This is a genomic window from Streptomyces sp. NPDC002817 (assembly GCF_053592055.1).
In genome coordinates this window covers 511,590-568,887 of the sequence record NZ_JBSFUY010000001.1, presented here as the reverse complement: position 1 = coordinate 568,887, position 57,298 = coordinate 511,590, and the positions used below count along the sequence as shown (strand labels likewise).

Sequence of the window (57,298 nt, the reverse complement as noted above, 5' to 3'; positions counted from 1 at the left end):
GTGCCCGGCGATCCGCCACGCGTGCCCGAGCGCGTCCCACACCTCCCGCCCCACGACGGCCAGGAACCGGCCGACGGGCGTGAGCACCCACCGCCACAGCGCGAGCACCGGCAGCACGAGGAGCACGCGCGCGATCCAGTACAGGCAGATGCCGATGCCCCGGAGGAGCCAGAGCATGCCGTGCCCGATGGGCGTGAGGATCCACTCGTACACCCACTGGGCGGGGACGACGACGAGGTACCGCGCCAGCCAGGCCACGGCGGTGTACACGCCCAGCCCGATCCCCCGCGTCACCCACATGACTCCGTGCCCGATCGGCGTGAGCACACGCGCGTACACCCACGCGAGACCGGCCCCGATCCCCCGCGCGACCCACGCGAAGCCGTGCCCGACGGGAGTGAGCACATACCGGTACAGCCACACCAGGGGCACGACGACGAGGTACGTCCCCAGCCATCCCAGCCCCTTGCCGAGCGGCACGACCACATACCGCCACAGCCCCACGAGCGGCCACACGAAGACAGCCCGCCCGACCCACAGCAACGCCCTCCCGAACGGCCGCAGCACGGTGTCGTTCAGGAACCGCCCCGCCACCACGAGCGCGTCCCACACCATCCGCACCGGCACGACCAGCACGAGCACGACGATCCGTACCGGGATGCGGATGGCAGCGGTGAGGCAGCCCTCGGGCTGCCGGGGCGGAGGCGACGACTTCTGCGGTTCCATACCGGCCAAGACGCAGCGTCCGGCGCTCTGGATTCGTCCCGCGGATTGCGATGCCGTCACGTCTGCTCACCCGGATCCCGCAATTCGTTAGACCGTCCTACTTACACAACGGCGCGTTCCCCGAGGGCAGAGCCGCTGTCGTAGGGCGCTCGGGTCACCCTCGCACTGAGGCCGGGACATCCCCGGCCTGCTGTGCGCAAAGGAGCATGCCTATGAGTTCCCGACAGACACCGTCGCCGCTCGGTCCGCTGGCCCGCTCGAGATTCCGGAAGGCCGGGATGCTGGCCTCCCTCACGCTGGTCCTCGCGACCGGAGTGGTCTCGCCCACGGCGGCGGCCGCCGCCTCCGTGTCCGACGACAAGCCGACCGCCACGCAGCAGGGGGGCAAGGGCAAGAGCTGCCGCCCTCACAAGTCGAGGTCGGCCGCGGAGTCGTACGTCCCCGAGACCAAGCCCAAGCCCAAGGACAAGTGCAAGGGCGCGACCGGCGCCACCGGGGCGACCGGCCCGAAGGGCGCGACCGGCCCGCAGGGCGCGACGGGAGCGACGGGTGCCACCGGGGCGGATGGCGTGGACGGGGCGACGGGAGCCACGGGCGCGACCGGCGCGGACGGCACGAACGGAGCAACCGGGGCAACGGGAGCGACCGGGGCGACCGGCGCGACGGGTGCCACCGGCGCCAACGCGTGCGTCGAAATCGACTCCACCCAGGACAGCAACAACTTCGAGCTGCGGGCCGCGCTGACCCCGCCGGTCATGGGCGGCCCGAACCGGACCTACGCCGGTATCCGTGACCTCACGGGGCCCACCCCCGGGCCCTTCCTGTGGACCGACCTCACCGGGCACCGCGGCTACCCGCAGGACGCCTGCGGGATCTCCGTCGAGGGGCACGCCCAGGGCAACCAGGCCGAAGGGGACATGCGGATCGACGTCATCACCACCGGCGGACAGATCTACGAGACCACGTGCGCGGTGGTCACCAGTGACCGCACTCTGAACTGTGGCACCAACCCCTGGGTCCTCGTGAACAGGCAGCCGTCCATCGGCGCTGTGAACGGCGGGACCGTCGTCCCGTAGGTCCGATCGCCCGGAGCCCGGCTCAAGGGGTGTCCCGCAGGTCGTCACGACTGCCGGACACCCCTTGCCGCGTCTACCGCCGGTCCGTGCGCTCCAGCAGACTCACCGTCATCCCCGTCACCGGCCTGCTCTCGGACACCGTGTACCGCCGCTGCAAGGCGCTCGCCTGCGCGGGGTCGATGGAGTTGAAGGGAAACCCCGTCCCCTGCGTCAGCAGCCAGATGCGCTGCTCGTCCTCGATGCACAGGTCCGGCACGGAGCACTGGACCGCGTACAGGTCGTCGATCCCGGCCGGCGTCCTCGCCAGGAAGACATCGCGCAGCCTCAGGTCGCGAGGCAGGTAGTACTGCACCCCGCCGTCCAGCTTCCAGGTGTCGGCACGGTCGTAGACGACGGCGTCCCCGGGACGGTGGAACCGCTTGATCACATCGGCCGCCGCCGCGTAGTCGAGGGGCACCGGGGCGTCGTGCTCGAACGGCTGCCGCATCTGCCTCTGGTCGGGCAGCGTGAGCACGGCCAGCGTCGCGACCAGGGCAGCGGCGGTCTTCCAGGAACGCGAGGCCGAGGCGACCCCCGCACCGGCCAGGAGGGCCCAGGCCGGAAGGGTGAAGAGGACGTAGACACTGCGGAAGTAGGAGACCTCGCCGTGGGAGGCGGCCCAGACGAGAAGGGGCGGCAGCAGGGCCCAGGCCCCGCACAGCACCAGCGGAGCCCTGTGCCGCGAGCGGGCCAGCACAGCCAGGGCGGTCAGGGCCCCACCACCCAGTGCGGAGGCGAACAGACCCTGGGCCAGGGAGAGAAGGGCCCAGCCGTCGGGCGCCGGCACCCAGTACAGCTGACGCTGGGCCTGGGACCTGCCCAGAACGACGAGCGGGCCGACGCACCCGGCGACCGCCGCCAGCGCCAGAGCGGCCTTCCACCACAGCGAGCGGTCCTGCCGCGCATGAGCCACGAGCAGACAGGCGTGGGCGAGTACGACGGACAGCGCGATCAAGTGGAGCAGCCCGGTCAGGATCAGCGTGACCGCGTAGCCGGCCCATCGCCAGGGGCTGCGCGGACGGTCCAGCACCCGCAGCAGCAGGAGCGTGGCGAGGGCGACCGCGAGAATCACCAGAGCGTAGCTGCGGGCTTCCTGGCCATAGCGGCTCACCGCCGGCGAGATCGCGAAGAGAAACCCGGCCAGAATTCCGGCGCGATATCCGAAGAGCCGGTCCCCGATCAGAGCAATGACGGCCGCCGCGCCCGCCACCGCCAATACCGACGGCAGCCGCAGGGAAACAACGGAATCCCCGAACAGCTCCACCCATCCGTGCATCACCAGGTAATACGTGCCGTGTACGGCGTCGACGTTTCCCAGCGTGGCCAGGATCCGGCCGGCGTCCCGGCCCACCATGTCCCAGGTGACCAGTTCGTCGCGTCCCAGCAGGGAGTCGGTCATCCCGTATCCCCCCACGGCGAGGGCGACGGCGAACGGCCAGAGCCACAGCATCGGCCCGCGCCGCGCGGACCGGGCCGGATCGGCGGGCCGGGGTTCTTCGCGAGCCGTGGGGAGCTGTGCGGTGATTACCATAGGAATATCTCCGGTCCGGCGACTGGAACTCCCCACTTATACATCCCGACCCACCGGCGCCCCCTTGTACGGACCGCCAAGGCTCGATAAATTCACCAGCCGCCCCTTTCCGCCGGAGAAAAGAAAAAGCCATGAAAACGGTCTGTCTTAATATGATCGTCAAGAACGAGGCGCATGTGATCCGGCGCTGCCTCGAATCCGTGCTCCCCCTCGTCGACACGTGGGTGATCCTTGACACGGGCTCGACCGACGGAACCCAGGACATCATCCGCGAGACACTCGCCGGCCTGCCCGGAACGCTGTACGAGAGCCCGTGGAAAGGCTTCGACCTGAGCCGCACGGAGGCGATCGAACGGGCGCGGGAGAGCGCGCGCTATCTCCTGTTCATCGACGCCGACGACGTGATGGCGACCGACCCCGGCTTCACCATGCCGGAACTGACCCACGACTGCTACGACTTCGCGGTGCACCACGGCCCGGTCGTCCACTGGCGCCCGACGATGGTGTCGACCCGGCTCCCCTGGCGGTACGTCGGCGTACTGCACGAGTACCTGGAGTGCGACGGCCGGTTCGACCGGGCGCCTCTGGAGGGCGTGCGCATGGTCATCATGGGCGGCGGCGGGCGGTTGCAGGGCAGTGAGCGCAAGAAGTACCTGCGGGACGCCGCGATCCTGAAGGACGGTCTCGCCAAGGAACCGGACAACGCCCGGTACGCCTTCTACCTGGCCCAGAGCTGGCGCGACGCCGACGAACCGGCGAAGGCTCTCGCCGCCTACGACCGGCGCGCGACCATGGACGGCTTCGCCGAGGAGGCGTTCTGCGCCCGCCTCTACGCCGCCCGCCTGGCCCAGACGCTGAAGCGCAAGACGCCCGAGGTCATGACCCGCTTCCTGGAGGCCCACGAGTACCGGCCCACCCGGGCCGAACCGCTCGGCGAACTCGCCCACCTGTGCCGTGTCCAGGGGAATCGCTGGCCGCTCGCCTACCTGTTCGCGCGACGCGCGACGGAGATCCCGCAGCCCGACGACATCCTCTTCGTCGAACAGGGCTGGTACGACTGGCAGTCCCTGGACGAACTGGCGGTGTCGGCCTACTGGATGGGCGCGTACCGCGAGTCACTGGAGTGCTGCGAGCAACTCCTGGACGGCGGAAAACTGCCCGCCGCCCACCGTGAACGCGTCACCGCCAACCGCGACTTCGCCCGCGACCGACTCGCCGTGGGCGCACCCCGCCCCGAGCCGGTATGAAACAGGGGCCCTCCCCGCCGGGGAAGGGCCCCACAATCCCGCGCCTCAGTGAGCGTGCCCGGCCGGAGCCGAGGCAGCGTTCTTCACCGTCAGCGGCAGCAGCTTCTTGCCCGTGGGTCCGATCTGGATGGACGTGTCCATCTGCGGACACACCCCACAGTCGAAGCACGGCGTCCACCGGCAGTCCTCGACCTCCGTCTCGTCGAGCGCGTCCTGCCAGTCCTCCCAGAGCCAGTCCTTGTCGAGGCCGGAGTCCAGGTGGTCCCAGGGCAGGACCTCCTCGTAGGAGCGCTCGCGCGTCGTGTACCAGTCGACGTCGACGCCGAAGTCGGCCAGCGCCTTGTCGGCGCACCGCATCCACCGGTCGTACGAGAAGTGCTCGCGCCAGCCGTCGAAGCGGCCGCCGTCCTCGTAGACCGCGCGGATGACGGCGCCGATACGGCGGTCACCGCGGGACAGCAGGCCCTCCACGATGCCGGGCTTGCCGTCGTGGTAGCGGAAGCCGATGGAGCGGCCGTACTTCTTGTCGCCGCGGATCTTGTCGCGGAGCTTCTCCAGGCGGGCGTCGGTGTCCTCGGCGGAGAGCTGGGGCGCCCACTGGAACGGCGTGTGGGGCTTGGGGACGAAGCCGCCGATGGAGACCGTGCAGCGGATGTCGTTGGCGCCGGAGACCTCGCGGCCCTTCTGGATAACGTTCATCGCCATGTCGGCGATCTGCATGACGTCGTCGTCGGTCTCGGTGGGCAGACCGCACATGAAGTACAGCTTCACCTGGCGCCAGCCGTTGCCGTACGCCGTCGCCACCGTCCGGATGAGGTCCTCCTCGGACACCATCTTGTTGATGACCTTGCGCATACGCTCCGAGCCGCCCTCGGGAGCGAAGGTCAGACCCGAGCGGCGGCCGTTGCGCGTCAGCTCGTTGGCCAGGTCCACGTTGAACGCGTCGACGCGGGTGGACGGGAGGGACAGACCGACCTTGTCCTCCTCGTACCGGTCCGCCAGGCCCTTCGCGATGTCGCCGATCTCCGAGTGGTCCGCCGACGACAGCGACAGCAGGCCGACCTCCTCGAAGCCCGTCGCCTTGAGGCCCTTCTCGACCATCTCGCCGATGCCCGTGATCGAGCGCTCGCGCACCGGGCGGGTGATCATGCCCGCCTGGCAGAAGCGGCAGCCGCGGGTGCAGCCGCGGAAGATCTCCACCGACATGCGCTCGTGGACCGTCTCGGCGAGCGGGACCAGCGGCTGCTTGGGGTAGGGCCACTCGTCCAGGTCCATGACCGTGTGCTTGGACACCCGCCACGGGACACCGGACTTGTTCGGTACGACACGGCCGATCCGGCCGTCGGGGAGGTACTCCACGTCGTAGAACGCCGGGATGTACACCGAGCCCGTCTTCGCGAGGCGGAAGAGGACCTCCTCGCGGCCGCCCGGCCGGCCCTCCGCCTTCCACTCGCGGATGATCCGCGTCATGTCGAGCACGGCCTGCTCGCCGTCGCCGATGATCGCCGCGTCGATGAAGTCCGCGATCGGCTCGGGGTTGAAGGCGGCGTGACCGCCGGCCAGCACGATGGGGTCGTCGATCGTGCGGTCGCGGGACTCCAGCGGGATGCCCGCCAGATCCAGCGCCGTCAGCATGTTGGTGTAGCCCAGCTCCGTGGAGAAGGACAGACCGAACACGTCGAAGGCCTTCACCGGCCGGTGGCTGTCCACCGTGAACTGCGGGACGGCGTGCTCCCGCATCAGCGCCTCCAGATCCGGCCACACGCTGTACGTGCGCTCGGCGAGGACGCCCTCCTGCTCGTTGAGGACCTCGTAGAGGATCATGACGCCCTGGTTGGGCAGGCCCACCTCGTAGGCGTCCGGGTACATGAGCGCCCAGCGGACGTCGGTGGACTCCCACGGCTTGACCGTGGAGTTGAGTTCTCCGCCGACGTACTGGATCGGCTTCTGCACATGCGGGAGCAGAGCTTCGAGCTGCGGAAACACAGACTCGGCGGCCGCAGCGACTTCGGCAGGCATCTCGCGAACCTTCGTGGTGGGCTGGACTGACAGGGGTGACCATCTAGCGTAACGCGATCGTGGACCACCCCCGTCCTTCCGCTCAGACCTCCATCGCGCCCTTGATCGACGGCCACGTCACGGGAAGGTCCAGTTCGACCAGCTCGGCCCGCCGCTCCTCGCGCCCGTACAGCACCCCGTACGTGAACCCGCTCTCCCCCGCCGCATGCGCCTGACCTGCGAGGTCGCGCAGGGCCTCGCGGGTCATCACGCTGTCCTGGTGATCACCGAGCAGGCCCTGGAGGGACTTCATCGAGCGGACCAGGTCGACGGCGGGCTCGCCGAGGACCTTGGACGCCGCCTCCGCCGAATACCTCGTCCGCTTGCATTTCTTGCGCGCCTCGTGGATCGCGAGGTCCCGGTCGGCGCCGGGCGACAGCTCCACCGCCCGTTCGACCAGCTCCGTCAGCTGCCCGAAGTCCTTGCGTACGGCCTTGGGGATCACCTTCGACGGCAGCCCGCCGGCCGCCTTCAGCAGCGGCGGCCCGTCCACCACGGCGTCCAGCGTGGCCAGCAGGTCCAGGTACCGCTTTCCGTCGAGTACGGCGATCAGCCGGCGGCGCGATCCGCCGTGCCGCGCGTTCGACCAGGTGCGCAGCCGGGTGCGGACCGGTCCTGCCAGCAGCGCACGCGGCAGTTCGTCGAGGGCGGCGGTCAGACGTTCCGCCAGCACCTCCTGGTCCCGGTCCACGCCCAGCTCGCCCGCGAGCCACTTCAGCTCCTCGCCGATCGGGTCGGTGACGGTGCGGTCGAGGACTTTTCCGTACGACTTGAAGGCGCTGCGCATCCGCCGGGTGGCGACGCGCATGCGGTGCACGGAGTCGTGCACGTCCCGCCGGACGGCCGGGTCGAGCTCGACGATCGCGTCCCGCTGGGCCCGGATGTAGGCCATCACGTGGTCCCCGGCGGTCTCCGGTGCCTTCTTGGCCGCCTTCCGCCGTTTCACCCCGCCGGTCTCCGCGAGCGCCCGGGCCAGCTTCGAGGCCGACGCGGAAGGCCGTACGCCCGTCTTCTTCAGCCGTTTCTCGACCTTGTCGAGGAAGGCCGGGTCGCCGCCGTCGGCGAGCTCCACCTCGATCTCGGTCCACTGGGCGACACCGTCGCCCCCGGTGAGCCGCTCGGCGCGGACCGCGTCCACGCTGACCTCGGCCAGCAGCCCGCCGTCGGCGTCGACGAGATGGCGTACGTCCCGTTCGGAGATCAGCCGGACCACGGGCAGCAGCTCGAGGTCGCGGACGCGCGAGCGGACGAGGCCCGTGAGGACGCGCGGGACGGTGTCGGACAGGGCCGTCTGGATCTCGTCCCGTACGCCGGGCGAGACGGGGAACTTCAGATGCCAGCCGGCGTCGGAGCCGCCGGTGCGGCGGCGCAGGGTGATCGAGGCCGCGGCGAGGTGTTCGCCCCGGGTGTCGTAGTAGGTGGCGTCCAGCTGTGCGACACCCTTGTCGAGGACGGCTGCGACCCCGGCGACGCCGGTGAGGTCCGGCAGCCCGCTGTCGTCGGACTCGTACTTCCGCTCGATCTCGCGCTTTGTGTCCGCCATGAACTGAACTTAGACGCAGTCGGGGCGCGACGGCAGAGGGCGCCGACCATGAATCCCGGGGGAACTGCCGGAGATCAGGAGGTGACCAGCGCTCGCATCGCCTCGCCCTCCGGGAACGGCGCGTCCTTCGCCGTCCGGGAGACAAGGAGGATGTGGGCGTCCTCGAACTGGTGGTACGACATCGGTTCGGGGCCCTGCCCGACGATCACCACGCTGTGTTCCAGACGCCAGCTGACGTGCCGGCTGTGGTACTTGGGCTGGCGGATGTCGTGGTCCGGCAGGCCGAGCCGGTCGGTGAGGCGCTGGACGACGGTGGCGTAGTGCGCGTCGAACTCCGGCCGCCAGGCGCCCTCCTGGCTGGTCCAGCCGGGTATGGGACCCCAGCAGTCCTCGTCGAGGATGCCGCCGTCGACCGAGTAGAGGTAGGCGAAGGGCAGCTGGAGTGTGCCGTCGCCGTCGGCGGTGACGAAGTGACCCTCCGGGGTGACATGGGTGGCGTCGGGCACGTCCGGCGTGTCCTCGTACGCCGGCCCCCGTACCGCTTGTGACCAGTCGGGCCAGCCGGCCTCGCGTATCCGGTCCGCCACGGCCTCGGCGTCGGCCAGATCCAGCTCCGCCAGCCCCAGCAGCCGGCTCACCAGTTCCTCGCCGACCGGGCACACGGCCACGTACTCGTCCGCCATTCCACTCCCCCTGCGGCAGCGCTACGCCGACATCGGCCGCTGCACCCTGATCGACTGCAACAACCCGACCGCCACCCACACCGCGAACATGGACGTGCCGCCGTACGACACGAACGGCAGCGGCAGACCGGTGACCGGCATGATCCCCAGCGTCATCCCGATGTTCTCGAAGGACTGGAAGGCGAACCAGGCCACGATCCCGGCGGCGACGATCGTGCCGTACAGCTCGGTCGTCTCGCGGGCGATACGGCAGGCCCGCCACAGGACGACACCGAGCAGCACGATGATCAGGCCCGCGCCGACGAAGCCCAGCTCCTCGCCCGCCACGGTGAACACGAAGTCGGTCTGCTGCTCCGGCACGAACTGGCCCGTCGTCTGCGAGCCGTGGAACAGACCCGAGCCCGTGAGCCCGCCCGAGCCGATCGCGATACGTGCCTGGTTGGTGTTGTAGCCGACACCGGCCGGGTCGAGGCTGGGGTTGGCGAAGGCGGCGAAGCGGGCGATCTGGTAGTCGTCCAGGATGCCGAGCTGCCAGACCGCGAGCGCCCCCATCGTGCCCGCGCCGAGCAGGCCGAAGACCCAGCGGTTGGAGGCGCCCGAGGCCAGCAGCACGCCCAGCACGATGATGACCATGACCATGACCGACCCGAGGTCGGGCATCAGCATGACGATGAGCATCGGTACGGCGGCCAGGCCCAGCGCCTGAAGGACGGTGCGGTGGTCGGGGTACTGCTTGTCACCCGCGTCGACCCGGGCCGCCAGCAGCATCGCCATGCCGAGGATGATCGTGACCTTCACGAACTCCGAGGGCTGGAGCGAGAAGCCGCCGCCGACGACGATCCACGAGTGGGCGCCGTTGACCGTGGAGCCGAGCGGGGTGAGCACCATCAGGATCAGGAACACCGAGGCGCCGTAGAGGATCGGCACGGCCGTGCGCAGGGCGCGGTGGCCGAGCCAGACGGTGCCGATCATCAGGGCGAACCCGATGCCGGTGTTCATGAGGTGGCGGAACAGGAAGTAGTACTGGTCGCCCTGGTTGATCTCGGTGCGGTTGCGGGTGGCCGAGAAGACCAGCAGAGAGCCGATCATCGACAGGGCGAGGGCCGCGAACAGTATCGGCCAGTCCAGCCGGCGGGCGAGCGAGTCGCGGGCGAACAGCCGCGTCCAGCCCGCCCGTTCGGGCCCGTAGCCGGAGACGGAGAAGCTGTTGCCGGTCATGTGCACATCCTCCGGCTACCTCGCCTGCGGCGCCGCCTGCGGGTGTTGCGGTTGCCTGTCGCCGGCTTCTCGACGGTCGCCGCCAGCTGTGTCTCGTCGGGCTCGGGGGAACCCTCCTGGGTCACCCGCTGCTCCTTGCCCGGGTCCTTGGAGACCTTCGGCGACTTGATGGTGCCGTCCGTCTGGACCTTCGGGAGGCTCTTCTGCGGGGTGGGCAGCAGGGCGTTCTTCTTGTTGATGGTGCCGTCGGCGGAGACGCCGTACAGCGCGTTGTAGATGTTGCGCACGGCGGGGCCCGAGGCTCCGGAGCCCGTACCGCCCTGGGAGATGGTCATGACGACCGTGTAGTCCTTGGTGTACGTGGCGAACCAGGACGTCGTCTGCTTGCCGTAGACCTCGGCGGTACCGGTCTTGGCGTGCATCGGGATCTTGTCCTGCGGCCAGCCGCCGAACCGCCAGGCGGCGGTACCGCGGGTGGCGACGCCCGCGAGGGCGTCGTCCATCTCGGCCAGCGTCTTCTGGCTTATGGGCAGCTTGCCGTGCGCCTTGGGCTTGATCTCGTCGACGGCCTTGCCGTCCGCGCTGACGATGGCCTTGCCGACGGAGGGCGTGTAGAGCGTGCCGCCGTTGGAGATCGCCCCGTAGATGGTGGCCATCTGGATGGGGGTGACGAGGGTGTCGCCCTGGCCGATGGAGTAGTTGACGGAGTCACCGGCGCGCATCAGGTTGCCTTCGAGGCAGTTCTCGTACGCGATCTGCTCGGCGTACGTGCCGCCCTTCTTGCCGGTCTTGCACCAGACGTCCTTGTTGGCCTTCCAGTAGTCGATCTTCCACTGGCGGTCCGGGATGCGGCCGGTGACCTCGTTGGGCAGGTCGATGCCGGTCTCGGCGCCGAGGCCGAACTGGTGGGCCGTCTTGTAGAACCAGTTCTTGGCGTCCTTCTTCGGCTTGGTGCCGCCGTCCTTCTTCCACTCCTCGTGGGAGAGCCGGTAGAAGACGGTGTCGCAGGAGACCTCCAGGGCGCGGCCGAGGCTGATCGGGCCGTATCCCTTGGTCTCGAAGTTCTTGAAGACCTGGCCGCCGATCGAGTACGAACTCGAGCAGTTGTAGGGGCCGTCGAAGGAGTACCCGGCGTTGATCGCGGCGGCGGTCGGGACCACCTTGAAGATGGAGCCGGGCGCCGACTGGCCCTGGATGGCCCGGTTGAGCAGCGGGTAGTTGGAGTCCTTGCCCGTCAGCTTGGTGTAGTCCTTGGCGGAGATGCCGCCGACCCAGGCGTTCGGGTCGTAGGACGGGTTGGACGCCATGGCGACGACGCGGCCGGTCTTGGCCTCCATGACGACGACGGCACCGGAGTCGGCCTTGTAGTTCTCGCCGGTGTTGTCGTCGAAGACGTCGCGGGCCTTCTTCATCGCGTCGTTCAGTTCGTACTCGGCGACCCGCTGGACGCGGGCGTCGATGCTGGTGACCAGATTGGAGCCGGGCTGCGCCTCGTCGCTGGCGGCCTGGCCGATGACGCGGCCGAGGTTGTCGACCTCGTAGCGGGTGACGCCGGCCTTGCCGCGCAGTTCCTTGTCGTACTCGCGCTCCAGGCCGCTGCGGCCGACCTGGTCGGAGCGCAGATAGGGCGAGTCGGTGTCCTGGGCCTGGGTGATCTCCTCGTCGGTGACCGGGGAGAGATAGCCGAGGACCTGTGCGGTGTTGGCCTTGCCGGGGCTCGCGTAGCGGCGGACGGCCTCGGGCTCGGCGGTGATGCCGGGGAAGTCCTCGGCGCGCTCGCGGATCTGGAGGGCCTGCTTGGCGGTGGCCTCGTCGGTGATGGGGATCGGCTGGTACGGCGAGCCGTTCCAGCAGGGCTGGGGGGTCTCGGCGTCGCACAGCCGGACCTTCTGCATGACCTCCGCCGGCTTCATGCCGAGGACGCCGGCGAGCTTGGTGAGGACGGCCTTGCCGTCGTCCTTCATCTTCAGCAGGTCGGTGCGGGAGGCGGAGACCACGAGCCGTGTCTCGTTGTCGGCGATCGGCACTCCGCGCGCGTCGAGGATCGAGCCGCGGACGGCGGGCTCCACGACCTGCTGGACGTGGTTGCCGGACGCCTCCTTCGCGTACTCGTCGCCCTCGCGGATCTGGAGGTACCACAGGCGCCCGCCGAGGGTGCCGAGGAGGGACAGGACGAGGATCTGGATCACGATGAGCCTGATCTGGACCCGTGGAGTCCGACCGGTCTCGGGGATGTTGGTCACTGCGGCTGCCGCCCCCTCTCAGTGTGTGTACGTGTCATATACGGCGAACCTGTGAACGCGGCCCGCCGACGCGCGCGCACTCACAGCCGCTTGACCCCCTTGATGCGACCGACGCGCGCGGTCCGGGTCCGGGCCCTGGTCTTCAGCGCGCCGAGTCCGCCCCGCTGACCGCCGATCTTCAGGCCCGTGCCGGAGGAGAGCCACCCGGAGGAGATGTCGGTGGCCTTCTTGGCGGAGGTGTTGGTCTCCGCGAGGGGGTCGTTCTCCGCGCGGCGGGCGAGCGCCATGATCCCGGGGACGACGAAGGGGGCGAGCAGCAGGTCGTACAGCGCGGCCGTGAACAGCAGGCTGCCGAGGCCGACATGGCGGGCGGCGGTGTCGCCGACGAGGGCGCCGACACCGGCGTAGAGCAGGGTCGTGCCGACGGCGGCGGCGACCACGACGAGCATCGGGCCGGTGGCCGACTTGAGTCTGCCGTTCTCCGGTTTGGCGAGCCCGGCCAGATAGCCGATGACGCACAGCACCAGCGCGTAGCGCCCGGCGGCGTGGTCGGCGGGCGGCGCGAGGTCGGCCAGCAGTCCCGCGCCGAAGCCGACGAGGGCGCCGCCGACATGGCCGTAGACCATCGCGAGACCGAGGACGGTCAGCAGCAGCACGTCCGGGACGGCGCCCGGGAGATGGAGCCGGGACAGGACGCTGACCTGGAGGACCAGGGCGACGACGACGAGGGAGGTGGAGAGCAGGATCCGGTTGACACGCAAGGGGAATCAGCTCCTACTGCTCTTGCTCGAACTGGCCGTCGACAGGGGCGTTCGCGGACGGGGTGACCGTGACGGTGACCGTCGGCGTGGGGGTCGGTTTCGGCTTGTCGGGGAGCACCGTGTCGCGCGGGTCCTTCTTCGGGGCCTCGACGACGACGCCGACGATGTCGAGCTTGGTGAAGCTGACGTACGGCGTGACGTAGAGGGTGCGGGTGAGGTCGCCGCCGGAGGGGTCGACTCGGGAGACGATGCCGACGGGGACGCCGGGTACGAAGGGCTTGTCGGCCTGGGAGCCGAAGGTGACGAGGCGGTCGCCCTTCTTGATCTCGGCCTTGCCGTTGAGGAGTTCGACGCGCAGCGGGCGGTCGCCCTGTCCGGAGGCGAAGCCGAGTTCGTCGCTGGCCTCCATGCGGGTGCCGACGGTGAAGTCGGGGTCGTTGGCGAGGAGCACGGTGGCGGTGTTCGGGCCGACGGTCGTCACGCGCCCCACCAGTCCGTCGCCGTTGAGGACGGTCATGTCGCGCCTGATGCCGTCGTTGGAGCCGACGTCGATGGTGATGGTCCAGGAGAAGCCCTGGGCCGCTCCTATGGCGATGACCTCGGCGCCCTTGATGCCGTACTGGCCCTCGCCGGCGACCTTCAGCATGGAGTTCAGCTGCTTGAGGCGGCTGGTGTTGCGGTCGTCGCTGCCGAGCTTCGCCTTGAGGGCCGCGTTCTCCTTCTCCAGCGCGGCGAGCCGGTCGTGCCGCTCGCCGGAGTCGCGGATCGCGGAGACCGCGTTGCCGACCGGGTTCACGGCGGACGACACACCGTCCTCGATGGGGCCGAAAACCGTGGCCGCGGCCTGGCGGGCACCGTCGACCGGCGAATCCTCCCCGCCGCGGATGTCCACCGTGATCAGTGCGAACGCGATGGCGACCAGCAGCACCAGGAGCAGCCGGCTCTCTCGTGTGTCCCTCACGTGCGGCGGCCGTGCCTTCCTCATAGGAATGTGCAGGTGTTCAGGTATGCGGGTGTACAGAGGCTCGCGGATGCCTATGGGCGAGCTTATGCCTCTATATCAACGATCCGCCGTACGAGAGGAGATCATCTCGTACGGCGGAATCGAAGAGTTACGTCATCTGCGCGGCTGGGCGTCCAGCACCTGCTGGAGCGCCTCGAACTCCTCCACGCACTTGCCGGAGCCGAGCGCCACGCTGTCCAGCGGGTCCTCGGCGATGTGGATGGGCATGCCGGTCTCGCGCCGCAGCCGCTCGTCGAGGCCGCGCAGCAGGGCTCCGCCGCCGGTCAGAACGATTCCGCGGTCCATGATGTCGCCGGACAGCTCGGGCGGGCACTTGTCGAGGGTCGTCTTGACCGCGTCCACGATCGCGTTGACGGGTTCCTCGATCGCCTTGCGGACTTCGGCGGCCGAGATGACGACGGTCTTGGGCAGCCCGGAGACGAGGTCCCGGCCGCGGATTTCGGTGTGCTCGTCAGCGTCGAGGTCGTACGCCGAACCGATCGTGATCTTGATCTGCTCGGCCGTCCGCTCACCGAGGAGGAGCGAGTACTCCTTCTTGATGTGCTGGATGATCGCGTTGTCCAGTTCGTCACCCGCGACGCGGATGGACTGGGCGGTGACGATCCCGCCGAGCGAGATGACCGCGACCTCCGTCGTGCCGCCGCCGATGTCCACCACCATGTTGCCCGTGGCCTCGTGGACCGGCAGGCCGGAACCGATGGCGGCCGCCATGGGCTCCTCGATGATGTGCACCTGGCGGGCCCCGGCCTGGGACGACGCCTCGATGACGGCACGGCGCTCGACGCCGGTGATGCCGGAGGGCACACACACGACGACGCGCGGCCTCGCGAGATACCGCCGCTTGTGGATCTTCAGAATGAAGTAGCGCAGCATCCGCTCGGTGATCTCGAAGTCGGCGATGACGCCGTCCTTCAGCGGACGTACGGCAACGATGTTGCCGGGCGTGCGCCCGATCATCTTCTTCGCTTCGGCGCCGACCGCCAGGATGCCACCGGTGTTGGTGTTGATCGCGACGACGGACGGCTCGTTGAGTACGATCCCGCGACCCCTGACGTACACCAGCGTGTTGGCGGTCCCGAGGTCGACAGCCATGTCACGGCCGATGAACGACATTGAGTTCCCCATCAGGATTCGTCTGGCCTTCCCGGGAGCTTTGAGGGCTTTTTCAGGTCGGCGAAGTGGGTGCGGTGACGTGAAGGCTTCCATCGTAGTGGCGCCTACGCGAACACCGCGCGAGGGTCTTCGCCATTGTCAGCAGATGGAACGCCGCCGCGCTTGTGGAAACGGTCCATCGGGGGCACCCGTTCCCCCGATCGGCACGCATATGCCAAAGGACGGCCGAAAAGATACGGCCGTCCCAGGTCAGACCGACGGGCTCCCTGACGCCCCGTCAGAAAAAGCCACGAAACCTACGCACGCCCGGGAAAGAAGATCTTGACCTCGCGCTCGGCGGACTCCTCGGAGTCGGAGGCGTGGATCAGGTTCTCGCGGACGATCACACCGAAGTCCCCGCGGATGGAACCGGGAGCGGCGGCGATCGGGTCGGTCGGGCCGGCCAGCGCGCGCACGCCCTCGATGACCCGCTCGCCCTCGACGATCAGCGCCACGACCGGGCCGGAGGCCATGAACTCCACCAGCGGCTCGTAGAAGGGCTTGCCCTTGTGCTCGCCGTAGTGCTGCTCCAGCGTGTCCTGGTCCAGGGTGCGCAGCTCCAGCGCGGTGATCTGCCAGCCGGCCTTGCGCTCGATACGGCTGATGATCTCGCCGGTCAGGCCACGACGGACGGCGTCGGGCTTGAGGAGGACGAGGGTGCGCTGGCTCACGTGAGACTCCTTGTGATCAAAAGTGTGCGGGGTGATGAGATTACCCGGCGTGTCCGCCGGCCGGTCACGCAGCGTCAGGTGTAGTGGAGTCGGCCTGCGCGGCGAACCTCGCCTTCGCCTCGTCGACCTTCCGCCCGTAGTGCACCGAGGCCCACCACAGCGCCGCGAAGACCACGCCCAGGAAGAACATCGTCGGCACCACGAACCCGGAGGCGATCAGGGCGATCTGCAGGACCCAGCCGAGGGTGACGCCGCCGGGCCGGGTGATCACACCGCACAGCGCCAGACACAGGAACATGGCGATGCCGCTGACCGTCCACACCGTGGCCGTGGACAGGTCTTCGTCCTTCATCGCGACCAGACCGGCGAAGCCGATGATGAAGAACTCACCGATCAGGGTCGATGAACAGAGAGTACGCATTCTTGGGATTCAGCCCTTCCCCAGCAGCAGCCGGGCCTCGCCGACGGTGATGACGGAACCGGTGACGAGCACACCGCCGCCCGCGAACTCGCCCTCCTCCTCGGACAGCGTGATCGCGGCCTCCAGCGCGTCGGGCAGCCGCGGCTCGACCTGTACCCGCTCCTCGCCGAACACCTCGACGGCGATCGCGGCCAACTCGTCGGCGTCCATGGCACGGTGACTGGAGTTCTGGGTGATCACGATCTCCGCGAAGATCGGCTCGAAGGCCTCCAGAAGACCTCGTACGTTCTTGTCGCCACTGGCCCCGACCACACCGATCAGCCGGCTGAAGTCGAAGGCCTCGCCGATCGCCTCGGCGGTGGCCCGGGCGCCCGCCGGGTTGTGCGCGGCGTCCAGCACGACGGTGGGAGAGCGCCGTACGGTCTCCAGCCGCCCCGGCGACGTCACGGCCGCGAAGGCCTTGCGGACGGTGTCGATGTCGAGCGGCTCGGGCCGCTGCGAGCCGACACCGAAGAAGCCCTCGACGGCGGCGAGCGCGACGGCGGCGTTGTGCGCCTGGTAGGCACCGTGCAGCGGGAGGTAGACCTCCTCGTACTCCCCGCCGAGTCCGCGCAGCGTGACCAGCTGTCCGCCGACGGCCACCTGCCGCGCCACGACCCCGAACTCCAGCCCCTCACGGGCCACGGTGGCGTCGACCTCGACGGCCTTCTTCAGCAGCACCTGCGCGGCGTCGACCGGCTGCTGCGCCAGGATGACGGTCGCGTCCTGCTTGACGACGCCGGCCTTCTCCTTGGCGATCTCGCCGGGAGTCCCGCCGAGCCGGTCGGTGTGGTCCAGGTCGATGGGGGTCACGACGGCGACGTCACCGTCGATGACGTTGGTCGCGTCCCAGGTGCCGCCCATCCCGACCTCGACGACGGCCACGTCCACGGGCGCGTCGGCGAAGGCGGCGTACGCCATGCCGGTCAGCACCTCGAAGAACGACAGCCGGTACTCCTGCTGCGCGTCCACCATCTCGATGTACGGCTTGATGTCCTCGTACGTCTCGATGAACCGCTCGGCGGAGATCGGCGCCCCATCGAGACTGATGCGCTCGGTGACGGACTGCACGTGGGGGCTGGTGTACCTGCCGGTGCGCAGTTCGAAGGCGCCGAGGAGGGCCTCGATCATGCGGGCGGTGGAGGTCTTGCCGTTCGTCCCGGTGATGTGGATCGAGGGGTACGACCGCTGCGGCTCACCCAGGACGTCCATGAGCGCGGCGATACGGCTGACGGAGGGCTCGAGCTTGGTCTCGCCCCAGCGCGTGGCGAGCTCCGCCTCGACCTCGCGCAGCGCCTTGTCGACCTCGGGGTCCTGGGGGCGCGTCGGCACGTCTGCCTCCGGCGGGCCGCCCTGGGTGCGCAGGGTGCGGCTGCCGGCCTCGATGACCGCGAGGTCGGGGTCCCGGTCTGTCTCGGCGTCGATGATCTCGTCGAAGGGGTCGCTGTCACTCACGGGGTCAGTCTACGGAGGGGGAGCTAGAGAGTGCCTATGGAGTGGGGTGGCCCGTGAAGTCTGGCGGGTGCGGGTGCGTTGTGGCTGGTCGCGCCCACGCGGCGGAGCCGCATGTCGATACGGCCCCGCGCCCCTGAGGGGCGCGAAGGGCCCCCGGAGTCCAGAAGACTCCGGGGGCCCTTCGCGCCGTACAAACCCTCTATGCCTGCGGCAACCTGTCGAGCTGGGACTGGATACGGGCGATGTCCTCGTCCGCCTTTGCCAGGCGGCCACGGATCTTGTCCACGACGTTGTCCGGGGCCTTCGCCAGGAACGCCTCGTTGCCGAGCTTGGCGGTGGCCTGGGACTTCTCCTTCTCAGCCGCTGCCAAGTCCTTCGCCAGGCGCTTGCGCTCCGCCGCGACGTCGATGGTGCCGGAGAGGTCGAGGGCGACCTCGGCGCCGGAGACCGGGAGGGTCGCCGTGGCCGTGAAGGCGTCGCCCTCCGGCTGGAGCCGGAGGAGCTGGCGGATGGCGGCCTCGTGCGGGGCCAGGGCCGTGCCGTCGAGGGTCAGACGGGCCGGGACGCGCTGGCCGGGCTGGAGCCCCTGGTCGGCACGGAAGCGGCGGACCTCGGTGATGACGGACTGGAGGGCCTCGATCTCACGCTCGGCCGCGTCGTCGCGGAAGCCCGAGTCCTTGGGCCAGTCGGCGATGACGACCGACTCACCGCCCGTGAGGGTGGTCCAGAGGGTCTCCGTGACGAACGGGACGATCGGGTGCAGCAGCTTGAGGGTGACGTCGAGGACCTCGCCCAGAACCCGCTTGCTGACCTCGGCCGGCTCGCCGCCCGCCTGGAACGTCGTCTTGGAGAGCTCGACGTACCAGTCGAAGACCTCGTCCCACGCGAAGTGGAAGAGGGCGTCTGAGAGCTTCGCGAACTGGTAGTCCTCGTAGAGCGCGTCCACTTCGGCGACGACGGAGTTGAGGCGGGAGAGGATCCAGCGGTCCGTCGCCGACATCGCCGACGCGTCCGGCAGGGGCCCGTCGGCCGTCGCGCCGTTCATCAGCGCGAAGCGCGTGGCGTTCCAGATCTTGTTGGCGAAGTTGCGGGAGCCCTGGACCCAGTCCTCGCCGATCGGGACGTCGACGCCGGGGTTGGCGCCGCGAGCGAGGGTGAAGCGCAGGGCGTCGCTGCCGTACTTGTCCATCCAGTCCAGCGGGTTGACCGCGTTGCCGAAGGACTTCGACATCTTCTTGCCGAACTGGTCGCGGACCATGCCGTGCAGGGCGATGGTGTGGAACGGCGGGGTGCCGTCCATCGCGTACAGGCCGAACATCATCATCCGGGCGACCCAGAAGAAGAGGATGTCGTAGCCGGTGACCAGGACGGAGTTCGGGTAGAACTTCGCGAGCGACTCGGTCTGTTCGGGCCAGCCGAGCGTGGAGAACGGCCACAGGCCGGAGGAGAACCAGGTGTCGAGGACGTCGGTGTCCTGACGCCAGCCCTCACCGGTGGGCGGCTCCTCGTCGGGGCCGACGCAGACGACCTCGCCGTTCGGGCCGTAGAAGACCGGGATGCGGTGGCCCCACCACAACTGCCGCGAGATGCACCAGTCGTGGAGGTTGTCGACCCAGTCGAAGTACCGCTTCTCCATCTCCTGGGGGTGGATCTTGACGCGGCCGTCGCGGACCGCGTCACCGGCGGCCTTCGCGAGCGGGCCGACCTTGACCCACCACTGCATGGACAGACGCGGCTCGATGGTGGTCTTGCAGCGCGAGCAGTGGCCGACGGAGTGGACGTACGGCCGCTTCTCGGCGACGATCCGGCCCTCGGCGCGCAGGGCGGCGACGATGGCGGAGCGGGCCTCGAGGCGGTCCTGGCCCTGGAAGGGGCCGTGGGCCGTGATCACGGCGTGCTCGTCCATGATCGTGACGGCCGGCAGGTCGTGGCGCTGGCCGATCTCGAAGTCGTTCGGGTCGTGGGCCGGGGTGACCTTGACCGCACCGGTGCCGAACTCGGGGTCGACGTGGGTGTCGGCGACGACGGGGATGGAGCGCTCGGTGAGCGGCAGCTTGATGAGCTTGCCGACGAGGTGCTTGTACCGCTCGTCGTCCGGGTGAACGGCGACGGCCGTGTCACCGAGCATGGTCTCGGCGCGGGTGGTGGCGACGACGAGCGTCTCGTCGCCCTCGCCGTACTTGATGGAGACGAGCTCGCCGTCGTCGTCCTGGTACTCGACCTCGATGTCGGAGATCGCGGTCAGACACCGGGGGCACCAGTTGATGATGCGCTCGGCGCGGTAGATCAGCTCGTCGTCGTAGAGCCGCTTGAAGATGGTCTGGACGGCCTGGGAGAGACCTTCGTCCATGGTGAAGCGCTCACGCGACCAGGCGACGGCGTCACCGAGGCGACGCATCTGTCCGGAGATCTGCCCGCCGGACTCGCCCTTCCACTGCCAGACCCGCTCGACGAAGGCTTCCCGCCCGAGGTCGTGCCGGGACTTCCCTTCCTTCCCCAGCTCACGCTCGACGACGTTCTGGGTGGCGATGCCGGCGTGGTCCATGCCCGGCTGCCACAGCGTCTCGAAGCCCTGCATGCGCTTGCGGCGCGTGAGGGCGTCGATGAGGGTGTGCTCGAAGGCGTGCCCGAGGTGCAGGCTGCCGGTGACGTTCGGCGGCGGGATGACGATGGTGTAAGGCGGCTTGTCGCTCTTCTCGTCCGCCTCGAAGTAACCCCGCTCTACCCAGCGCTCGTACAGCGGGCCCTCTACGTCGGCCGGCGCGTACTGGGTCGGCAGTTCGGTGTCGGGCGCTGATGGCTGCTGCTGAGCGTTCTCGGTCACGGGCTCAGTTTAGGGGTGTCGCGGGCGTGTCCCGAAACGGCTTTGTTCTGTAACGGTGAGGCCCCCCGATGCAATGCATCGCGTGTGCCTGCGCCAGGATGTTCGGAACACATAAGCATCTGGAGGGGAACCCAGTAATGAGTCACAACCAGCCGGGCCCGTACGGCGGGCAGCCCCAGCAGCCCGGTCCGTACGGTCAGCCGGGCCCGTACGGCCAGCAGCCGCCGCAGGCCCCTCAGCCCGGCTACGGCTACCCCCAGCAGCCCGCTCAGCCCCAGCAGCCGGGGTACGGCTACCCCCAGCAGCAGGGCGGCGTCCCGCCGCAGACCCCGCCGTACGGTCAGCAGCCGTACGGCCAGCAGCCCTACACGGCCCCGATGCCGCCGGTGCCGGGCGGGGGCGGCAAGAAGAAGATCGGCATCATCATCGGCGCGGTGGCGGTCGTCGCCGCGATCGCCGTGGGCGCGGCCCTCGTGCTCGGTGGCGGGGGCGGCAGCGGGTCGGACATCGCGGACGACGGGGCACACAAGCTGACGACTCCAGGCACCGTACTCACCGAGTACAAGAAGTCCGACGGCGACAGCGACAGCATGACCAAGGAAGACCTCAAGGACGCCGAGTCCTGGGGTGTCAAGGGCGCCAAGGATGTCAGCGCCAACTACGAGGTCACGGACGAGAGCAACCCGTTGGGCGGCAAGATGCTGTCGTTCGGCGGCGTCTACGGCACGATCGACGACCCCGAGAAGGCTGTTGACGGCTTCTTCGCCTTCATGAAGAAGGACGCCGGCGAGGAGAACGTCACCTTCGAGGGCAACGCGAAGGAATACAAGCCCAGTTCGCTGGAGGGCGCGATCCTGAAGTGCCAGGGCGCCAAGATCGACAACTCCGACGAGACGACGGCCGGCATGGCCAAGGAAATGAAGGTCACATACTGCGTCTGGGGTGACCACAGCACGCTCGGCTTCGTGATGCCCATGGAGTACTCGGACATCGCCGCCGGCAAGGCCACGGACCCCGCGAAGGCGGCCGAGATGACGGCGAAGCTCCGCAAGGAAGTCCGCGTCAAGGCCTGACGTCGCTGAACTGCGAAGGGGCCCCGGTCTGTTGACCGGGGCCCCTTCGTTCGTCCGTGTGTACGGCGGCTGTTACGCCGTCTTCGCCTCTCCCGGTCCCCGTCCGTTGCGCGCATCGCGCGGGATGAGCGTCGGGTTGACGTTGGAGTGGACGACGTCCGCCGTGATGACGACGCGGGCCACGTCCTTGCGGGACGGGATCTCGTACATGACGCCCTGGAGGACTTCCTCCATGATGGCGCGGAGGCCTCGGGCGCCGGTCTGGCGGAGGATGGCCTGGTCGGCGATGGCTTCCAACGCCTCGCGCTCGAAGTCCAGCTCCACGCCGTCGAGTTCGAAGAGGCGCTGGTACTGCTTGACCAGGGCGTTGCGAGGCTCGACCAGGATCTGGAGGAGGGCCTCGCGGTCCAGGTTGTGGACCGAGGTGATCACCGGGAGGCGGCCGATGAACTCGGGGATCATGCCGAACTTGACCAGGTCCTCGGGCATGACGTCCTCGAACTGGTCCTTGGCCTCCAGTTCACGCTTCGAGCGGATCGTCGCGCCGAAGCCGATGCCCTTGGCGCCGGCCCTGGACTCGATGAGCTTCTCCAGGCCCGCGAAGGCACCGCCCACGATGAACAGGACGTTCGTCGTGTCGATCTGGATGAACTCCTGGTGCGGGTGCTTGCGACCGCCCTGGGGCGGGACCGAGGCCGTCGTGCCCTCGAGGATCTTGAGCAGCGCCTGCTGGACGCCCTCGCCGCTCACATCCCGTGTGATCGAGGGGTTTTCACTCTTCCTCGCGACCTTGTCGATCTCATCGATGTAGATGATGCCGGTCTCGGCCTTCTTGACGTCGTAGTCCGCCGCCTGAATGAGCTTCAGGAGGATGTTCTCGACGTCCTCGCCGACGTAACCCGCCTCCGTGAGCGCCGTGGCGTCGGCGATCGCGAACGGGACGTTCAGCATGCGTGCCAGCGTCTGGGCCAGCAGTGTCTTGCCGGAGCCCGTGGGGCCCAGCAGGAGGATGTTGGACTTCGCCAACTCGATCGCGTCGTCACGGCCGTTGCCGCCGCCGTTCTCGCCGGCCTGTACGCGCTTGTAGTGGTTGTACACCGCCACGGAGAGCGCCTTCTTGGCCGACTCCTGGCCCACCACATAGCCCTCGAGGAACTCGTAGATCTCACGAGGCTTGGGGAGTTCCTCCCAGCGCACCTCGCTCGTCTCCGCGAGCTCTTCCTCGATGATCTCGTTGCAGAGGTCGATGCACTCGTCGCAGATGTACACACCAGGCCCTGCGATGAGCTTCTTGACCTGCTTCTGGCTCTTGCCGCAGAACGAGCACTTGAGCAGATCGCCGCCGTCACCGATGCGTGCCACGGTGTGCTTCCCCTTCGCCTGGGAGACGCCTAGGTCCAGCGGCTCCTGGTGCTGCCTTATTCCGACGGTACCTTGCCGGGCCCCCCGTTCGGGCCCCCCTTGGCGCGGTTCACTTTGACGTGCAGCGTGTCAAAGCACACGAACCGGACCAAGGGGCGGCAGACAATACAGCCTCCGACTAGCGGACGGATGCGTTGTTCATCTTCCGAGTGGAGATGATCTGGTCGATCAGACCGTAGGAGAGTGCCTCCTCGGCCGTGAGGATCTTGTCGCGCTCGATGTCCTCGCGGATCTTCTCGATCGGCGTGGTCGAGTGCTTGGCCAGCATGTCCTCCAGCTGCGCGCGCATCCGGAGGATCTCGTTGGCGGCGATCTCCAGGTCGGAGACCTGACCGCGGCCGGTCTCGCTGTAGGGCTGGTGGATCAGCACACGCGCGTTCGGCAGCGCCATGCGCTTGCCCGGCGTACCGGCGGCCAGCAGGATGGCCGCGGCGGAGGCCGCCTGACCCATGCAGACCGTCTGGACGTCCGGCTTCACGAACTGCATCGTGTCGTAGATCGCGGTCAGCGCGGTGAAGGAGCCGCCGGGGCTGTTGATGTAGACCGAGATGTCACGGTCCGGGTCCATCGACTCCAAGCACAGCAGCTGCGCCATGACGTCGTTGGCGGAGGCGTCGTCGATCTGGACGCCGAGGAAGATCACGCGCTCCTCGAAGAGCTTCGCGTACGGGTCGTACTCGCGAACGCCCTGCGAGGTGCGCTCGACGAAGCGTGGGATGACGTAGCGGGACTCCGCGGAGGGACCCGTGTACTCGGCGCGCGTGCGGTCGTACAGGCCGCTGCCGGGGTAGTCGTTCACTTTCTGTCTCCTAGAGGCTGAGGCGGTCGGCTGAGGGCTTGCAGGGGGCCTCAGGCCCCGGTGCCGCCGCCGCCCGGCATGTTGGCGGCCGTGGTGATGACCTCGTCGATGAGGCCGTAGTCCTTGGCCTCGTCGGCGTCGAACCAGCGGTCGCGGTCGGAGGCGCGGGTGATCTCCTCGAACGACTGACCGGTGTGCTGGGAGGTCAGCTCCGCCATGCGCTTCTTCGTGTGCAGCAGCCGCTCGGCGTGGATCTTGATGTCCGAGGCCGAGCCGGCGAGGCCGGCGGACGGCTGGTGGATCAGGATCTCGGCGTTCGGCAGCGCGAAGCGCTTGCCGGGGGTGCCCGCGCTGAGCAGGAACTGGCCCATGGAGGCGGCGAGGCCCATGGCGATCGTCACCACGTCGTTCTTGATGTACTGCATGGTGTCGTAGATCGCCATGCCGGCCGTGATCGAACCGCCCGGGCTGTTGATGTAGAGGTAGATGTCCTTGTCCGGGTCCGCGGCAAGGAGAAGCAGCTGTGCGGTGATCTTGTTCGCGATGTCGTCGTCGACCGGCTGGCCGAGGAAGATGATCCGCTCGTTGAGCAGCCGGTTGTAGACCTGGTCGCCGAGGCCACCACCGATGGAAGGCTCGCCGGCGGCGGAGGGCATCAGATTCGTCACGTATCCACCTGCTCGTCTTACGACGGCGCCGGGCCGTCTTCACGTGTTCCCTGCGTGTTCCCTGCGGGGCTGGAGCCGCTCGGGACTCCACTCCCCTCGTATTCATGGACCCTAACGCGCTGGTCCCTTCGGGGAATCCCGCAAAGGGGGCTGTTCGCCGGGGGCGTAGCGCGGGGTGCCTCCGGCGGGTGGGCCACTGCCTACTCGCCGTGGCTGTGCTGCGCGTGGGCGGCTGCGGGTCGTATGTGGCTTGTCGCGCAGTTCCCCGCACCCCTGGGTAGGAAAACGGGCCCCGGGTCATGAGTGACCCGGAGCCCGTCCTACGGCCTGCTCGGTGCCGTGGGCTCAGCCCTCGGTCTTCTCCGCGTCGGCGTCCGTGGCGTCCGCCTCCGTGGCCTCGGCGGCGACCTCGGCGGCCGTCTCGACCTCTTCCTCGTCGTCCAGGTCGATGACCTCGCCGTTGGTGTCCTTCACCGTGGCGGCCTCGACCACGACGGCCAGGGCCTTGCCGCGGGCGACCTCGCCGACCAGGAGCGGAACCTGGCCGCCCTCGACGACCGCCTGGGCGAACTGGTCGGGGGACATGCCGGAGGAAGCGGCACGACGCATGAGGTGCTCGGTGAGCTCCTCCTGGTTGACGTTCAGCTTCTCGCGCTTGACCAGCTCGTCGAGGACGAACTGGGTCTTGATGCCCTTGACCGCGGCGTCCTTGGTCTCGGTCTCGAACTCCTCGACCGTCTTGCCCTGGATCTCGAGGTACTTCTCGAGGTCGAGGCCCATCTGGCCGAGCTGGTGGTGCTCGAGGTTGTGCTTACGGGTGTTGACCTCGTCCTCGAGCAGCTTCTCGGGGACCGGGACCTCGACCAGCTCGAGCAGCTTCTCCAGGACGCGCTCCTGGGCCTGCGTGGCCTGGTCGTACTGCTTCATGTTCTCGAGGCGCTTGCGGCTGTCGGCCTTGAGCTCGTCGAGGGTGTCGAACTCGGAGGCGAGCTGCGCGAACTCGTCGTCCAGCTCGGGCAGTTCGCGGGCGGCGACCTGGGTGACCTTGACGGTGACCTCGGACTCCTTGCCGGCCGCCGAGCCGCCCTTGAGCTCGGAGGTGAAGGTGGCCTCGCCACCGGCCTCCAGGCCCTTCACGGCGTCGTCGATGCCCTCGAGGAGCTCGCCGGAGCCGATGGTGTAGGAGACACCGCTGGCGATGCCGTCCTCGAGCACCTCTCCGTCGACCTTGGCCTCCAGGTCGATCGTGACGACGTCGCCGTCCTCGGCGGCGCGCTCGACCGGGGAGGTGGAGGCGAAGCGCTCACGGAGCTCCTCCACCGACTTCTCGATGTCCTCGTCGCTCACCTCGACGGCGTCGACCTCGACCTCGATGGAGGAGAAGTCCTCGGGGAGCTCCAGGGACGGGCGGATGTCGACCTCGGCGGTGAAGTTCAGCGTGTCGCCGTCCTTCAGCTCGGTGATGTCGACCTCGGGCTGGCCGAGAACCTCCAGCTCGGCCTCGTTGACCGCTTCGGTGTAGAACTTCGGAAGCGCGTCGTTGACGGCCTCCTCCAGCACCGCACCACGGCCGAACCGCTGGTCGATGACGCGGGCCGGGATCTTGCCCTTGCGGAAGCCCTTCACCGTGACCTGCTGGTTGATCTTCTTGTACGCCGCGTCGAGGCTGTCCTTGAGCTCCTCGAAGGGCACCTCGACAGTGAGCCGAACCCGAGTCGGGTTCAGGGTCTCCACGGCGCTCTTCACGGTTCGGTCTCCTTGTGGCTGACTTCTTGGATTCTGCCGGGGCCAGAACGGCTCCGGCGGATTAGCCGCCCTGAGGACTGCATCAGACGAGAGACACACGGGCGCGCAGCTTGCATAGTAACCGCAGCGGCTACACGCCCCAAAAGGCGATCAAGCCAGGTGATCGCGAAGGTGGCCGCCAATGGCCGGTCAATGGTCGGGGTGGCGGGATTTGAACCCACGGCCTTCCGCTCCCAAAGCGGACGCGCTACCAAGCTGCGCCACACCCCGTCTGGTGCGACACGTAGGGTACATGCCCGCAGGCAGTGGAGCCGCCGCATTTACGGAGTGTGCGGCGAGGGGTCCCGACCCGCTACGATGCCTTCTGTGCCGCGGTCATCTGACCTGCGGCGCGTCCTGTGCGGGCGTAGCTCAATGGTAGAGCCCTAGTCTTCCAAACTAGCTACGCGGGTTCGATTCCCGTCGCCCGCTCTGTACGGCAAAGGGCCCGGTTCCTCGGAACCGGGCCCTTTCGTGTCATCCGGTCACAGGGTGCGTACGTCCACGGTGTAGGCCGAGCGGATGCCGTACGCAACATAGAGGGCGTCGCCGACGAGGACCGGTGGGGCGGCCATGTCGGGGAAGTCGACGGTGCCGCTGTCGTCGCGGCCCCCGAGGGTGGCTTCGACGGTGCCCGTGGCCAGATCGAGGACGGCCAGGCGGCCGCTGATGGACGAGAGGTAGAGGCGGGTGGTCGAGGCGGTGGGCGGGCCCGCCTGCTCCACTCCGGAGTCGCTCGCCCAGAGCTGTCTCCCGCTCTGCGGGTCGATCGCGCGGACACCGCCGCTGGTGAGCGTGAAGTAGAGCCTGCCGCGCAGCAGGGTGGGGGTCGAGCCCTCCGGCTGGCTCTCGGACAGCCGTACGGTCGTCAGGACGTGGGACGCGGCGTTGATCAGAGTCAGCGTGCGGTGCTCGCCGGTCGAGCCGAGGACGATCAGGCGTCCGTCGGCCTGTCCGACGATGTCCTTGTCCCCCGCGACCTCGATGGTCCAGCGGGCACGGCCGGTGGCCGGGTCGAGCTGCGCGATGCTCGTGTTGCCGACGGTGTCGTCGTTCCACTTCTGGCAGACCAGGTACCCCTGCCTGGCCGCGCTGCGCAGCAGGCAGATCTGTTCGTTCGGCTCGGGGAACTTCTGCTTCCAGCGGACCTTGCCGTCGTCGGCGTCGAGCAGGGCGAACTGCTCCCCCCGCTTGCCGTAGGTGGTGATCACGCCTTCGGGTACGGCGGTGGAGGCGCCCTGGTCGCTGGAGGGCTCCGCGGCCTCCTCGCCGTCGCCGGTGACCGTCTTCCAGATCACCTTGCCGGTCTCGGCGTCCAGGGACTGGATCGTGTAGCGGGCCGCGCTGACCCCGTCGTCGGAGCCGACGGTCCGGTCGTCGGAGCCGTAGGCGTACACACGGCCGTCGTGGGTGCCGATGATCGTGCCCCCACCGGAGCTGCTGCTGCCGATGTCGTCCGCTGTCGCGTCGATGGGCAGGCTCCAGGTGTTGCGGCCGTCCGCCAGAGCGAAGCGTGTGGCGAGGATGTCGTCGCCCGCGCACACCAGGGACGTGCCGCCGGAGGCGACGCAGCGGTTGAAGGGGGCGCCGGCGCCTATGGGGTCCTTGTCCACGCTCGGATCCTTCGCCTGCTTGCGCCATTCCTCCCAGCCGGCCGGCAGGTTGCCCGGGGCCGGGTCGTCACCGGTGAGGGCGACCGTCGTGGTGGCCGCCGCCGCGAGGGCGAGGGCGCCTGCCGCGGCGGCCAGCCAGAGGCGTTTGCGGCGGGGGCGGCGGGGCCTGCCCATGTCGACCACGGTCGGGGCGCCGTCCGCGGGGCGGGGGGCCGGCCAGTCGCCGTCCTTCAGCAGCCGCAGCAACTCGTCCGCCGTGGGGCGGGACTTGGGCTCCTTCTCCAGACAGAGGCGGATGAAGGGGAGCAACTCGGCCGGGACGTCGTCGAGTTCGGGGGCCCCCTCGACCACGCGGATCGCTGTCTCGTACGGGCTCGGGCTGTCGAAGGGGCCGCGGCCCGACGCGGCGAACGCGACGACCGCGCCCAGCGAGAAGATGTCGGCCGCCGGGCCCACGTCCTGGGGCGCGGAGAACTGTTCCGGGGACATGAAGGGCGGGGTGCCCATCACACGGCCGGTCTGGGTGAGGACGTCGGAGGCGGCGAACTCGGTGGCGCGGGAGATACCGAAGTCGATGACGCGGGGGCCGTCGTCGGCGAGCATCACGTTGGCCGGTTTCAGGTCGCGGTGGACCACGCCCGCGCGGTGGATGTCGCGGATCGCCTCCGCCAGGCCCGCGGCGAGTTCACGGAGCCGGTGGGGCGGCAGCGGGCCGTTGTCGCGTATGTGCGTGCCGAGATCCGAGCCCGGTATGTAGAGCGTGGCCATCCAGGGACGCGGCGCGTCGGCGTCCGCGTCCACGACCGGAGCCGTGAAGGCACCGCTGACCTGGCGGGCCGCGGCCACCTCACGGCGGAACCGGGCGCGGAACTCGTCGTCGTCGGCGTACTGGGCGTGCACCACCTTGACCGCGAGACGGCGGCCGGAGGCGGAGCGGGCGAGGTAGACCACGCCCATTCCGCCGCTGCCCAGGCGGTCCTCGATGCGGTAGCCGCCCGCCTCCGCCGGGTCCGAGTCGCGCAGCGCCATCCCCGTACGTCCCCCTGTAGCCGTCTCCGGCCCCCGTGACCGGACGGATCAGCCTAGCTCCACGGGTCAACGGGGTCAGAACTGGATCGAGTTGATGGTCTCCGCTATCGAGTTGAGGAAGCGCTGGATGTCGTCGGCCATGCCCGTCGAGGCGAGAAAGAAGCCGAACAGCACGGCCACGACGGCAGGTCCGGCCTTGAGGGATCCGCCACGGATCAACACCACCAAGATGATCGCCAACAGCAGCACCACTGACAGCGAAATGGCCACAACTGATCACACCCTCGGTCGGTCCGCTCTCCCGGCCCGGGGGTGCCAGCCCCGCGCACCCCCGCCAGAACCATCGTGCCACCAACCAGGCCGCTGTATGCGGCAGGTGATGCATCGTTGACCACACCTGTGCCTGAACTGTGGGGTGCCGTCCGGCCGCGCGCCCGACCCTTCACGCCCCGCACAACAATTCGAGAGTGCACCCGCACAGGTAATTCGACTGGATCGTTTCGGTCTCCACACATCCTGTTCGCAGGTAATTCGAATAATCATCGCGCCCACAGGAAGCGGACATTCCACCGGAGTCGCCTGCTGGTCTTATGCCCTATTTAGTCGGGATGAATCACACCAAGTTGGCGCTTGCTGTGACCATATTCCCTACCCACCAGGTGTGTTGACCGTCACGTTCACCAGACGTCAACCGCGCGATTTTCTGGGCACCCGAAGCGAATAACCAGGAATGACCTGGCGGGTTTTACGAAAACCCACAGACAACGCTAGGGTGCCTCAGATGTTCCACGCTGCCTCGTCCCCCGCACGCGGCAGAGCGCCGCTCCCCCCTGCCCAGCCGTCGGCATCAGGAGTGCCGAGTCCGCGCTCGCCCCTCAAACAGCAGAACGAACAGTCGGCCAAGCCCGCCGGCAAGCAGCGCGACGCCTTCTTCGACAACGCCAAGTACCTGGCGATCGTGCTGGTGGCCATCGGTCACGCCTGGGAACCGCTCAAGGGCGACAGCCGCATCCTGGAAGCCGCGTACACGGTCGTGTACTCGTTCCACATGCCGGCGTTCATCATCATCTCCGGCTTCTTCTCGCGCAGCTTCGACATGCGCCCGGACCGGCTGCGGCGGCTGATCACCGGTGTCGCGGTGCCGTACATCGTCTTCGAGACCGCCTACGTCCTCTTCGAGCGCGTGGCGGGCGACGACCCCGGCAAGGACATCAGCCTGCTCGACCCCTGGTACCTGACCTGGTTCCTGTGCGCGCTGTTCGTCTGGCGGATGATCACCCCCATCCTGAAGGCCGTCCGCTGGCCGCTCCCCTTCGCGCTCGGCCTCGCGATGCTGGCGTCCGTCGCGCCGTCGATCGGTGACGACCTGGATCTGCAGCGGATCCTGCAGTTCCTGCCGTACTTCGTGCTGGGCCTGTGCATGAAGCCCGAGCACTTCCACCGGGTGCGCACCCGCACGGTGCGGATCCTGTCGGTACCCGTGTTCGCGGCCGCGCTCGCCATCGGCTGGTGGGCGGTACCGCGCATGAACACCGCGTGGTTCTACCACCGGGACGCCGCGCAGGAGTTGGGCGCCCCGTGGTGGGCCGGGCCGGTCATGGTGCTCGCGATGTTCGGTTGCTCGCTGCTGCTGACCGCCTGCTTCTTCTCCTGGGTGCCGCGCCGGAACATGTGGTTCACGGCCCTCGGCGCGGGCACGCTGTACGGCTATCTGCTGCACGGCTTCCTGGTGAAGGCCGGTGACTACCAGGGCTGGTTCGACCACCCCTGGCTGCACCGCCCGCTCGGCGAGATCGCCGTGAGCGTCCTCGCGGCCGCCGTCGTCACCGTGCTGTGCACGAAGCCCGTGCAGCGGGTCTTCCGGTTCGCGATGGAGCCGAAGATGGAGTGGGCCTTCAAGCAGGACCCCGCCGAACTGGCCCGGGAACGCCAGAAGCAGGAACGCCAGAAGCAGGAACGCCGCGAGAAGGTTCTCGCCTAGCCGCTACGCCCCTTGTCTCACCCCGGACCGAGAAGTGCACGCATCCGCGCGTACTTCTCGGTCAGTCGTTTGCGGGTCTCCTCGTCGAGAACCGCGAGGCGCGCCGGGTCGGCGTTGTGCGCCAGGTCCGACTCCTTCACCAGCAGCGCGCCGGGAGTGGCGAGGATCCGCCCGGCGTACGCCTCGGGCGGCTCCCCCGCCCGCTTGGTGACCGCGAGCACGATGTCCTTCGTACGACGGCTCAGCGCGGCCTCCTCCAGCCAGTGGGCGGAGAGCGCGTCGTCCTCGACGGCGTCGTGCAGCCAGGCGGCCGCGATCTGCTCGGCGTCGCCGCCCCGCGCCCGCACCCCCTCGGCCACCGCCTGGAGATGTTCGGCGTAGGGCCGGCCCGCCTTGTCGGTCTGGCCCTCGTGGGCGGTGCGGGCGAGGGCTTCGACCTCGGTCAGGGTCAGGGTGCGCGGTGCGTCGGTCACGGCTCCAGTGTCTCCCCGCGCAGCGCGGCGCGGGCCGGAAGGCCGGCCGCGGTCAGGCCCAGAGCGACGATCGCCGCCACGAGTGAGCCGTACAGCAGCGGAGGGATGTAGGGCCCCTGCCCCGTCAGTCCGTTCATCATCGGGACGAGTGTGGCGAGTGCGATGGCCGTGCCGAGGACGATGCCCGCGAGGGCGACCAGGAGTGCCTCCCAGCGGATCATGCTGAGCACCTGGCGGCGGGTGGAGCCGATGAGGCGCAGGGTGCCGAGTTCGCGGCGGCGGTCGAGGACCGTCATCACCAGGGTGTTGCCGGCGGCGACGGCCGCGAAGCCGCCGAGGACGGCCGCCATGACGTTGTTCGCCCAGGCGTTGAGCTTGCGGTCCACTGACTGGGCGGTGGTGTAGTCGGCGCGGGCCAGGACCGTGCCGAACTCCTTCAGACCGGCTCCCGTACCGCCCTTGGTCCACAGCTCCGCGTCGAAGGCGGAGGTGACGTGGGTGGCGAGGTCGGTGCGGGCCATCGTCACCTGCGACAGTCCCATGCCCCGTCCGTACGTCGCCACGATCCGCGGTTCGGCCTTCGTGCCGTCGGGCAGCCGGATCGGGAGGCGGTCGCCGACCTCGGCGTCCGCGTTGCCGGCCAGGGAGGCGTCCACGGCGATCTCGCCGGGTTCCAGGGAGAGTCGGCCGTCCTTGACGTCCAGATCCTGTACGGCCGCCAGATCGCGTGCGGAGCCCGTGACGCCCTGTGCGGTGGCCTCCTCCAGCGTGCCGCCGGAGGCGGGGACGAGCACGGCGGTCTTCAACAGGCCGACGGCGGAGGTGACTTCGGGGGCGCGTTCGGCCCGTCGTACGGCGTCGGGGGCCAGGCCCGGGCCGTCGGCGGTGACGATGTGGTCGGCGGTGATCCCATCGCGCTGCTGCTCGGCGGTGACGTGGTCCTCGCTGGTGTGCAGGAAGAGCAGCACCGAGGAGAACGCCATCGCGAGCACGATCGGGGTGATCGCGGAGGCCAGTCGGCGGGCGTTCGTACGGGAGTTGGCGGCGGCGAGCACGGCGGAGGCGCCGGCGCCGCGCAGCGGGAGGCCGAACAGGGCCGCGCAGGCGCGGGCGATCAGCGGACCGAGCAGGGCCACCGCCAGCATGAACAGCATGACGATGCCGAGCGCGGCGTTGGCCGCGTCCTCGCCGGTCGTCGAGGCGGCCAGGCCCGCGCAGACACAGCCGCCGGCCGCCGCGGCGATACCGAGCGGGGTGCGGATCCAGCCGAAGCGCAGACGCTCCACGGAGGCCTCGCTGAGCGCCTGGCCCGGCTTGATGCGGGAGCTGCGGTGGGCCGCCATGTATCCGGCGAGCAGGGCGGCGACGAGCACGGCGCCGACCGCGGAGACCAACGGGATCCAGGAGACGGACAGTTCGACGGCCCGGGGCACCCCTCCCCTGTCCCGCAGCTGTCCCAACCACCAGGCGGCCAGGGCGACTCCGGGGACACAGCCGGCCACGCCGGCGAGCGGGGCGACCAGGAGGGCCTCCGTGGCGATGGTGCGGCGGATCTGGCGCGGGCTGGTGCCGATGGCACGCAACAGGGCGAACTCCCGGGCACGTTGGCCGACGGCGAGGGCGACGGTGCCGGCCGCGGTGAACATGGCGACCATCGTGGCGGTGCCGCCGAAGGAGGCGCCGAGGGCGATGAGGATCTCCTTCCCCTCGGCGAGGGCGGGGTCCTGCACAGTGCCCCGGCCGGCGCCGGTGTGGATCTTGGCCTTGCCGCCGAGGGCGTGGGCCACCTGGGCGGCAAGGGTGTCGGTGGCCACGCCGGGCTTCGGGAGCACGGCGATGGCGTCTATGCGGCCCGGGTGCCCTGAGAGGCGTACGGCTTCCGCGTCCGCGAACCAGGCCTGCGCGGAGGCCGTGGTGCCGGAGACGCGGTAGGTGTGGGTTCCGGTGGGGGTCGTGAGGGTGACCCGGTCGCCTATGTCGGCCTGGTTCAGGACGACTTCACCGACGGCCGGGGCACGGCCTGCCGTCAGGTGTTCGCCGGTGAAGGCGGTGGAGGACCAGTTGTGGGCGGTGAGGGCTGTGCCCTGGGGTCCGGCCACCGGGAAGGTGACGTCCGCCACGGCCGTGCGGGCGCCGGGCACCGCGGCGGCCTTCGTGACCAGGGCGGTGTCGAGGCGGGCACGGTCCGGGACCGGTTCGCTGTCGGCGCTGTCGCCCTTGCCGTAGTGGGCCCGCTGGTCGGCTGCCGCCACGACCGGGGCGTTCGCGTAACGGCCGGGCGGGACCTCGGCCCGTATGCCCGTCTCCAGAAGGATGCCGCAGGCCGACACGATCAGCGCGGCCATGGCGAGGGCGACGAAGGTACCGACGAACGCGGAGGGCCGGAAGCGGACGGCGGCACGGGCGAGGCCGTTGGGGGTGAACATCAGGCTGCCACTCCGTCGTAGGGCCTGGTGAGGGACGTCATGCGGGCGGCGATCCGGTCGGGGGTGCCGCGGTCCAGGTGGTCGACGAGTTCGCCGTCGGCCAGGAACAGGACGCGGTCGGCCCAGGCGGCCGCCGTGGGGTCATGGGTGACCATCACGACGGTCGCGCCCTGGTCGTCCACCGCGCGGCGCAGGAGGCCGAGGATCTCGGCGGCCGTGGTGGTGTCCAGGGCGCCGGTCGGTTCGTCCGCGAAGACGACGTCGGGGCGGGTGACGAGGGCACGGGCGATGGCGACGCGCTGCTGCTGGCCGCCGGAGAGGTGGCCGGGACGGCGGCGGGCCTTGTCGGTCAGGCCGACCTGGGCGAGGACGTCCGCGGTGCGGCGGCGATCCGGACGGTGGCCGGCGAGACGCATCGGGAGGGCCACGTTCTGCTCGACCGTGAGGGACGGGAGCAGGTTGAAGGCCTGGAAGACGAAGCCGAGGCGGGTGCGGCGCAGCGCGGTGAGCTTGTTCTCCTTCATGCCGGTGATCTCCGTACCGGCGAGGCGGACGGTGCCGGAGGTGGGCCGGTCGAGGCCGGCCGCGCACTGGAGGAAGGTGGACTTGCCTGAGCCGGAGGGGCCCATGACCGCGGTGAAGGTGCGGGGCGGGAGGGTCAGGTCGATGCCGCGCAGGGCGTGGACGGCGGTCCGGCCCCGGCCGTAGCGGCGGTGCACTCCGTGGAGCTCTACGGCCCAGTCGGCTGGCATGGCTGTCCTTCCGTTCGTTCGAGGGGTGGTGTCTCGAACGTACGGATTCGGGGGGTACGGGGACCATGCGGGCGGCTGGCGGATCGAAGCGGGGGTAAACCCCACCGAGGGAGGAGTCCCTCAGAGGTTCGCCGCCTGGGCCGTCGGGCCCTCCCGGCAGATCAACAGGAGCGCCCTGTCGTCGTTGACGTCCTTCGCCACCGCTTCGATCAGATGCCAGGCCGCGCCGTGGAATCCGCCGGCCACGTAACGGTCGGCCTCGCCGGTGAGGCGGTCGATGCCCTCGACGATGTCGCGTTCGGAGGTTTCGACGAGGCCGTCGGTGAAGAGCATCAGGACGTCGCCGGGGCGGAGCGAGCCCTTGACCGGATCGAACTGGGCGCCGTCGTAGACACCGAGGAGGGGGCCTTCGGCGGCCTTCTCCTCCCAGCGGCCGCTGCCCGCGCTCAGCTGGAGGCCCGGGGGATGGCCGGCGGAGTAGAGCTCGTAGTCACCGGAGTCCAGGTCCAGGACCAGGTGGATCGAGGTCGCGAAGCCCTCGTCCCAGTCCTGGCGGAGAAGGTAGCCGTTCGCCGCGGGAAGGAACGCGTGCGGCGGCAGGCTGCCCAGGAGGCCGCCGAAGGCGCCGGAGAGGAGCAGGGCGCGGCTGCCCGCGTCCATGCCCTTGCCCGACACGTCCGTCAGGACCACCTCCATCGTGCGGCCGCCGTTGGTGCGGGCCGCGACCACGAAGTCGCCCGAGAAGGACTGGCCGCCCGCCGGGCGCAGGGCCATCTCGCGGTGCCAGCCCTGGGGCAGCTTCGGGAGCTTGCTCTGGACCCGGATGCGTTCGCGGAGGTCGAAGAGCATGGTGCCGCCGCGTCGCCAGGGCACGCCGACCCGGCTGCGGAACTGGGCGATCAGCAGACCGAAGAAGCCACACGCAGCCACGACGAGCACGATGCCCGGGGTCACCCGGGACGGGCCCTCCGTGTACGGGCCCAGCTGCACGGACTCCACGATCAGTGCCGTCGCCGCCGCCGCGTACAGGCCGAGCAGGCTCGCCGGGCGCAGCAGCAGACCGCCCGCGACGATCGGGAGGACCAGCGCGGCCGGGGAGACCCAGACCGAGTTGGCGAGCGTCGTGACCGCGATCAGCGGGATCGTGATGAGCAGACCGGCCAGTGCGACCCAGTCCGAACCGTCCCCGCGGAAGTAGTCCACAGCGCTTCTGCGCAGGCCGACGCGAGCCCGGTGCCACTGCATCTTCAACCGGGCTGTGAACGTCTCGGCTTCCGCGCGCCGCTCTCGTCCTGCTGCCATTAGTTCGGGACCCTATCCATCGGACCAGCTGCTTGGCACGGGAGGTCCCACTTGTCCCCCGTCCGAGGTTCAACTTCACAGTGAACTTCACAGGAAGCCGTCGTGCCGCCGCCAAGGAGAAATTCCCTGGCTCGTCCCGCAATGCCCTGGTAGGCATGGTCCATGGCTTCTGACTTGGCGACCGAACTGCGGGTGCTGCGGCGGCAGGACTGGGACGAGTGGTACGACAACCTGATCCGCGCCTTCGGCGGGGTCCCGGAGTCGGCCGAGGAACGCGCGCTGTGGGACGCCCTCACCGAGACCGACCGTTCCATCGGCGCGTGGGACGGTGACGTGTGTGTCGGTTCGGCGGGTGCGTTCAGCTTCCGGCTGACGGTGCCCGGCGGCGCCTCGGTACGGGCCGCCGGCGTCACCATGGTCAGTGTGTCCGCGACCCATCGTCGCCGGGGTGTCCTCACGGCGATGATGCGGCGACAGCTGGACGACGTACGGGAGTGGGGGTGGCCGCTGGCCGTGCTGACCGCCTCCGAGCCCGTCATCTACGGGCGGTTCGGGTACGGCGTCGGTACGCATGCCATGACCGCCGAGATCGACACCGAGCGGGTGCGGCTGTCCGTCCCGCCGGGGACGGACGACGTACGCCTGCGGTATGCCGAGCCCGCCGACTCGCTGGACGCGTGCGAGGCGGTGTACGCCCGCGTCGTGCCGTCGCGGCCGGGGATGGTGGCGCGTACCCCCGGCTGGGAGCGGCTGATGCTGCTGGACCCGGAGAGTGAGCGGGAGGGTGCGTCGCCGCTGCAGTGCGTGGTCGCGGAGCGGGACGGGGAGGTCGTGGGGTACGCGCGATTCGCCGTGAAGCCGGACTGGGAGCCGACCGGGCCGCAGGGCAAGGTACTGGTCCGGGATGTCGAGGCGCTCGACCCCGCGGTGTACGCGGCGCTGTGGCGGTTCCTGTTCGACATCGACCTGACGTCGAAGCTGGTGACCCGGGGGCGGCCGGTGGACGACGCCTGGCAGTACCTCGTGTCCGACATCCGGCGGTGTTCGCTGCGGGTGCGGGACTCGCTGCACGTGCGGCTGGTGGATGTGGGGGCCGCGCTGGAAGCGCGGACCTATCAGGCGCCGGTGGACGTGGTGTTCGAGGTCGCGGACGACTTCTGTCCGTGGAACACGGGGCGTTGGCGGCTGAGCGGGGATGCGAAGGGGGCGTCCTGCGAGCGGACCACCGACCCGGCGGATCTGGCTCTGTCCGTACGGGAGTTGGGGGCTGCCTATCTCGGTGGGGTGAGCCTGGCCTCGCTGGGGGCCGCCGGGCGGGTGCGGGAGCTTCGGCGCGGGGCGTTGGGGGAGGCCGCGGTGGGGTTCGGCTCCGCCGTGGCGCCGTGGCTGCCGCACGGGTTCTAGGCCGGGCTCAGGGCTTCTGGCAGGTCGGGCACCAGAAGAGGTTGCGGGCGGCGAGATCGGCGGTGCGGATCTCGCCGCCACAGATGTGGCAGGGCAGGTTGGCCCTGCGGTAGACGTACACCTCGCCGCCGTGGTCGTCGACACGGGGCGGGCGACCCATCGCCTCGGGGGTGTGTTCGGGGCGGACGGTGTCGATGCGGTTGTGCTTCACGCCCTCGTGCATGAGGTCCACGAGGTCGTGCCAGATCGCGTCCCACTCCGGTGGGGTGAGGGTGTTTCCGGTGCGGTACGGGTCGATCCGGTGCCGGAAGAGGACCTCGGCGCGGTAGACGTTGCCTACGCCGGCGATGACCTTCTGGTCCATCAGCAGGGCGGCGATCGTCGTACGGCTGCGGGAGATCCGCTGGTACGCGGTCTCCGGGGTGGCGTCGTCGCGGAGCGGGTCGGGGCCGAGGCGGTCGTGTATGGACTGCTTCTCGGTGGGGGTGATCAGGGCGCAGGTCGTGGGGCCGCGGAGGTCCACGTACGACGTGGGGTTCGCGAGACGGAGGCGGACCGTGTCGGTGGGTGGGGGTGCGGGGGCCGGGCCGAGGGTGACCTTGCCGAAGAGGCCGAGGTGGATGTGGATCCAGTCGGTTTCCCGGAAGCCGAGGAAGAGGTGTTTGCCGTGGGCCTCGGTGTGGGTGAGTTCCGCGCCGTCGAGGAGGTCCGCGGCGTCGGTGAACTTGCCCTGGGGGCTGGTGACCTGGGCATTCCTGCCGCGGAATGCTGCGGCGCAGTCCTTGGCCAGGCGGTGGATCGTGTGCCCCTCAGGCACGGTGGCTCCTCTTCGTCCGGGGGGACTTTTCTCGCCCCCGCCGCCCCTACCCGTTCCCATCCCCAGGGGCGCTGCCCCTTCGACCCCGGTTCCTGGGGGCTGCGCCCCCAGACCCCCGTCGGCCCCTGAAGGCCCTCGTCCTCGGACGCCGGACGGGCTGAAAGACAGGCCGGCCCTCGTCCTCGAGCGCCCGACGGCTGAAAGACAGGCCGGCCCTCGTCCTCGGACACCGGGCGGGCTGAACGCCCGCTGGACGTGTGTCGTGGGCTACTGCTGGGGGTGGTGGGGCGGGATCGGGGGGAGGTCGCCCGTTGTCTCGTAGGTCGCCAGCATGTCGATGCGGCGGATGTGGCGGGCGTCCTCGGAGAACGGGGTGGCGAGGAAGGTCTCCACGAACTTCGTGGCCTCGTCCTCGGTGTGCATGCGTGCGCCCACCGCAACGACGTTGGCGTTGTTGTGCTGGCGGCCCAGCGACGCGGTCTCCTCGCTCCAGGCCAGCGCCGCGCGGACGCCCTTGACCTTGTTCGCGGCGATCTGCTCGCCGTTGCCGGAGCCGCCGATCACGATGCCGAGGGAGTCCGGGTCCGCCGCTGTGCGCTCCGCGGCGCGGAGGCAGAACGGGGGGTAGTCGTCCTGGGCGTCGTAGATGTGGGGGCCGCAGTCCACCGGGTCGTGACCGGCCGCCCTGAGCCAGTCGACGAGGTGGTTCTTGAGTTCGAAGCCCGCATGGTCGGAGCCGAGATACACGCGCATGGGATGAGTGTGACACGACTGTTTCGGGGCAGCAGCCCTGGGTGTCGTCCAGGAAAATTATCGATCTGACCATTGAAGCTCAAGAAAACCTCAAGTAACGATCCGGAATCAAAGGTTCACGAATTCCTTTGCCTCCGATTCACTGGACCGATCCGTACGCCGCTCGTACGGGACACTGCTCGCCCGGCGCAAAGGAATTCCCCGTATGACTTCGCAGCCGACCCCGGCCAAGACCACCGGAGACCCCGGTAACGGTCTTCAGGCCGGGCTCAAGAACCGTCACCTGTCGATGATCGCCATCGGTGGTGTGATCGGTGCCGGCCTCTTCGTCGGATCCAGCTCCGGTATCGCCACCGCAGGACCCGGCATCCTCCTGTCGTACGCACTCGTCGGCACGCTCGTGGTGCTGGTGATGCGGATGCTCGGTGAGATGTCCGCCGCCAACCCGACCTCCGGGTCGTTCTCGGCGCACGCCGACCGCGCGCTCGGGCGCTGGGCCGGGTTCTCCATCGGCTGGCTGTACTGGTTCTTCTGGGTCGTGGTGCTGGCCGTCGAGGCCACCGCCGGTGCCGTGATCCTGGAGGGCTGGATACCGGCCGTGCCCCAGTGGGCCTGGGCCCTCATCGTGATGATCGTGCTGACCGCGACCAACCTGGTCTCCGTCGGCTCCTACGGCGAGTTCGAGTTCTGGTTCGCCGGTATCAAGGTCGTCGCGATCGCCGCGTTCATCGTCATCGGCGGGCTCGCCGTCTTCGGGGTGCTGCCCGGCGTCGACAGCGACAAGGCCGGTCTCGGCAACCTCACCGACCACGGCGGCTTCCTTCCCCACGGAGCCGGCGCGATCCTCACCGGTGTACTGCTCGTCGTCTTCTCCTTCATGGGCAGCGAGATCGCCACCCTGGCCGCCGGTGAGTCCGAGAACCCGCAGCAGGCCGTCACCAAGGCGACCAACAGCATCATCTGGCGGGTCGGCGTCTTCTACCTCGGCTCGATCTTCGTCGTGGTCTCGCTCCTGCCCTGGAACGACCCGTCCATCAAGAAGGACGGCTCCTACGTCGCCGCCCTCGACTCCCTGGGCATCGCGCACGCCGGTCAGATCATGAACTTCATCGTGCTGACCTCGGTGCTGTCCTGTCTCAACTCCGGCCTCTACACGGCCTCCCGCATGGCCTTCTCGCTCGGCCAGCGGGGCGACGCTCCGAAGGCGTTCGCGCGGACCAACAGCCGGGGTGTGCCGATGACGGCGATCCTCGCCTCGGTCGTGTTCGGCTTCGTCGCCGTCTTCTTCAACTACCTGTCCCCGAAGACGGTCTTCCTCTTCCTCGTCAACTCCTCCGGGGCGGTCGCCCTGTTCGTCTGGCTGGTGATCTGCTTCTCGCAGCTGCGGATGCGGAAGATCATCCAGGCCGAGGAGCCGGAGAAGCTGGTCGTGAAGATGTGGCTGTACCCGTATCTCACCTGGGCGACGGCCGGGCTGATCGTGTTCGTGCTCGGTTACATGCTGACCGACACCGAGGGCGCGAGCAGTGGTCGTACGACCGTCCTGCTCTCGCTGCTCGTCGCGGCGTTCGTGCTCGCCATCGCCTTCGTGAAGGAGAAGGTCGGGGCCGGCCGGGCCGCCGTCTCCCCCGAGGTGCACGACGAGGTCGACGAGGTCAAGGTCGGCTGACGCGCCACGCATGAGAGAAGGGGCCCCTCGAGAGGGACCCCTTCTCTCATGCCGTCAAAGGATCGTGAAGCTGTCCGTGACCTTGTCGTACGTCTTCACCGCCTGGTTCTCGATGTCGGGCTGGTACCAGGTGTTGATCTGGTACGACTTGCCGTCCGCGTTGAAGCCCAGCAGCCGGGCGTGCCACTGGGTGCCCTTGAGCGTGAAGGTGTACTCCCAGACGACCGCCGGGTAGTCGCGGAACTTCGTCTCCTCCAGCCGGATCTTCTGGTAGTCCTCGCCCTGGTGGGCGTTCGCCTCCGAGGTCTCCCAGGTCTCCATCAGATCACCGCGGGCCAGCGAGGACTTGGCGACGAGTTCCTGTGTGCCGTCCGGCGACGTGTAGTGGACCTCCGCGCCCGTCTTCACGTCCCTGCGCCAGCCCTCGGGGGTCGCCCAGGCGAACCCGCCCGCCTCCCGGTGCGCGCCCGGCGGCAGGCTCTGCGGCCGGGACGTGCCCTCGACGGTGGGCGACGGTGTCCCGGACACGGTCGGGGACGGGGTGGGCGAGCCGTCCGCCTGATTCCCGCCGGGTGAGCCGGAGTTCATCAGGAGCACGACGGCGACGACCGCACCGGCGGTGACCAGGGCCGCGGCGGCGATGAGCCCGGTACGGCGGTGCGGGCGCCGCGGGCCGGACGGGCGGGCGGGTTCCAGCAGTTCGCCGGGCTCCGTCCCGAGCGGCGGCTCGTGCACCGGCCTGCGCTCGGTCAGCGCCTCGGAGCGGTTGAGCGATACACCGCGTGCGGCTCCCGCCGGGCTGCCGACGGGGGTTTCGGAACGGACCTCGGAACCGGTGGACGCTGCCGCTTCCGTGGAGGCGTTGCCGGGGTTGAGGGCGGGTGGGGGTGTGGGGCGGTCGAGGCTGACGGGACGCTCGGGAGGGGCCGGGTGCGCAGCGGGCTCGTGGGTGGCGGGTTGCTGGGTCTGCGCGGGTGCGGTGCGCTGCTGCGGGATCGCGTCGTGCACGGCCTCGGGTTCCGGCCGGGTCTCCGGTTCCGGACGCCGGGGGTCCCAGGCTGTGGGGACACGGGAGGCGTCCAGGTAGGCGGGGGTGGGTGATTCGTGGGGGGCCCACGGGAGTCGGGGGGTCGCGCGGTCGGGGGGTGCGTGGTCGGGCGGTGGGGTCCGTGGAGTGGGTGCGGAGGGCGTCGTCGACTCGGACTCGGGCGCCGCCCCAGTCCCGCTCCCGCCGACCGGTTCACCTCCGGAAGCGGGCCCTCGCGCCGGTTCGGTCGCCGGCCCAGCAGGCCGACCCGCCGATTTCGGCCCGGGAGGACCGCCCATCGACTCCGACCCGGCCCCGGCCAGATGCTCCGACCCAGACCCGGCCCAGTCCGCCGGCCCGGCCCAGTCCGCCGGCCCGGCCGCGTCCCCCGGCCCGGCCGTGTGCTCCGGTCCGGCAGGCCACCCCGCCGATTGCGGCGTGAGAGGACGGCCCGCCGCTTCCGCCTCGGCGCCGGCCAGGCGCTCCGGCACCGGTCCGGCCGAGTCAGGCGGACCTGCCGCATGTTCCGGTCCCGGCGTCTCGGGGTGTGGGTGGGGCTTCGGCTCCGCGGCCCGGGGGCGGGGCGGGTTCGGTTCCGGGCGTGATCCCGGGTCCGTGTCGGGCAGGCCCTCCCCGGGCTCCGGCGGCCGTTTCTCCTCGCGGAGTTCTTCTGCTCCGGGGACCGTCACCGTCGGTGTGGGTGCCGGGAAGGCCACCGGGTGGAGGGCGATCTCCAGTTCCGCCAGCCCCGGGCGGACATCGGGGTCCTTTTCCAGGAGGGCGGCCAGGATGTCGCGCAACGGTCCTGCCACGGCGGGGAGTTCGGGCTCCTCGTAGAGGACCGCGTGGAGCGTGGCGAGTGTGGTCTCGCGGGAGAACGGGGAGTGGCCGCCCACGGCCGCGCAGAGTGTCGCGCCGAGGGACCAGATGTCGGACGGCGGGCCCTGGGGGCGGCCGGAGATGCGCTCGGGGGCCATGTAGTCGGGTGAGCCGACCAGCATGCCGACCATCGTCAGCGCCTTCGCGTCCTGGATCGCCGCGATGCCGAAGTCCGTGAGGACCACGCGGTGTCCGTTCCGCTCCACCAGGACGTTGCCCGGCTTGATGTCCCGGTGCAGGACGCCACGGGCGTGCACCTGACGCAGTGCCGTCACCAGGCCGACGCCGATACGGGCCGCCTCCAGGGGGCCGAGCGGGCCGTCCTCGACCATCATCCGTTCCAGGGAGCGGCCGACGACCAACTCCATGACGATCCACAGGCGTTCGCCCTCGTCGACGACGTCATAGATCCGGACGACATTGGGGTGGTCGATCCGCGCCGTGGCCCGGGCCTCGCGCAGCGTGCGTTCCCGGCGGGTGCGCGCGTCCTCCGCGTCGAGGCCGTCTATGCGCATCTCCTTGACCGCGACCTCCCGGTCGAGCATCTCGTCGGCGGCTCGCCACACCCGCCCCATTCCCCCCTGTCCGATGCTCTCGACCAGGCGATAACGTCCCGTCACCAATATCCCGGGAGCCCCACCGCTCCTCGTGTTTCCCGTATTCCCCGGCAATCCGTCACACCCCCCTCAACCACGCACCGGTCAACGCCTACTTCAACACAATGGTCACACTTCACGCCGTACCAGCATAGTGCGGAGAAATCTTGTGGTAGCTCTTCAAGTACTGCGAATTCAGGCGCAGCCAAGGGGGACGAACATGAGTTCTCGTCGTTTGACGACCATCGCGGGATCGCTGGTCACGGCATCTTTTTCGGCCGTGCTGATCCTTTCCACCGCCGCCGGCGCGGACGAGGGACCCGGAAGCAGCAAGGGGGGAAAGGCCGTCGACGAGGCACCGGCGGGCGTGAAGCTGACCACGCTGCTGCCCGAACAGATCTCTGTCGACAACAGTTCCGAAAAGACCGACCTCACCGCCACGGTGAAGAACGAGGGGACCAAGGACAGCGGAAAGATCCGGCTTTTGGTCGTCGGCTTCGACGGCCTCACGGTCAATAACGTTCAAGGGTGCTCCTCGATTGCCGAAAGCGATCTGCCGGAGGGCTCGAACAGCGGTTTCGCATGCCCGATCGACAATCTCGCGGCCGGTAAGTCGAAGTCGTACGCCGTGGACGCGACATTCGATCTCGGAAAGACCGGCAAGATCTGTCTGCCGGTGCAGACCGGCGACGGGAAGAAGACGTTCTGGCAGCAGGGCCCGGTTCCGTTCGGTACGACGAACCCGTCGCCGAACGCCCCGGCCACCCCGCTGCTGCTCGGCACCGACAACCAGCCCGTGGGACCGGGCGGCGACAAGGAGCTGCCCAAGACCGGTCCCGCCCGTGACCTGCTCCCGCTGGGGGCGGGGGGCGCGGCACTGCTGACGGCCGGTGCGGCCGGGATGTGGTGGTCGACGCGGCGCCAGGAGAGCTGACCGACGACGGAGGCATAACCTGACGGAAGCTGTCAGGTTATGCCTCCAGCATGCGGTGCATGAACAGCCACACCACAGAGGAACTCAGCGGATTCCAGACCGGGTTCACCGTGCGTCCCGCACATGTCTTCGCCGCCGCCTCGGCCGACGACGTCATCGCCGCCGTGCGCCACGCCGCCGCCGAGCGGCTGCCGGTGACCGTCCGGGCCACGGGGCACGGGCTGCCGGGCCCGGTGGAGGGCGGCGTACTCGTCTCGACGCGGCGCATGGACCAGGTGAGCGTCGACCCTGTCGAACGCACCGCCCGCGTCCGGGCCGGGGTCCGCTGGGGCCAGGTCGTCGAAGCCGCCGCACCTCACGGGCTCGCCCCGCTCAACGGCTCCGCGCCGGGCGTCGGCGCCGTGTCGTACACGCTGGGCGGCGGACTCGGCATCCTGGCACGGGAGTTCGGGTACGCGGCCGACCACGTCCGCTCCCTCGACGTCGTCACCGCGGACGGGCGACTGCGGCAGGTGACCCGGGAGTCCGCGCCCGACCTGTACTGGGCGCTGCTCGGCGCCGGGCACGGCTTCGGTGTCGTCACCGAGCTGGAGATCGGCCTCGTCCCCGTGCGGACGCTGTACGGCGGCTCGCTCGCCTTCGACGGGCTTCGGGTCGATCCGGCGGCCGTGCTGCGGGCCTACCAGGCGTGGACGCGGACCGTACCGGACGGGCTGTCCTCGTCCTTCGCGGCCGTACCGTATCCGGACCTGCCGGCGCTGCCGCCGCACCTGCGCGGGCGGTACGTCCTCTCCGTGCGGGTCGCCCACACGGGCGCCGACGGCGAGCGACTCGTCGCCCCGCTGCGGGAGATCGGGCCGGTGCTCGCCGACTCACTGCGGGAGATGCCGTACACCGAGAGCCACACCATCCACAGCGACCCGGACTTCCCGCACGCGTACTACGGGGACAGCGCGGTGCTGGGTGAGTTCGATCTCGCGACGGCCGGCGAGGTGCTCCGGCGTACCGGGCCGGGCGCCGGGGCGATGACCGTCGTACAGATCAATCACCTCGGTGGGGCGCTCGCCGAGGCCGCGCCGAACTCCGTGCCGTGGCGCGAAGGGCGGTTCCTGGTGAGGCTGTTGACCGTGGGGGGACGGGCGCAAGCCCGGGAGGTCCTCGATCCGGCCTTCGCGCTGCTCGCGCCCGTGACACTCGGGCGGGCGGTCAACTTCGCGTTCGGGGCCGGGGATCGGAGCGAGGGGTTGTACGACGAGGTGACACGCAAGAGGCTCGCCGGGCTGAAGTCGCAGTACGACCCGGCGAGCCTCTTCCCTGACCACGTCAGCGGTTTCAGCGGTTGACGAGCTTCCAGGTCGTGGGCAGCAGGCCCATCGCCAGGGCCGCCTTGAGGGCGTCGCCGATCAGGAACGGGGTGAGGCCGGCCGCGACGGCGGCGGAGGCGGACATGCCGGTGGCGAGGGCCAGGTACGGGACGCCGACGGCGTAGATGATCGCCTCACCGAGGAGCATCGCGCCCGCCGTGCGCCACGCGGAGCGGTCGGCGCCGCGGCGGGCCAGGGCGCCGACGACGGTGGAGGCGAGGATCATGCCCAGGATGTAGCCGAAGGAGGGGGCCGAGCCGCCGGAGGTGGCGCCCGCGAACCACGGCACGCCCGCGATGCCCGCGAGCGCGTACAGCGCGAGGGAGAGGAAACCGCGCCCCGCGCCCAGCGTCGTGCCGACGAGCAGCGCGGCGAAGGTCTGGCCGGTCACCGGCACCGGGGAGCCCGGCACGGGGACCGAGAGCTGGGCGGCGAGGCCGGTGAGCGCGGCGCCGCCGAGCACGAGCGCGACGTCCCGGACACGGGAGGCCGGCAGCAGGTCGGCGAGGACCTGGCCAGGGCGGACGGGGGCGACGGCGGTGCTCATGGGGACTCCGCGAGGGTATGAACGGCGAGGGACATCGCGACGCTATCCCGGCACCCTCGCGCCGATCACCGTCAGCGCTCGACAAAGGCTGGAGCCGCGACTTGGTGGGCTCCAGACAAAGGGTGGTGGTTACACCGGGTAGGACGTGACACCGGTCACTGAGGCCGGGACGTTTCACTCACGTGTCGAGTGTGAACGGCGTCTGTAGGGTCCCACCAAACAGGGCATCGCACCCTGGCCGGATCCGGCCGACACCCCTACCCTTCGAGCCATGGTTGCCCAGGCTCTCACCCTCACGTTGCGTCGCCACGTCGACCTGCGACGAGTGAGCGCTGCCGCCTGTCGCCGCCCCGGGTGAGGCGGCTCCGGCGCGCCTCCCCCTCCGAGACGGCGCAGTGTCGGAACCGCTCCCGAGGATGATCGCCATGCCCACCACCCTTGCCTCCCCCATCTCGCGCGCCTCCGATGCCAACCGGCGGCGCACCAGCGCCAGTGTCGTGCTGCGGTCCGTGCTGGAACACGGGCCGGTGGCGCGCTCCACCATCGCCCGGCTCACCGGGCTCTCCCCCGCCTCCGTGACCGACTACTGCGCCCGGTTCGCCCGGCTCGGACTGATCCGGGACGCCACCGTGCCCCGGCGGTCGAACGGTGTGGGGCGGCCCCATGTGCCGGTCGACCTGGACTCCTCGCGTTTCGTCATGGGCGGCGTCCATGTGGCGGTGCCCCACACCACCGTCGCGCTGCTCGATCTGCGGGGCCGCGTGGTGGCCTCGCGGGAGCTCAAGCACGAGGGCGTCACCGAGCCGGGGCGGGTGCTGGCGCGGGCCGCCGACGGGCTGGGCGCGCTGCTCGCCGCGGCACCGGGGCGCCTGCCGCTCGGCGTCGGCTTCGCGGCCGGCGGCTGGGTGGACCAGGAGGCCGGGACCGTCGTCGAGCACCAGCTGCTGGGCTGGCGGGACGTGCCGGTGCGGGAGCTGATCGGGGCGCGCACCGGGCTGCCGGTCCATGTGGACGGGCACGCGCGGGCGCTGGTCAACGCGGAGCGGCTGTTCGGGCGGGCGCGCGGCAGCCGGAGCGTGCTGCACCTGTTCGTCGGCAACGTCGTCGACGCCGCGTTCGCCACCAACGACGAGGTGCACCACGGGCCGCGTTCGCAGGCCGGCGCGATCGCCCATCTGCCGCTCGACGGCGGCACGCAGAGGTGCGGGTGCGGGCGGGTCGGCTGCCTTCAGGTCGAGCTCAGCGAGCGGACGCTGTGCGAGCGGGCGCGGGCGGCGGGCGTCATCGCCGGGGTGAACCCGATGCATCTCGTGCGGCGGGCGGCGGGCGGAGATCCGGTGGCCGCACGGCTGTTGGCGGAACGCTCGCGGATGACGGGGCGGGCGGCCGGGCTGCTGCTCGACATCCTCAACCCGGAGACCGTCGTCGTCACCGAGGTCGGCGCGATCCATCGGGAGGACTGCCTCTCCGCGCTGCGGGAGGAGGTGGGACCCGAGCGGGCGGCGGCCGTGATCCCGACGAGTTTCCCGGATTCCGTCCTGGCGGTGGCAGGCGGTTCGGTGGCTCTCGACATGCTCTACCGGGATCCACTGGCCGTGTCACCTGAGCGGAATTAATTCAGAAACTCCGAATATTGACACGGGTTCCGCACAACCGGGAGCATCTTGTTCATGAGTCCTCACCTGCACTGTCGCGCCTTCTGTTGCTGACACGTTGCCCCGTGTGACGCGCTCATTTCTGCCGCGTGAATTTATTTCTCCACGCTTTTCTCATGCACCAGTTCAGGGAGTCCTCCCATGCCTTTTTCCCGTACGTCCGGCATAGACCGGCGGCTGTTCCTGACCTCACTCGTGGGCGCCGCGGCCGGTGTCGCGGGGCTCAGCGGCTGCGCCGAGTCCAGCGCCGCCACCGGCAGCAAGGGCGCCTCGACCGCCCCGCTCGCCGACAAGGTCCCGGCCGGCACCAGCCTGAAGGTCGCGTCCTTCTCGAACACGCAGCAACTCCAGTTCAAGCTCGCCAAGTTGGGCGAGCTGCCTTTCAAGGTGTCGAGCTGGGTGAATGTCGGCGCCGGCCCCGATGTCATCAACGCCTTTCGCGCCGAGTCCCTGGACCTCGCCAACAATGCGGGAATTCCTCCGATCCAGGCGTACTACCAGGGCTTCGACGCGAAGATCGTCGCGATCAACATCACCCGGAAGCCGAATTACGTCTTCGCCACCAAGCCCGGCAGCGACATCCGTTCGGTCGAGGACTTCCGGGGGAAGAAGCTCGCCTTCTCGCAGGGTCAGGCCCAGGGTGTCGTGCTGCTGCGGGCGTTGAAGAAGGCCGGGCTGAAGTACGACGACGTGAAGCTGGTCCCGCTGACCAGCAACCAGTTCCTCACCGCCCTGCAGTCGGGCCAGGTGGACATCGCCCCGCTGGGCAACACCCAGTCGCCCGCCTACCTCTCGCAGTACGGGTCCAAGGGCGCCCGGGTCGTCACGACGGACGTCGTCGACCTGCTCAACCTGCTGTGGGCACCGGCCGCCGTGCTGAACGACGAGGCGAAGGCGGCCGCGGTCGCCGCCTACATCCCCTTCTGGGCCAAGGGCCAGGTCTGGACGTACGAGAACCCCGACATCTGGAACGAGGAGTTCTACGTCAAGACGCAGAACCTGACCCTCCCACAGGCACAGGGCATCACCGCTCTCGCCAACAAGCCGCTGTTCTCACCGAGTTGGGACGAGGCGATCCGCTGGGAGCAGGAGACCGCCGATCTGCTGGCGGAAGGCGGGTTCGTGAAGAAGTTCGACGTGTCCTCGCTCTTCGACCACCGCTTCGAGGGCATCGCCGCGAAGTCCGTAGCAGAGGAGTACCGGAAGTGAGTGCTGTGACCACGACCGCGACAGCGACGGCACCGGTCGTCGCGGAACCTTCGAAAGCGGTACGGCGGAAGCGGCGGGGTCTCTCCCCCGGCCGCCGTCTGCCCGCCTCCCGTCTCATCGGCCCCGCCCTCCTGCTCGCCCTGTGGGCCGTAGCCTCCGCCGCGGGGCGGCTGGACCCGGCCGCGATCCCGGCGCCCTGGACGGTGGTGGAGACCGGTGCCCATCTGTGGACGGACGGCACCCTGCTGGGCGACATCCTGACCTCGCTCCAGCGCGCGGCCTCCGGGTTCGCGATCGGTCTCGTCGCCGGGGTCGCCCTCGCACTGGCGGCCGGGCTGAGCAGGGTCGGTGAGGCGCTCATCGACGGGTCGGTGAACCTCAACCGGGCCATCCCGACCCTCGGGCTGATCCCGCTGTTCATCCTGTGGCTGGGCATCGGCGAGACCTTCAAGATCGCCATCATCGCGATCGTCGTCTACATCCCGATCTATCTGAACACCCACGCCGCGCTGTCCGGCATCGACAGCCGGTTCGTCGAACTCGCCGAGGTGCAGGGGCTCAACCGGTACCAGTTCATACGGCAGATCGTCATCCCCGGCGCACTGCCCGGATTCTTCGTGGGACTCCGGCTCGGTGTCACCGGCTCCTGGCTCGGCCTGGTCGTCCTCGAGCAGATCAACGCCACCAGCGGACTCGGCTACATGATGTTCCAGGCCCAGAACTACGGCCAGTCGGACGTCATCCTCGTCGGACTCGTCGTCTACGGCATCTTCGGACTCGCCTCCGACAGCACGGTCCGCTTCATCGAACGGAGGGTGCTGTCATGGCGACGCACACTGAGCAGCTGACCCGGCCCGCCGTCCGACTCCGGGGGCTGACCCGGTCGTTCGACGGGCGGGTCGTCCTCGACGGCATCGACCTCGACATTCCCGCCGGGCAGTTCGTCGCCCTGCTCGGGCACAGCGGGTCCGGCAAGAGCACACTGCTGCGGGCGATCGCGGGGCTCGACCATGAGGTCGTCGGAAGCGGTCGACTCACCGCGCCCGAGAGGGTGTCGGTCGTCTTCCAGGACTCGCGGCTGCTGCCGTGGCGCCGGGTTCTGGACAACGTACTGCTGGGGACGGACGGCGAGGACAAGGGGCGGGCGGCTCTCGAGGAAGTCGGGCTGAAGGGGCGGGAGCGGGCCTGGCCCAATGAGTTGTCCGGGGGTGAGGCTCAGCGGGCGGCGCTCGCGCGGTCGCTGGTGCGGGAGCCGGAGCTGTTGCTGGCCGATGAGCCGTTCGGGGCGTTGGACGCGCTGACGCGGATCAAGATGCATGCGCTGCTGCGGGAGTTGTGGGAGCGGCATCGGCCGTCGGTGCTGCTGGTCACGCATGACGTGGACGAGGCGATCGTGCTGGCGGATCGGGTGCTGGTGCTGGAGGAGGGGCGGGTCGGGGTCGATCTGGCGATCGAGCGGCCTCATCCGCGGTCGTATCGGGATCCGTTGCTCGGGGAGTACCGGGAGCGGTTGCTTGCGGCGCTGGGGGTGACCGAGGACGTGGGGTGAGCGGCGGTTCTTCCTCGCCCCCGCCGCCCCTACCCGTCCCGTCCCTGGGGGCTGCTCCCCCAGACCCCCGCTTCGGCCCCGAAAGGGCCTCGTCCTCAAACGCCGGACGGGCTGGAAGACCCCAAGCAAAGGAACCTCGTATGACCCGCCAGCTCCACCTCAACGCCTTCCTCATGAACACCGGGCATCACGAAGCCTCGTGGAGGCTGCCGGAGAGTGATCCGTACGCCCATGTCGAGCTGGATCACTACGTCACGCTCGCGAAGAGTGCCGAGCGTGGCACGTTCGACTCGCTCTTTCTCGCCGATGGTCCCCAGCTGTGGGGGAACATCTCGCAGCGGCCGGCCGGTGCTCTGGAGCCGCTCACACTGCTCACCGCGTTGGCGACGGCCACCGAGCACATCGGGCTGATCGCCACGGCCTCGACGTCGTACAACTCGCCCTACAACCTGGCCCGTAAGTTCGCCTCGCTGGACATCATCAGCGGCGGCCGGGCGGGCTGGAACATCGTCACCACCGCCGGTGCCGAGGCGGCCCGGAACTTCGGGCTCGATGCCGAGCCCGCCCACGCCGAGCGGTACGCCCGTGCCGCCGAGTTCCTGGATGTCGCCCTCAAGCTCTGGGACAGCTGGGAGGACGACGCGATCGTCGGCGACAAGTCGGCCGGTGTGTGGGGTGACGACGGCAAGATCCATCCGCCCCGGCACCAGGGGACGTACTTCAGTGTCGAGGGCCCCCTCAACGTGCCGCGCTCGCCCCAGGGTTACCCGCTGTTGGTGCAGGCGGGGTCGAGCGAGGACGGGAAGCGGTTCGCGGCCCGGTACGCGGAGGCGGTGTTCACCGCGCAGCAGACCCTCAAGGACGCCCAGGACTTCTACTCCGACCTCAAGGCCCGTACCGCGGCGGCCGGTCGGGATCCCGAGCACATCAAGGTGCTGCCCGGGATCGTGCCCGTCATCGGGTCCACGGAGGCCGAGGCGCGGGCGGCCGAGCAGGTGCTGGAGGACCACATCGTGTACACGCACGGAGTGGACCGCCTGGAACGGCTTCTGCAACTGGAGCCCGGCTCCCTGGAGTTGGACTCCCGGCTCCCGGCCGATCTCCCCACCGAGGACGCCATCGAGGGCGCCAAGAGCCGGTACACGCTGATCGTCGAGCTGGCCCGGCGGGAATCCCTCACCGTGCGGCAGCTCATCGGGCGGCTCGGCGGCGGGCGCGGGCACCTCACCTTCGCGGGGACGCCCGAGCAGGTCGCCGACGCGATCGAGCAGTGGTTCACGCTCGGTGCCGCCGACGGCTTCAACATCATGCCGGCCGTACTGCCGTCCGGCCTCGACCTCTTCGTCGACCACGTCGTCCCGATCCTGCGCGCCCGCGGCCTGCTCCGCGAGGAGTACGGACCGCGCCGGACCCTGCGGGAGCGCTACGGCCTCCCCCGCCCCGCCAACCAGTACACCGCCACCCTGGTCTGAGAGGACATCGCATGAGCATCGAGATCACCAAGGTCACCGCCCACATCGGCGCCCGGATCGCCGGCGTCGACATCGCCAAGCCGCTCGACGAGGAGACGGTCACCGCCCTGCGCGAGGCGCTCGACGTCCACAAGGCGCTCGTCTTCGACGAGGTGAACCTGGACGACGAGGGCCAGCAGGCCTTCGCCCGGCACTTCGGCGACCTCACCACCGCCCACCCGACCGTGCCCGCCGTCGACGGCGTCCCGAACGTGCTGCCCGTCGACAGCGAGCAGGGCAGCGCCAACCACTGGCACACGGACGTCACCTTCGTCCTCAACCCGCCGCAGGCCAGCACCCTGCGCAGCATCACGCTCCCGCCGTACGGCGGCGAGACCCTGATCGCCAGCTCGGCGGCCGCCTACCGCAGCCTGCCGGAGCCGCTGCGGCAGCTGGCCGACACCCTGTGGGCCGAGCACACCAACGACTACGACTACGCGGTGCCTGCGGAGGACATCGACGAGAAGAAGGCCGCCCAGCGCGCCCGGTTCACCTCGATCAAGTACCGCACCGCCCACCCCGTGGTCCGCGTCCACCCGCTGACCGGCGAACGCGGGCTGTTCATCGGCGGGTTCGCCCAGCGGATCGTGGGCCTGTCGGTGGGCGAGTCCCGCACGCTGCTCGACCTGCTCCAGTCGTACGTGGTCAGGCCGGAGCACATCCTGCGCCACCGCTGGTCCCCGAACCAGCTGGTGCTCTTCGACAACCGCATCACCCAGCACTACGCCGTCGACAACTACGACCGGCAGGCGCGCCGTCTGCACCGCGTGACCGTCGCCGGTGACATCCCCGTGGGCGTCGAGGGCAAGGAGAGCTACGCGGTGGAGGGCGACGCGTCGCACTACACGAGCGTGGCGGCGTAGTCACGTTCCGTACCGGACACGTCCGGATACTGGGCAGCCTCTCCCTGTGGCCGGGGAGGCTGCCCAGACTGTGGGCGTTTTTGCCCGTCTCACGCACTGGACGAATCACGCCCATGCCCAGCACCACCTCCGTCGAGGCCTCACAAGAGCCGGACGTCTCCCTCTCCCACGGCCTCAAGCAGCGCCATCTGTCGATGATCGCCCTCGGCGGTGTCATCGGCGCGGGTCTGTTCGTGGGCTCCGGCGCGGGAATCGCCGCCGCCGGGCCCTCGATCGTCGTCGCCTACGTCCTCTCCGGCCTCCTCGTGATGCTGGTGATGCGGATGCTCGGCGAGATGTCGGCCGCGTACCCCTCCTCGGGCTCCTTCTCCGCGCACGCCGAGCGGGCGATCGGGCCCTGGGCCGGCTTCACCGCCGGATGGTCCTTCTGGATCCTGCTCTGCACGGCCGTGGGCCTGGAGGGCATCGGCGCGGCGAAGATCGTGACGGGCTGGCTGCCGGGGACGCCGGAGTGGGCCTGGGTGGCCCTCTTCATGGTGGTCTTCTGCGCGACCAACCTCGCCGCGGTGAAGAACTTCGGTGAGTTCGAGTTCTGGTTCGCGGCGCTGAAGGTGGGCGCGATCAGTCTGTTCCTGGTGCTGGGCGTCCTGGCGCTCGCGGGCGTGCTTCCGGGTACGGACTCGCCGGGTGCGGCGAACCTCTCCGACTTCCTGCCGAACGGCAGTGAGGGACTGGTCATCGGCATCCTCGCCTCCGTCTTCGCGTACGGCGGTCTGGAGACGGTCACCATCGCGGCGGCGGAGTCCGAGAACCCGGTCAAGGGTGTGGCGAGCGCGGTCCGTACGGCGATGTGGCGCATCGCGCTCTTCTACATCGGCTCGATGGCGGTCATCGTGGCGCTGGTCCCGTGGGACTCGGCGGCGGTCGTCGAGAAGGGCCCCTACGTCGCCGCCCTCGACTCGCTCGGCATCCCCGGTGCCGGTCAGCTGATGAACGTGGTCGTCCTCGTGGCCCTGCTCTCCGCGATGAACGCCAACATCTACGGCTCCTCGCGCATCGCCTACTCCCTGGTCGCGCGCGGCCAGGGCCCGAAGGCGCTGGGCCGGGTGTCGTCCGGGGTCCCCCGTGTCGCGGTCCTGGTCTCCTGCGTCTTCGGCTTCGGCTGCGTGCTGCTCAGCTACTGGCGCCCGGACGACGTCTTCTCCTGGCTCCTCAACATGATCGGTGCGGTGATCCTGGTCGTCTGGGGCTTCATCGCGGTCTCCCAGCTGCGGCTGCGGGGGCGGCTGGAGCGCGAGGCACCGGAGCGGCTGACCGTGCGGATGTGGGCGTTCCCGGTGCTGACGTGGGTCGCCATGGCGGGGATGGTGGCGATCTTCGTGCTGATGGCCCGGGAGGCGGACACGCGGGTGCAGCTGTACTTCACGAGTGGGATGACGCTGTTCCTGGCCGCGGTCGGCTACACCTGGCAGCGCAGGCGCGCCGCGGCGGGCTGACACCCCGACCGGCCGAAAAGCCCCCGCGTGGATCACACGGGGGCTTTTTGCTGTTAGCTTGTTATTGCAAGCTAGTTGCAACAAGCTTTTGAGGGGACCCCTTCATGCCCGTCTACACGCTTCCTGAACTGCCCTACGACTACTCCGCGCTCGCCCCCGTGATCAGCCCCGAGATCATCGAGCTGCACCACGACAAGCACCACGCGGCGTATGTGAAGGGTGCGAACGACACGCTGGAGCAGCTGGCGGAAGCGCGGGACAAGGAGACGTGGGGGGCGATCAACGGGCTGGAGAAGAACCTGGCCTTCCATCTGTCCGGACACATCCTGCACAGCATCTACTGGACCAACATGAGCGGCGACGGGGGCGGCGAGCCCCACGCCGCAGACGGCGTGGGTGACCTCCGGGACGCCATCACCGAGTCGTTCGGCTCCTTCGCAGGGTTCAAGGCGCAGCTGACCAAGGCGTCCGCGACGACGCAGGGATCCGGGTGGGGCATCCTCGCCTACGAGCCGCTCAGCGGCCGTCTCATCGTCGAGCAGGTCTACGACCACCAGGGCAACGTCGGGCAGGGATCCGTGCCGATCCTCGTCTTCGACGCCTGGGAGCACGCCTTCTACCTGCAGTACAGGAACCAGAAGGTCGACTTCATCGAGGCGATGTGGGCCGTCGTCAACTGGCAGGACGTGGCCCGGCGTCACGAGGCCGCGAAGTCCCGCGCGGATGTGCTGCTGCTGCCGGCGGCGTGAGGCGCGTACGAGTCGTCCTGCCTCGTGATCGTCTTCTCAACCTTCACCGGCAGGCGGAATGACGGAAGCCCCCGCGAGGACGTGACTCGCGGGGGCTTCCTGGTGCACCTCGGCTCAGGGCTTGCGGCCCACGCCGCCGTGCTGGCCGATCGGCGTGGGAGTCGCGTCCGTGTCCGGGCGCCACAGGGGGACGGACACGATGCCCGGGTCCACCAGCTCCAGACCCTCGAAGTACCCGGTGATCTGCTCGACCGGGCGCAGGAAGTACGGGACGGCGCCGGTCTCGTTGTAGGAGTCCTGGGCGTGTTCGTAGTCCGGGTCGGTGCCTCGGGAACCTTCGTTGAGCGAGAGGTAACTGCCCGAGGGGAGGCCGGCCAGGAGGCGGGTGACGAGGTCGCGGGCCTGGTCGTAGTCGGTGACGTGGCCGAGGATGCCACTCATGATCAGGGCCGTCGGCCGGGTGAGGTCGAGGGTCCTGGCCGCCGCCTCCAGGATGCGCTGGGGGTCGTACAGGCTCAGGTCCTCGTACGCCGTCACGCCCTCCGCTGTCGAGGTGAGCAGGGCGCGGGCGTGGGCGAGGACGAGCGGGTCGTTGTCGACGTAGACGATCTTCGACTCGGGGGCGCTGCGCTGGGCGACCTCGTGGGTGTTGTCGACGGTGGGGAGCCCGGTGCCGACGTCCAGGAACTGGCGTACGCCCGCCTCCTCCACCAGGTACCGGATGCTGCGGCCGAGGAAGGCGCGGCTGCTGCGGGCGATGGTGACGATGCCGGGGAAGACGGCGGTGTAGGCGTCGCCGGCCGCCTCGTCCACGGGGTAGTTGTCCTTGCCGCCCAGCCAGTAGTTCCAGATGCGGGCCGAGTGGGGCACCGAGGTGTCGATCTCCGTCATGGGCCCATGGTGCTACGGCTCGCCCCGCTCGCACGGCAGATTGAGGGAGAGAAGTGCGGTGGAATCGTCGCTGGTCACACGGAGTTCGGTGACCGCCGCGTTGTGTAGTCGAGGGAACACCCTCCGGTAGTCGCGCAGGGGGATGCGCAGCAGTTCGCACAGCACCAGACGGAACAGGGTGTTGTGGGCGACGACCAGGACACGCCGGGAGGGGTGGGCGGCCGCGATGCGGCGCAGGGCGGCCGCTCCCCGTGCGGCGGCTTCGACAGGGTTCTCGGCGCCGGGGAACGGGTGCGCCACCGGGTCGGCGCGGAACGCCTCCGCCGCCTTCGGGTCCTGGGTCGCGAACTCGGCGAGGGTACGGCCCTCCACCACCCCGAAGTCGCATTCGCGCAGGTCGGGTTCGCGGTACGGGGTGAGCCCGAGGGCGTCGCAGGCGGGCTGTGCCGTGATGACGGCCCGGGAGACCGGGGACGTCCAGATCGCGTCGACCGGGTGCGCGGCGGCCCACCGGCCCAGCGCCGCGGCCTGCGCCCGGCCCTCGTCGGTGAGGGCCACGTCGCTCACACCCGCGTAGCGGTTCTCGGCGTGCCAGACGGTCTGGCCGTGGCGGGCCAGCAGCAGGGTCGTGCTCATGAGTCCGCAGTATCCAGGGTGAGGCGGCTGCGCGCGTGCGCCGCGACGGATTCCGGGAGCCAGCCGCGGGCGGTCAGTTCGGTCACGAGCCGGGCGTACGGCTCCGCGTACAGGGCCGTGCGGTCGGGGCGCGGTTCCACGACCGTACGGATGCGGACCATGTCCTCGGCGATGTCCGGCAGCGCCTCTCCGGTGACGCCGTGGGCCGCCAGGACCGCCATTCCCAGGGCCGGTTCGGTCTGTTCCGGGATCCGGGCCGGGCGGCCCAGGACGTCGGCGCGGAGCTGGTTCCAGTAGGGGCTGCGGGCGCCGCCGCCGGTGAAGGCGAGGGGGCCGTCGAGGGGGGCACCGAGGTGGTGGAGGTAGTCCAGGCAGAGGCGCTCCGCGAAGGCGACGCCCTGGAGGAGGGCGGCCCAGAGGTCGGCGTCGCCCGCGGGTTCGCCGAGGACCAGGGCGGTGGCCTGCGGGGCCAGGAAGGGGAAGCGCTCGCCCGGGGAGACGAGGGGGTAGGCGATCGCGCCGGCCGGCTCGTGCGCCGCGGCCCGTTCGTCCATCGCCGCCGGATCCGCCCCCACGAACGCCGCCGTGAGCACACCGGCGCCCACGCTGGAGGCACCCCCTGGCAGCCAACTCCCGTCCGGCGCACGGTGGTTGTAGACGATGCCGGTGGGGTCGTGGACGGGGACGGGGGCGGCGCCCTTGAGGACGAGGGTGG

General features: G+C 69.7%; 47 protein-coding genes and 2 tRNA genes (2 of these 49 only partly in view). 17 read left to right on the top strand and 32 right to left on the bottom strand.

Going from position 1 to position 57,298, the window contains the following annotated elements:
- A protein-coding gene (locus tag ACWD3I_RS02495) for a hypothetical protein (protein ID WP_365401100.1) crosses the window boundary here: on the bottom strand, positions 1-726 show its 5' portion. 333 nt of this gene lie to the left of the window's left edge; 726 of the gene's 1,059 nt are visible here — the first part of the coding sequence; the start codon lies at positions 724-726; its stop codon lies off the left edge, out of view.
- Between the two features lie 212 nt (positions 727-938).
- On the opposite strand from ACWD3I_RS02495, the gene ACWD3I_RS02490 reads away from it, so the two are divergent.
- Positions 939-1,802, top strand: a complete 864-nt coding sequence (locus ACWD3I_RS02490; protein ID WP_365401103.1) for a hypothetical protein — start codon at positions 939-941, stop codon at positions 1,800-1,802.
- A 73-nt stretch (positions 1,803-1,875) separates the two neighbouring features.
- Here ACWD3I_RS02490 and ACWD3I_RS02485 read toward each other — a convergent pair whose 3' ends face one another.
- On the bottom strand, positions 1,876-3,372 hold the full coding sequence (locus ACWD3I_RS02485) for a glycosyltransferase family 39 protein (RefSeq protein ID WP_365401106.1): 1,497 nt from the start codon (positions 3,370-3,372) through the stop codon (positions 1,876-1,878).
- A gap of 152 nt (positions 3,373-3,524) precedes the next feature.
- Here ACWD3I_RS02485 and ACWD3I_RS02480 point away from each other — a divergent pair, with 152 nt between their 5' ends.
- On the top strand, positions 3,525-4,619 hold the full coding sequence (locus tag ACWD3I_RS02480) for a glycosyltransferase (protein WP_365401109.1): 1,095 nt from the start codon (positions 3,525-3,527) through the stop codon (positions 4,617-4,619).
- 45 nt (positions 4,620-4,664) lie between these two features.
- Here ACWD3I_RS02480 and ACWD3I_RS02475 read toward each other — a convergent pair whose 3' ends face one another.
- From ACWD3I_RS02475 to ACWD3I_RS02420, 12 genes are all read right to left on the bottom strand, one after another.
- Positions 4,665-6,638, bottom strand: a complete 1,974-nt coding sequence (locus ACWD3I_RS02475; protein ID WP_365401112.1) for a TIGR03960 family B12-binding radical SAM protein — start codon at positions 6,636-6,638, stop codon at positions 4,665-4,667.
- Positions 6,639-6,720: 82 nt separating this feature from the next.
- Positions 6,721-8,220 (bottom strand): CYTH and CHAD domain-containing protein, encoded by a 1,500-nt coding sequence (locus ACWD3I_RS02470; protein ID WP_365401115.1) that lies wholly within the window; start codon positions 8,218-8,220, stop codon positions 6,721-6,723.
- Positions 8,221-8,294: 74 nt separating this feature from the next.
- Complete coding sequence (locus ACWD3I_RS02465) at positions 8,295-8,903, bottom strand: hypothetical protein (protein WP_365401118.1); 609 nt, start codon at positions 8,901-8,903, stop codon at positions 8,295-8,297.
- Between the two features lie 21 nt (positions 8,904-8,924).
- Complete coding sequence (gene rodA / locus ACWD3I_RS02460; protein WP_365401121.1) at positions 8,925-10,121, bottom strand: rod shape-determining protein RodA; 1,197 nt, start codon at positions 10,119-10,121, stop codon at positions 8,925-8,927.
- A complete protein-coding gene (mrdA, locus tag ACWD3I_RS02455) occupies positions 10,118-12,364 on the bottom strand; it encodes a penicillin-binding protein 2 (RefSeq protein ID WP_365401124.1) in 2,247 nt (748 codons plus the stop codon). The genes rodA and mrdA overlap by 4 nt, the downstream gene beginning before the upstream one ends.
- A gap of 80 nt (positions 12,365-12,444) precedes the next feature.
- The gene (gene mreD / locus ACWD3I_RS02450; RefSeq protein ID WP_046259910.1) at positions 12,445-13,125 is read right to left on the bottom strand and encodes a rod shape-determining protein MreD; all 681 of its coding nucleotides are present in this window, start codon (positions 13,123-13,125) and stop codon (positions 12,445-12,447) included.
- Between the two features lie 13 nt (positions 13,126-13,138).
- On the bottom strand, positions 13,139-14,086 hold the full coding sequence (gene mreC / locus ACWD3I_RS02445; RefSeq protein ID WP_365401127.1) for a rod shape-determining protein MreC: 948 nt from the start codon (positions 14,084-14,086) through the stop codon (positions 13,139-13,141).
- Positions 14,087-14,242: 156 nt separating this feature from the next.
- Positions 14,243-15,262 (bottom strand): rod shape-determining protein, encoded by a 1,020-nt coding sequence (locus ACWD3I_RS02440; protein WP_004931372.1) that lies wholly within the window; start codon positions 15,260-15,262, stop codon positions 14,243-14,245.
- A 296-nt stretch (positions 15,263-15,558) separates the two neighbouring features.
- Positions 15,559-15,972, bottom strand: coding sequence for a nucleoside-diphosphate kinase (ndk, locus tag ACWD3I_RS02435; RefSeq protein WP_059205347.1), 414 nt, complete (start codon positions 15,970-15,972; stop codon positions 15,559-15,561).
- 64 nt (positions 15,973-16,036) lie between these two features.
- Positions 16,037-16,393 (bottom strand): DUF4233 domain-containing protein, encoded by a 357-nt coding sequence (locus tag ACWD3I_RS02430; protein WP_365401131.1) that lies wholly within the window; start codon positions 16,391-16,393, stop codon positions 16,037-16,039.
- A gap of 9 nt (positions 16,394-16,402) precedes the next feature.
- Entirely contained in the window at positions 16,403-17,887 is a 1,485-nt protein-coding gene (gene folC, locus ACWD3I_RS02425) for a bifunctional tetrahydrofolate synthase/dihydrofolate synthase (protein ID WP_365401134.1), read from the bottom strand.
- Positions 17,888-18,086: 199 nt separating this feature from the next.
- Positions 18,087-20,711 carry a valine--tRNA ligase gene (locus ACWD3I_RS02420; RefSeq protein WP_365401137.1) on the bottom strand — a complete coding sequence of 875 codons (2,625 nt, stop codon included), beginning with the start codon at positions 20,709-20,711 and terminating at the stop codon, positions 18,087-18,089.
- A 137-nt stretch (positions 20,712-20,848) separates the two neighbouring features.
- Between ACWD3I_RS02420 and ACWD3I_RS02415 the strand changes: the two genes are divergently transcribed.
- A complete protein-coding gene (locus tag ACWD3I_RS02415; RefSeq protein ID WP_365401140.1) occupies positions 20,849-21,784 on the top strand; it encodes a hypothetical protein in 936 nt (311 codons plus the stop codon).
- 72 nt (positions 21,785-21,856) lie between these two features.
- Here ACWD3I_RS02415 and clpX read toward each other — a convergent pair whose 3' ends face one another.
- From clpX to ACWD3I_RS02390, 5 genes are all read right to left on the bottom strand, one after another.
- Positions 21,857-23,146 carry an ATP-dependent Clp protease ATP-binding subunit ClpX gene (gene clpX, locus ACWD3I_RS02410; protein WP_365401143.1) on the bottom strand — a complete coding sequence of 430 codons (1,290 nt, stop codon included), beginning with the start codon at positions 23,144-23,146 and terminating at the stop codon, positions 21,857-21,859.
- Between the two features lie 178 nt (positions 23,147-23,324).
- The gene (locus ACWD3I_RS02405) at positions 23,325-24,005 is read right to left on the bottom strand and encodes an ATP-dependent Clp protease proteolytic subunit (RefSeq protein WP_323185170.1); all 681 of its coding nucleotides are present in this window, start codon (positions 24,003-24,005) and stop codon (positions 23,325-23,327) included.
- Positions 24,006-24,055: 50 nt separating this feature from the next.
- Entirely contained in the window at positions 24,056-24,661 is a 606-nt protein-coding gene (locus tag ACWD3I_RS02400) for an ATP-dependent Clp protease proteolytic subunit (protein ID WP_365401185.1), read from the bottom strand.
- A 357-nt stretch (positions 24,662-25,018) separates the two neighbouring features.
- The gene (gene tig, locus ACWD3I_RS02395) at positions 25,019-26,419 is read right to left on the bottom strand and encodes a trigger factor (RefSeq protein WP_365401146.1); all 1,401 of its coding nucleotides are present in this window, start codon (positions 26,417-26,419) and stop codon (positions 25,019-25,021) included.
- 193 nt (positions 26,420-26,612) lie between these two features.
- A tRNA-Pro gene (locus ACWD3I_RS02390) sits at positions 26,613-26,689 on the bottom strand.
- A gap of 130 nt (positions 26,690-26,819) precedes the next feature.
- Here ACWD3I_RS02390 and ACWD3I_RS02385 point away from each other — a divergent pair.
- Positions 26,820-26,890: transfer RNA gene (locus tag ACWD3I_RS02385), tRNA-Gly, on the top strand.
- Positions 26,891-26,943: 53 nt separating this feature from the next.
- On the opposite strand, the gene ACWD3I_RS02380 is transcribed toward ACWD3I_RS02385, so the two are convergent.
- Entirely contained in the window at positions 26,944-29,100 is a 2,157-nt protein-coding gene (locus ACWD3I_RS02380; RefSeq protein ID WP_365401149.1) for a protein kinase domain-containing protein, read from the bottom strand.
- 75 nt (positions 29,101-29,175) lie between these two features.
- Positions 29,176-29,370: a hypothetical protein gene (locus ACWD3I_RS02375; RefSeq protein WP_030044846.1), complete on the bottom strand. Its 195-nt coding sequence runs from the start codon at positions 29,368-29,370 to the stop codon at positions 29,176-29,178.
- A gap of 583 nt (positions 29,371-29,953) precedes the next feature.
- On the opposite strand from ACWD3I_RS02375, the gene ACWD3I_RS02370 reads away from it, so the two are divergent.
- Complete coding sequence (locus tag ACWD3I_RS02370) at positions 29,954-31,081, top strand: acyltransferase family protein (protein WP_365401152.1); 1,128 nt, start codon at positions 29,954-29,956, stop codon at positions 31,079-31,081.
- 17 nt (positions 31,082-31,098) lie between these two features.
- On the opposite strand, the gene ACWD3I_RS02365 is transcribed toward ACWD3I_RS02370, so the two are convergent.
- The 4 genes from ACWD3I_RS02365 to ACWD3I_RS02350 form a co-directional block, all read right to left on the bottom strand.
- On the bottom strand, positions 31,099-31,554 hold the full coding sequence (locus ACWD3I_RS02365) for an HD domain-containing protein (RefSeq protein ID WP_365401155.1): 456 nt from the start codon (positions 31,552-31,554) through the stop codon (positions 31,099-31,101).
- The gene (locus ACWD3I_RS02360) at positions 31,551-33,980 is read right to left on the bottom strand and encodes an ABC transporter permease (RefSeq protein WP_365401158.1); all 2,430 of its coding nucleotides are present in this window, start codon (positions 33,978-33,980) and stop codon (positions 31,551-31,553) included. The genes ACWD3I_RS02365 and ACWD3I_RS02360 overlap by 4 nt, the downstream gene beginning before the upstream one ends.
- Positions 33,980-34,732, bottom strand: a complete 753-nt coding sequence (locus tag ACWD3I_RS02355; RefSeq protein ID WP_365401161.1) for an ABC transporter ATP-binding protein — start codon at positions 34,730-34,732, stop codon at positions 33,980-33,982. The genes ACWD3I_RS02360 and ACWD3I_RS02355 overlap by 1 nt, the downstream gene beginning before the upstream one ends.
- A gap of 120 nt (positions 34,733-34,852) precedes the next feature.
- Positions 34,853-36,034, bottom strand: a complete 1,182-nt coding sequence (locus ACWD3I_RS02350) for a PP2C family protein-serine/threonine phosphatase (protein WP_267015896.1) — start codon at positions 36,032-36,034, stop codon at positions 34,853-34,855.
- A gap of 162 nt (positions 36,035-36,196) precedes the next feature.
- Between ACWD3I_RS02350 and ACWD3I_RS02345 the strand changes: the two genes are divergently transcribed.
- Positions 36,197-37,438 carry a GNAT family N-acetyltransferase gene (locus tag ACWD3I_RS02345; RefSeq protein ID WP_365401164.1) on the top strand — a complete coding sequence of 414 codons (1,242 nt, stop codon included), beginning with the start codon at positions 36,197-36,199 and terminating at the stop codon, positions 37,436-37,438.
- 7 nt (positions 37,439-37,445) lie between these two features.
- On the opposite strand, the gene ACWD3I_RS02340 is transcribed toward ACWD3I_RS02345, so the two are convergent.
- Both ACWD3I_RS02340 and ACWD3I_RS02335 read right to left on the bottom strand, forming a co-directional pair.
- Entirely contained in the window at positions 37,446-38,255 is an 810-nt protein-coding gene (locus ACWD3I_RS02340) for an Fpg/Nei family DNA glycosylase (RefSeq protein WP_365401167.1), read from the bottom strand.
- A 267-nt stretch (positions 38,256-38,522) separates the two neighbouring features.
- Positions 38,523-39,008, bottom strand: coding sequence for a ribose-5-phosphate isomerase (locus ACWD3I_RS02335; RefSeq protein WP_266827076.1), 486 nt, complete (start codon positions 39,006-39,008; stop codon positions 38,523-38,525).
- 205 nt (positions 39,009-39,213) lie between these two features.
- Between ACWD3I_RS02335 and ACWD3I_RS02330 the strand changes: the two genes are divergently transcribed.
- The gene (locus tag ACWD3I_RS02330) at positions 39,214-40,677 is read left to right on the top strand and encodes an amino acid permease (RefSeq protein WP_365394393.1); all 1,464 of its coding nucleotides are present in this window, start codon (positions 39,214-39,216) and stop codon (positions 40,675-40,677) included.
- Between the two features lie 54 nt (positions 40,678-40,731).
- On the opposite strand, the gene ACWD3I_RS02325 is transcribed toward ACWD3I_RS02330, so the two are convergent.
- The gene (locus ACWD3I_RS02325; RefSeq protein WP_451084024.1) at positions 40,732-43,158 is read right to left on the bottom strand and encodes a protein kinase domain-containing protein; all 2,427 of its coding nucleotides are present in this window, start codon (positions 43,156-43,158) and stop codon (positions 40,732-40,734) included.
- Between the two features lie 241 nt (positions 43,159-43,399).
- On the opposite strand from ACWD3I_RS02325, the gene ACWD3I_RS02320 reads away from it, so the two are divergent.
- Both ACWD3I_RS02320 and ACWD3I_RS02315 read left to right on the top strand, forming a co-directional pair.
- Positions 43,400-44,113 carry a hypothetical protein gene (locus ACWD3I_RS02320; protein ID WP_365394391.1) on the top strand — a complete coding sequence of 238 codons (714 nt, stop codon included), beginning with the start codon at positions 43,400-43,402 and terminating at the stop codon, positions 44,111-44,113.
- 50 nt (positions 44,114-44,163) lie between these two features.
- On the top strand, positions 44,164-45,456 hold the full coding sequence (locus ACWD3I_RS02315; protein ID WP_451084011.1) for an FAD-binding oxidoreductase: 1,293 nt from the start codon (positions 44,164-44,166) through the stop codon (positions 45,454-45,456).
- Here the strand turns inward: ACWD3I_RS02315 and ACWD3I_RS02310 are convergent.
- Positions 45,446-46,024 (bottom strand): biotin transporter BioY, encoded by a 579-nt coding sequence (locus tag ACWD3I_RS02310; protein ID WP_365394389.1) that lies wholly within the window; start codon positions 46,022-46,024, stop codon positions 45,446-45,448. The two genes, ACWD3I_RS02315 and ACWD3I_RS02310, sit on opposite strands and share 11 nt — an antisense overlap.
- Positions 46,025-46,449: 425 nt before the next feature.
- Between ACWD3I_RS02310 and ACWD3I_RS02305 the strand changes: the two genes are divergently transcribed.
- From ACWD3I_RS02305 to ACWD3I_RS02270, 8 genes are all read left to right on the top strand, one after another.
- Entirely contained in the window at positions 46,450-47,640 is a 1,191-nt protein-coding gene (locus tag ACWD3I_RS02305; RefSeq protein ID WP_365394388.1) for an ROK family protein, read from the top strand.
- A 180-nt stretch (positions 47,641-47,820) separates the two neighbouring features.
- A complete protein-coding gene (locus ACWD3I_RS02300) occupies positions 47,821-48,888 on the top strand; it encodes an ABC transporter substrate-binding protein (protein WP_365394387.1) in 1,068 nt (355 codons plus the stop codon).
- Positions 48,885-49,736, top strand: coding sequence for an ABC transporter permease (locus tag ACWD3I_RS02295; protein WP_451084010.1), 852 nt, complete (start codon positions 48,885-48,887; stop codon positions 49,734-49,736). The genes ACWD3I_RS02300 and ACWD3I_RS02295 overlap by 4 nt, the downstream gene beginning before the upstream one ends.
- Positions 49,712-50,437 carry an ABC transporter ATP-binding protein gene (locus ACWD3I_RS02290; protein ID WP_365394386.1) on the top strand — a complete coding sequence of 242 codons (726 nt, stop codon included), beginning with the start codon at positions 49,712-49,714 and terminating at the stop codon, positions 50,435-50,437. The genes ACWD3I_RS02295 and ACWD3I_RS02290 overlap by 25 nt, the downstream gene beginning before the upstream one ends.
- A 140-nt stretch (positions 50,438-50,577) precedes the next feature.
- Entirely contained in the window at positions 50,578-51,909 is a 1,332-nt protein-coding gene (locus ACWD3I_RS02285; RefSeq protein WP_365394385.1) for an LLM class flavin-dependent oxidoreductase, read from the top strand.
- An 11-nt stretch (positions 51,910-51,920) separates the two neighbouring features.
- Positions 51,921-52,811 carry a TauD/TfdA dioxygenase family protein gene (locus ACWD3I_RS02280; RefSeq protein WP_365394384.1) on the top strand — a complete coding sequence of 297 codons (891 nt, stop codon included), beginning with the start codon at positions 51,921-51,923 and terminating at the stop codon, positions 52,809-52,811.
- Positions 52,812-52,924: 113 nt separating this feature from the next.
- The gene (locus ACWD3I_RS02275; RefSeq protein ID WP_365394383.1) at positions 52,925-54,307 is read left to right on the top strand and encodes an amino acid permease; all 1,383 of its coding nucleotides are present in this window, start codon (positions 52,925-52,927) and stop codon (positions 54,305-54,307) included.
- Between the two features lie 104 nt (positions 54,308-54,411).
- The gene (locus tag ACWD3I_RS02270; protein ID WP_365394382.1) at positions 54,412-55,056 is read left to right on the top strand and encodes a superoxide dismutase; all 645 of its coding nucleotides are present in this window, start codon (positions 54,412-54,414) and stop codon (positions 55,054-55,056) included.
- A gap of 114 nt (positions 55,057-55,170) precedes the next feature.
- Here ACWD3I_RS02270 and ACWD3I_RS02265 read toward each other — a convergent pair whose 3' ends face one another.
- The 3 genes in view from ACWD3I_RS02265 to ACWD3I_RS02255 are tightly spaced (at most 12 nt apart) and all read right to left on the bottom strand, a layout consistent with a single transcriptional unit that may run on beyond the window.
- The gene (locus tag ACWD3I_RS02265) at positions 55,171-55,947 is read right to left on the bottom strand and encodes an SAM-dependent methyltransferase (protein WP_365394381.1); all 777 of its coding nucleotides are present in this window, start codon (positions 55,945-55,947) and stop codon (positions 55,171-55,173) included.
- Between the two features lie 12 nt (positions 55,948-55,959).
- Entirely contained in the window at positions 55,960-56,583 is a 624-nt protein-coding gene (locus tag ACWD3I_RS02260; RefSeq protein WP_365394380.1) for a histidine phosphatase family protein, read from the bottom strand.
- Positions 56,580-57,298, bottom strand: the 3' portion of a protein-coding gene (locus tag ACWD3I_RS02255) for an FGGY-family carbohydrate kinase (RefSeq protein ID WP_365394379.1). The gene runs 715 nt beyond the window's last position; only the last 719 of its 1,434 coding nucleotides appear in the window; the start codon falls outside the window, past its right edge — the gene reads right to left on this strand; it ends in the stop codon at positions 56,580-56,582. The genes ACWD3I_RS02260 and ACWD3I_RS02255 overlap by 4 nt, the downstream gene beginning before the upstream one ends.

What these genes read in the sequence shown, in the direction of transcription:
- ACWD3I_RS02490 (WP_365401103.1), top strand. Translation starts at nt 939, where the DNA reads ATGAGTTCCCGACAGACACCGTCGCCGCTCGGTCCGCTGGCCCGCTCG.
- ACWD3I_RS02485 (WP_365401106.1), bottom strand. Translation starts at nt 3,372, where the DNA reads ATGGTAATCACCGCACAGCTCCCCACGGCTCGCGAAGAACCCCGGCCC.
- ACWD3I_RS02480 (WP_365401109.1), top strand. Translation starts at nt 3,525, where the DNA reads ATGATCGTCAAGAACGAGGCGCATGTGATCCGGCGCTGCCTCGAATCC.
- ACWD3I_RS02475 (WP_365401112.1), bottom strand. Translation starts at nt 6,638, where the DNA reads ATGCCTGCCGAAGTCGCTGCGGCCGCCGAGTCTGTGTTTCCGCAGCTC.
- ACWD3I_RS02470 (WP_365401115.1), bottom strand. Translation starts at nt 8,220, where the DNA reads ATGGCGGACACAAAGCGCGAGATCGAGCGGAAGTACGAGTCCGACGAC.
- ACWD3I_RS02465 (WP_365401118.1), bottom strand. Translation starts at nt 8,903, where the DNA reads ATGGCGGACGAGTACGTGGCCGTGTGCCCGGTCGGCGAGGAACTGGTG.
- rodA (WP_365401121.1), bottom strand. Translation starts at nt 10,121, where the DNA reads ATGACCGGCAACAGCTTCTCCGTCTCCGGCTACGGGCCCGAACGGGCG.
- ACWD3I_RS02440 (WP_004931372.1), bottom strand. Translation starts at nt 15,262, where the DNA reads ATGTCGTTCATCGGCCGTGACATGGCTGTCGACCTCGGGACCGCCAAC.
- ACWD3I_RS02430 (WP_365401131.1), bottom strand. Translation starts at nt 16,393, where the DNA reads ATGCGTACTCTCTGTTCATCGACCCTGATCGGTGAGTTCTTCATCATC.
- ACWD3I_RS02415 (WP_365401140.1), top strand. Translation starts at nt 20,849, where the DNA reads ATGAGTCACAACCAGCCGGGCCCGTACGGCGGGCAGCCCCAGCAGCCC.
- ACWD3I_RS02400 (WP_365401185.1), bottom strand. Translation starts at nt 24,661, where the DNA reads ATGCCCTCCGCCGCCGGCGAGCCTTCCATCGGTGGTGGCCTCGGCGAC.
- ACWD3I_RS02380 (WP_365401149.1), bottom strand. Translation starts at nt 29,100, where the DNA reads ATGGCGCTGCGCGACTCGGACCCGGCGGAGGCGGGCGGCTACCGCATC.
- ACWD3I_RS02360 (WP_365401158.1), bottom strand. Translation starts at nt 33,980, where the DNA reads ATGTTCACCCCCAACGGCCTCGCCCGTGCCGCCGTCCGCTTCCGGCCC.
- ACWD3I_RS02355 (WP_365401161.1), bottom strand. Translation starts at nt 34,732, where the DNA reads ATGCCAGCCGACTGGGCCGTAGAGCTCCACGGAGTGCACCGCCGCTAC.
- ACWD3I_RS02350 (WP_267015896.1), bottom strand. Translation starts at nt 36,034, where the DNA reads ATGGCAGCAGGACGAGAGCGGCGCGCGGAAGCCGAGACGTTCACAGCC.
- ACWD3I_RS02345 (WP_365401164.1), top strand. Translation starts at nt 36,197, where the DNA reads ATGGCTTCTGACTTGGCGACCGAACTGCGGGTGCTGCGGCGGCAGGAC.
- ACWD3I_RS02335 (WP_266827076.1), bottom strand. Translation starts at nt 39,008, where the DNA reads ATGCGCGTGTATCTCGGCTCCGACCATGCGGGCTTCGAACTCAAGAAC.
- ACWD3I_RS02330 (WP_365394393.1), top strand. Translation starts at nt 39,214, where the DNA reads ATGACTTCGCAGCCGACCCCGGCCAAGACCACCGGAGACCCCGGTAAC.
- ACWD3I_RS02325 (WP_451084024.1), bottom strand. Translation starts at nt 43,158, where the DNA reads ATGGGGCGGGTGTGGCGAGCCGCCGACGAGATGCTCGACCGGGAGGTC.
- ACWD3I_RS02320 (WP_365394391.1), top strand. Translation starts at nt 43,400, where the DNA reads ATGAGTTCTCGTCGTTTGACGACCATCGCGGGATCGCTGGTCACGGCA.
- ACWD3I_RS02315 (WP_451084011.1), top strand. Translation starts at nt 44,164, where the DNA reads ATGCGGTGCATGAACAGCCACACCACAGAGGAACTCAGCGGATTCCAG.
- ACWD3I_RS02310 (WP_365394389.1), bottom strand. Translation starts at nt 46,024, where the DNA reads ATGAGCACCGCCGTCGCCCCCGTCCGCCCTGGCCAGGTCCTCGCCGAC.
- ACWD3I_RS02305 (WP_365394388.1), top strand. Translation starts at nt 46,450, where the DNA reads ATGCCCACCACCCTTGCCTCCCCCATCTCGCGCGCCTCCGATGCCAAC.
- ACWD3I_RS02300 (WP_365394387.1), top strand. Translation starts at nt 47,821, where the DNA reads ATGCCTTTTTCCCGTACGTCCGGCATAGACCGGCGGCTGTTCCTGACC.
- ACWD3I_RS02290 (WP_365394386.1), top strand. Translation starts at nt 49,712, where the DNA reads ATGGCGACGCACACTGAGCAGCTGACCCGGCCCGCCGTCCGACTCCGG.
- ACWD3I_RS02285 (WP_365394385.1), top strand. Translation starts at nt 50,578, where the DNA reads ATGACCCGCCAGCTCCACCTCAACGCCTTCCTCATGAACACCGGGCAT.
- ACWD3I_RS02280 (WP_365394384.1), top strand. Translation starts at nt 51,921, where the DNA reads ATGAGCATCGAGATCACCAAGGTCACCGCCCACATCGGCGCCCGGATC.
- ACWD3I_RS02275 (WP_365394383.1), top strand. Translation starts at nt 52,925, where the DNA reads ATGCCCAGCACCACCTCCGTCGAGGCCTCACAAGAGCCGGACGTCTCC.
- ACWD3I_RS02270 (WP_365394382.1), top strand. Translation starts at nt 54,412, where the DNA reads ATGCCCGTCTACACGCTTCCTGAACTGCCCTACGACTACTCCGCGCTC.
- ACWD3I_RS02265 (WP_365394381.1), bottom strand. Translation starts at nt 55,947, where the DNA reads ATGACGGAGATCGACACCTCGGTGCCCCACTCGGCCCGCATCTGGAAC.
- ACWD3I_RS02260 (WP_365394380.1), bottom strand. Translation starts at nt 56,583, where the DNA reads ATGAGCACGACCCTGCTGCTGGCCCGCCACGGCCAGACCGTCTGGCAC.